The sequence below is a fragment of the Pseudomonas sp. Irchel s3f7 genome, from assembly GCF_900187615.1.
In the GTDB taxonomy this organism is placed as follows: domain Bacteria; phylum Pseudomonadota; class Gammaproteobacteria; order Pseudomonadales; family Pseudomonadaceae; genus Aquipseudomonas.
Map to the genome: position 1 here is coordinate 1 of NZ_FYDO01000005.1, position 56,936 is coordinate 56,936.

A 56,936-nucleotide genomic window follows, 5' to 3' on the forward strand; every position below is an offset into this window, starting at 1 on the left:
GAGCCGATGCATTCCTTATCGGCGCATTAGGTGAAGGGGTGGGACGATGTCTCCCACGGTCTGTACTGGTCAGAGTCAGAAGCGAGGCTTTAGTCCCACCCACCCCTTCAAGTCTAAACATACAAGCGGGCTTGCCCGCGAAGAGGCCCTGACAGACACCGAAAATACTGGATCAGAAATAAAAAAGCCCCCGGACAAGTGATTGTCCGGGGGCTTTTGCTTTCCTGAAACCCTATGACTTCTTCAGGCCGTAATGCTCATCGAGCATGCCCGGAGAGTTCGGGGCTTTTGGAGCGTAGTCGCGCGGTGGCTCCTGATCGCGCGGCGGCGTCAGGCGTTCACGTGGCGCTTGTGCCGCATCGGCGTGCAGGGAGGCCAGCAAGCGTTGGCGGGTCTGCTCGTCCAGGGCCAGGCGGTTGGCGCCCTCGGCGAGATGATCCTGCACTTCCTGATAGCTCTGAGTCAGTTTCTTGACCAGTGTGGCCGTGCTGTTGAAGTGGGTCACCACCTCGTTCTGATAACTGTCGAAACGTTCCTGAATATCGTCCAGCTGACGCTGCGTGCGGTTAGGCGCGGCGTTCGGCGCGAGGCGAGCGATCAGGAACCCAATGGCGACACCCACAACCAGGGCAAGAGTCGGTAACAACCAAACTAAGAGCGAGTGTTCCACGAGTCCTTCCTCTATAAACGGCTTTGCTTTACGTTAACGGCTCCAACCTGCGCTGTATACCGCGATTCACTCGCAATAGATTGGCACAGACAATTTGCTAGACGAGTCGACCTGATTCGAGGTCACGGAGTTCCTTCCTTGCTTATGCGTGAAACCCCTGTAGTGATTGATGGCCCGGTGGGGCAACTGGAAGCACTTTACCTGGATAACGAGCAGCCACGCGGCCTCGCGCTCATCTGCCATCCGAACCCGGTGCAGGGCGGCACCATGCTCAACAAAGTGGTCTCGACCCTGCAGCGCACCGCGCGCGATGCGGGTTTGATCACCTTGCGTTTCAACTACCGTGGCGTCGGCGCCAGCGAAGGCTCCCACGACATGGGCACTGGCGAAGTCGATGATGCCCAGGCGGTGGCCGATTGGTTCCGGGCCAAACATCCGGAATTGCCACTGACCCTGTTCGGTTTCTCCTTTGGCGGATTTGTTGCAGCAAGTCTCGGCGGACGTCTGGAAGCGAAGGGTGAACAGATCAAGCATCTGTTCATGGTCGCTCCGGCCGTCATGCGCCTGGGTGCTCAGGATCAACTGCCGCAGCAGGGCGAGGTGACGCTGATCCAGCCGGAAACCGACGAAGTGATCGATCCGCAGCTGGTTTACGAATGGTCCGACACGCTCGAACGCCCCCATGAGCTGCTGAAAGTGGCAGAATGCGGACACTTTTTTCATGGCAAGCTGACCGATCTCAAGGATCTGATCCTGCCGCGCCTTTCGAATTGATTGCAGTCTGACAAGCGATTACCCATGACGACCCGTACCCGCATCCTCACCGGCATCACCACCACCGGCACGCCGCACCTGGGCAACTACGCCGGCGCCATCCGCCCGGCCATCATCGCCAGCCGCGACAGTAATGCTGATTCGTTCTACTTCCTGGCCGACTACCACGCCCTGATCAAGTGCGATGACCCGCTGCGCATCCAGCGCTCGCGTCTGGAAATCGCCGCGACCTGGCTGGCCGGTGGCCTGGATGTGGATCGCGTGACGTTCTATCGCCAGTCCGACATCCCGGAAATCCCGGAGCTGACCTGGCTGCTGACGTGCGTCGCCGCCAAGGGCCTGCTTAACCGCGCCCACGCCTACAAGGCGTCGGTGGACAAAAACGTCGAGACCGGCGAAGACCCGGATGCCGGCATCACCATGGGCTTGTACAGCTACCCGGTGCTGATGGCGGCGGACATCCTGATGTTCAACGCGCACAAGGTGCCGGTCGGTCGCGACCAGATCCAGCACGTGGAAATGGCCCGCGACATCGGCCAGCGTTTCAACCATCTGTTTGGCCAGGGCAAAGAATTCTTCACCATGCCCGAGGCGTTGATCGAAGAGAGCGTCGCCACATTGCCGGGCCTGGACGGTCGCAAGATGTCGAAGAGCTACGACAACACCATTCCGTTGTTCAGCAGCGCCAAAGAGATGAAGGACGCGATTTCGCGGATCGTCACCGACTCCCGCGCCCCGGGCGAAGCCAAAGATCCGGACAATTCGCACCTGTTCACCCTGTTCCAGGCGTTTGCCTCTGCGGCGCAAGCCGACGAGTTCCGCAGCGAACTGTTACAGGGCCTGGGTTGGGGCGAGGCGAAGAGTCGCCTGTTCCAGTTGCTGGACAGCGACCTAGGCGAGTCCCGCGAGCGTTATCACCAGTTGATCGAGCGTCCGGCAGATCTGGAAGACATCCTGCAACACGGCGCGAAAAAGGCCCGTGCGGTAGCGACGCCGTTCCTCAACGAACTGCGTGAAGCGGTCGGCCTGCGCTCCTTCGTTGCCCAGACCCAAGTGGCGGCGACTACCAAAAAGAAAGCCGCGAAAACTGCACGTTTTGTCAGCTTCCGCGAAGACGACGGCAGTTTCCGTTTCCGTCTGCTGTCGGCGGATGGCGAGCAACTGCTGCTGTCGCGAAACTTTGCTGATGGTAAAACCGCGGGTCAGGTGACCAAGCAGCTGCAAGCTGGCCAGGTTCTGGACGTGCGCAGTGAAGACCTGAGCTTCAGTGTCTGGCTGGAAGGCGAGTGCGTTGCCGACAGCCCGAGCTTCGCCGACGGCACCGCTCGCGACGCAGCGATCGAAGCCTTGCGCATTGCCCTGACCCCGGTTCAGGAATAAACAACGGTTCGGCCCGACCAAGGGCTGATTGCCATTCCTCGGGGCCGTCGCTACAGTGACGGCCCGTTTTTGTTGCCTTGCTAACGAATTATGACGCCCCTAGAACGATATCAAGCTGATCTGAAACGCCCGGAATTCTTCCATGACGCCGCACAGGAAACTGCCGTGCGTCATTTGCAGCGCCTGTACGACGACCTGGTCGCGGCCGAGCAAAACAAGCCGGGCTTGCTGGGCAAGTTGTTTGGCAAGAAGGATCAAACCCCGGTCAAGGGCCTGTATTTCTGGGGCGGCGTAGGTCGCGGCAAGACTTACCTGGTGGACACCTTCTTCGAAGCGTTGCCCTTCAAGGAAAAGTCCCGGACGCACTTCCACCGCTTCATGAAGCGCGTGCACGAAGAGATGAAGACCCTCGGCGGCGAGAAAAACCCGCTGACCATCATCGCCAAGCGTTTCGCCACCGAAGCCCGGGTCATCTGCTTCGATGAATTCTTCGTCTCCGACATCACCGACGCCATGATCCTTGGCACCCTGATGGAAGAACTGTTCAAGAACGGCGTGACCCTCGTCGCGACCTCGAACATCGTGCCGGACGGCCTGTACAAGGACGGCCTGCAACGTGCGCGCTTCCTGCCGGCCATTGCGCTGATCAAGATCAATACCGAGATCGTCAACGTCGACAGCGGCGTCGACTATCGTCTGCGTCACCTGGAACAAGCCGAGCTGTTCCACTATCCACTCGACGAAGCCGCCAACGAAAGCCTGCGCAAGAGCTTCCGTGCGCTGACACCGGAATGCACGGCGGCGGTCGAAAATGACGTGCTGATGATCGAAAATCGTGAAATTCGTGCCGTGCGCACCTGCGATGACGTGGCCTGGTTCAACTTCCGTGAGCTGTGCGACGGCCCGCGCAGCCAGAACGACTACATCGAGCTGGGCAAGATCTTCCACGCCGTACTGCTCAGCGATGTCGAACAGATGAGCGTCACCACCGACGACATCGCCCGACGCTTCATCAACATGGTCGACGAGTTCTACGACCGCAACGTGAAGCTGATCATTTCCGCCGAGGTCGAGCTTAAAGACCTCTACACCGGCGGTCGCTTGAATTTCGAATTCCAGCGTACCCTCAGCCGACTGCTGGAAATGCAATCCCACGAATTCCTGGCGCGGGCGCACAAGCCGTAACAAGGTGCGGAAAGTAAAAAAGGCCTGCATATGCAGGCCTTTTTTGTGCGATCAAGTTCCCTGTGTGGTCATTCGAGATAACTGGTCACCTCATCCTGCCGCTGACAACCGATGAGCAGCCAGAGCAGGATCCTGGCTTTGCGCGGACACAGAAAGCCGGCCATATGCGCCCCCTTGCGGATCAAGTCCATCTCGCTGCCAACAAACCCATAGGATGCTTGCGCGGTGGAACCGGAGCCGGTGCGAGTCGCAATGATCACGGGGATTTTTCCGGCGATGGTCTCGATCACCGTCGTCCACTTCTCGGAAACATGACCGGCGCCAAACCCGGCGATTACCAAGCCGTCATAACCGAGCTTAAGGATGTTTTCCACAATCAGCGTGTCAGCGGACAGTGACGCTTCAAGCATGGCCACCTTGTGCAGGGTCTGTTGCGGCAAAGGCAAGACATTACGCAGAACCGGTGAGCGCAGATAGTGAACGTGACCCTCCACCAGCAGGGCTGCAGGTCCAAAGATCGGGGAGGAGAAAGCGTGTACCGCCAGCGAATCGGTTTTTCGCACGCTGCTTGCGTGATGCACCTGTCCGTTCATCACGACCTGGACGCCTCGCTGCCGGCTATTTGGGTTCAGCGCGACTCGACAAGCGTCCAGCAAATTGGCCGGTCCGTCAGCGCCAGCCTGTTGGGCTGAACGCATGGCGCCGGTCAGAATCAGGGGGACATCGTGGTCCCACAGGTAGTCGAAAAACGAAGCTGTCTCTTCGAGTGTGTCAGTGCCCTGAGTGATGACAACACCCTCGGCACCTTGCGCCACTTGATATTTCGCCCATGAAAGGACGCTCAGCAAACACTCGAAATCCAATGATGCGCTGGGCAACAGACAAAGGGTTTCCACCGTCACCTGAGCCAGTGATTTCAGTTCGGGAACCGAGGCCAGCAGGGTTTCTCCGCTGACCGTTGGAATCACCCCTTCACCGGCACTCCTGGGCTGCATGCTCACCGTCCCGCCGAGTGCCGCGATGGCCAGCTTGGGCAAGTTCATCTCATACCTCGCTTACATGGGTTTAGAAATGGCTGTACCCGGTTTTGAGCCGTAATACAGCCAGGCCGCAAAGTGCTCAGTCTGCGATCAGTGTGCCGATCAACGGGACGATCAGCAGTGTACTGATGGCCATGGAGAGAACATTGCCGATGTAACCGTGGAAATCGGCTGGCAATCGTTTAGCGATGGCGCACGCCAGAGGGGGAGCAATGATCGCCCCCAGCAGTGCACTGGAAGCGATGACTTGCCAGCTGCCGCCATAAGCCAAAATCGCTGCTGGCACCACGGAAACCATCGGGACGTACGTCGGATACCAGCCGAGCAACCGCCATTGCCGACGCCAGATCAATACCCCGATGGCTGACGTTAAAGCTTGTGCACCCATCAGATGGAGCAATAAGCCGGAACCGTAGGCCGGACTCAGTGCGTTCAGGGCATACGCCAGCAACGCGCCAAGGAGCAAGCCGAGGCTGGCCAGTTCATTGCCAAAGAACGGGGCTTCTGAAAAGTCAGCCAGGACTCGGCGCAAACTCCACACCAGTCCATAATCGGGTGCTTTGGTGATGGCCGGCTCCGGGGTAGACGCTGTGGTCAGTGGGGTTGCGGATTTCACCAGCCTCGGACAGCAGCGACAGAGCAGAAAAGCCGCGACGCTGGCGATTGCCATACCCAGCACATTGCCGATTACTGCCGGTAGCTCCAACGGGTTGCACACGTAGTTAACGATTAGCAGGCACATCGGCGTAACCAGTAATGCGCCCATGATCGCGCCGTTGATCGTGACCTTCCAGCCACCTCCGAACATAAGCACCATTGCTGCAGGCAGTGAGACAAAAGCAGCAAAGGTGGGTTGCCAACTGCTGGCGGTGACCGTCCAGCCCCACAACAGGTTACTCAACAGCAAGCCCAGCAATGAACTGGTCACCAGCCATGGCCATAATCCGCTGCCGTAAGAGATGGCAAAGCCTTGCCAACGCTTACCGGTTCGATTGGCCCAATAAGCCAGGTAGGCACCGGCCAATAACCCGATTGAAGCGAACTCATGTTTGTAGAAGGCCACTTCGCTGATATCACCCAGTATCCAGCGTAGCCAGGCGCCAGGGTCGGGAAGCGCTGACACCATGTCGTTGTAGCTCGGCCAATGAGCCGCCCACGCCGTTCTAAACGTGAACGACAGCCAGATAATCAGCAACGTTGTGCCAAGCATCAATACGAGGATCGGCTTGTCGAACGGTGATCCGGTCAGTCGTTGTTTGTTGTTTGAGGTTTCCATCGGCAACACCCCCAGTCAGCGCGGCAGGCAAGAGTGTTGGGTGTAACCGAGCATCTGATCATAAAGATCAGCTCGACGATCACGATGTAGATCGTTCAAGTTGTTCCAGATCGGTGCGCTGCGCGATGAGGTCAGGTCAACGTCGGCAAACAGGATTTCTTGCGCGTCAGCTGACGCCACGGAGCCAATCGGCCAGCCATTGGTGCCTGCGATCAACGAGCAGCCCAGATAGCGAGCACCTCGCTCCTCGCCGATACGGCTTGCCGCCGCAATAAACACATTGTTTACGTGTGCTGCCGTCATCGTCAGGTATGACGCCATGCACTTGCCGGCATCATCGAACAGCGGAGGTGGCGTCCACACCCAGTTGTTCAAGCTGCAAATGATGTCCGCACCTTGTTGGCTGAGGATTCGAGGTACTTCCGGAAACCAGATGTCCCAACAGATCAACAAACCAATACGGCCGATGGGCGTCTCAAACACCGGAAAACCCAGATCTCCGGGGGTAAACCAGAGTTTCTCCAGGTTCCACAAATGGGCTTTTCGGTACTTGCCGATAAACCCCTCAGGTCCCACCAGCACAGCTGTGTTGAAGAGTCGCATACCCTCGCGTTCAGCCAGGCCGGCTACGAGGTAAACCTTGTGCTCACGGGCAAAACTCATCCAGTTCTGTACGCTTGGACCGTCAGGTACCCGCTCCGCATGGTTGAAGGCATCCTGCCGTCCACTGAAGAAATATCCGGTGTTGGCAAGCTCGGGCAGCACAATGAGATTCGCCCCACCGTTTACCGCCTCGAGCGCCAACGTCAGGCTGTTACACCGATTGTCTTCACAATTCTCTGTGCCCACTTGCGGGTCAAATTGCACGACTGCGACACGAACAGGGCTTGCTGGCTGATTCATTTCCGATAACCTCTTTTTATTGTTATTCACGCTGTTTAATTGCGTGTTTATAAGAGTTGAATCGGCGAGTGGGCGTAAGTCAGCCGCTTCCGGTAAGGCTGTAGTCCTTATCCCAAGATGGGTGAGCGAGGGCTTGATTTGGTTTGATGGTGAAGCGGGGAGGGCGAGCCATCACATCGCGTGCATGGCTCTGGAGCGGGTATTTGGTCAGGGTTTGAGTTTGTAGTGCGGATAATCACTCATCGAGAAGCCGCCATTGAACGCGGCACTCGTTTTGTTGCAGATATGAATGACCGCATCGATGGCACCTCGAAAGCAAGGCTCCGTCCAGCCTGCATCGACCGAGAATGATTCTCCGGATAAATACAGGCCCGAAATGTGCGCGAAGTCCCTGTTGTACTTCATCAGGCTGACGGCATCGTAGTAGGTGCCGGGCCGATAAAGCTTTGCGCAACCCATTGCGTTTTTATCGGTTATCCAGCGTTGAACCACCGCTTGATCAAGGCCGATATAGGGCGAGATTTTTTCCTGGATGTTGGCGGAGTTCATCAGGATGCGGTCCAGCTCTTTGGCGCATTTGTTCACCAGTTCTTTATCCGTGAAGGAGGCCAGTTTGGTGGCGTCATCCTCCCATGTGTAACTCAGGAGGATGCAGTCATAGGTATAGTTTTCGTTGTAGCGATAGGTGTAGACATCATGGACAAAGCTATCCGTGACGAGCACTTGCGGGATTTTTTTGTTGTTCGAGAGGAATGATTTTTTCAGCGGAGCATAGACCTTGCAGCTGGTTTCCCAGTGGGCGGTTTTCCAGGCATTAATCGTCTCGAAGGGCAGCATCTCTTGCTTGAAGTTTTCGAGTTTGATTCGTGTCTCGATCACCCAGGACGGAAGGGTAACAATGACCGAATCAAAGTCGTCGAAGTGTTCCTGGGCTTGCTCGGGTTGGCTGTGCTTCCAGTTGTAGTAAACGCGTAGTTGCTGGTTGGTGAGCTTTTTGAGTTTGGTGACAGAGGCGTCGGTCAGCAGTCCATTGCTTCGTTCCAGGCTATGTCCGTAGACGGATTTTCCGGTTTCCTCGGTTTTCATGAATAAAAGGCATTCATCCAGCGCTGCGAGTCCGATGTACCTTGGTCTGTCGAAACCCAGTCCGGTCGAGTCGAAAACGACTTCACTGTGCAGATAGGGTGATGCCAGCGGCTCGCCATTGGCATCCACCCGACCATGGATCAATTGCAGCTGGCTGCTGAATCCGAAAATGGCAGTACGCAAGGGATAAAGGGCGCAAACATCGTAGAAGGCGCCCCAACTGCCGTCACCGATGCCGATCGCGTAGAAAATGGCCGACTCCTCGGCGGACATCCCCATTCCACCAAAGTCCCCGGGCGAACGTTCACTCCAGGCATGCAGAGTCGGCATGCTGACCAGATCGCGAAATGAAACCCCTTGGTATTTCTCAACAATGGCAGCCCACATGGCTTCCCACTTCTCGCTGGCGTACACCTCTGCGATGTGTCGAGTCATGCGATCGGCAAATGCTCTCCACTTGGCATAGACCTTTTGTAGCGCCTCCCCGGGAGGAGGAGTCAGGCCATCGGTGTTTTTCCAGATCAACATTTGCGGAGTTGGACCGTCACCCACGCGGCCCTCTCGGAGATAGATCCCGGTAGAACTGACCCATTGGCTCCCGGGGTTGGGAAAGTCTGAAAGCGCCAGGTCAAACGCCTTGGCGTAGTAGGCCATCAGCGATCTGCCCTCTGTAGGCGCTTCGCCCTCCCGGTTGAAAAAGGGCATGCGCATGGCTCCCATTTCAAAGGGGGTATGGCTCTGGGAGGAGCTAGGGCTGCCGGCGACGGTCAGGTGTCTGCCGCCAATGCGTCTGGATTGTTCGATGAGCGTAATGTTGGTGAAGCCGCAACGGTACAGCTCCCGGGCAGCCGTCAGCCCGGTGACGCCTGCGCCAATAATGCAAATTCTGTGTTGCGTATCGGTTGCCCTGGCGATGCCGTTCTCTTGTTCAACCAGTTGCCGATAATCGAAGCATAAGTCTGGCGGGTTGGGAAAACGTGCTGCCCATTTACCTTTGGTTGAGCGCTTGGTTCGAGTGACTTCCTTGGAAATCGATGAGGGGTAGTTGTAGCTTGAACCGATAGTCACTGTTGACCTTCCTTGTCAGCGCTGAGGGTGATTGCAAGGAAGAAGGTTGTACTGTTGTCGGTTCTACATCTATGAGTCGAAGCGTGTACGACTGCATTCCGTTTTCAGCTTTTTGCGTAGGAAAAAATCATGAAAAGACCTGCGATTGCAGGTCTTTTTGTGCGCCGAAGAACAAAAGATCACAGGCTTCGTCAGCGCCTGCGGGTACACACCATTCTGCAGGCGCTGCCGTAGGCTGCGATCTTTTAGGCCGCTTGCTGAAACTGTTGCCGATACTGGTTTGGTGACAGCTCCGTGTGCTGGCGGAACAGGCGCGCAAAGAAGCTCGCATCGTCGTAGCCGACTTCGTAGCTGATGGTCTTGATGCTTTTGCGGCTGGCGGACAGCAAGCCCTTGGCGGTTTCGATGCGCAGGCGTTGCAGGTAATGCAGCGGCTTGTCGCCGGTGGCGGTCTGGAAGCGGCGCATGAAGTTGCGGATGCTCATGCCATGTTCGCGGGCGACGTCTTCGAAGCGGAATTTGTCGGCGAAGTGTTCTTCGAGCCAGTGCTGGATCTGCAGGATAATCACGTCCTGATGCAGCTTCTGCCCACCGAACCCGATGCGTCCCGGCGAATAGCTGCGCTGGACTTCATAGAGAATGTCGCGCGCCACGGCCTGGGACACGTTGGCGCCGCAGAAACGCTCGATCAGATAAATGTACAGGTCGCATGCCGAGGTGGTGCCGCCCGCGCAATAAAGATTGTCGGCGTCGGTCAGGTGCTTGTCCTGATTGAGTTGAACCTTGGGGAACCGTTCGGCGAAGGCATCGAAGAAGCGCCAATAGGTGGTCGCTTCCTTGCCATTGAGCAGGCCGGCCTCGGCGAGCCAGAACACACCGGTGGCTTCGCCACACAGCACCGCACCGCGCGCATGCTGCTGACGCAACCAGGGCAGGACCTGTGGATAACGTTTGCACAGCGAATCGAAGTCGTCCCAGAACGCGGGGAGGACGATGATATCGGCGTTTTCCAGCGCGCCGTCCACCGGCATCATCACATCGCTGAAGCTGTTCACCGGTTTACCGTCGGGGCTGACCAGTCGGGTTTCGAACGCTGGAGTCAGGCCATGACCCAGCTGCTTGCCGTAGCGCAGGCTGGCGAGATGGAAGAAATCTTTGGCTTGCATGAGGGTGGTAGCGAAAACCCGGTCGGTTGCCAGGATGCTGACGCGCCGCAGGGGCGTGGAGGCTTGGTTAGACATAATTCAACTTTATTCTTATAGGGGAAAGTGGTCACCAGACGGCTGGATCGTCTTATTTTTTGTCGGATGTGTCCAGTGTCCTGTATCGAGAGCGGGGCTTAGTCTCTGAGGTCTGTTTCTTCTAAAAATAAAGAAAGGTGCCGCATGATCCCTAGAACCCTGTTCAGTTCCGAGCACGAACTTTTTCGCGACAGCGTGCGCACATTCCTCGAAAAAGAAGCGGTGCCGTTCCATGGGCAATGGGAAAAACAGGGCTATATCGACCGTAAGCTCTGGAACAAGGCAGGGGAGGCGGGGATGTTGTGCTCGCATTTGCCGGAAGAGTACGGCGGGCTGGGGGCGGACTTTCTATACAGCGCAGTGGTGATTGAAGAGGTCGGTCGACTGGGTTTGACCGGCATCGGATTCTCGCTGCATTCGGACATCGTTGCTCCTTACATCCTGCATTACGGCAGCGAGGCGCTGAAACACAAATACCTGCCGAAGCTGGTATCTGGCGAGATGGTCACCGCGATTGCCATGACCGAGCCGGGTGCCGGCTCCGACCTGCAAGGGGTGAAAACCACCGCCGTGCTCGACGGCGATGAATATGTCATCAACGGCTCGAAGACCTTTATCACCAACGGTTATCTGGCGGATCTGGTGATTGTCGTTGCCAAGACCGATCCCAAGGCGGGCGCGAAAGGCACCAGCCTGTTTCTGGTCGAGGCCAATACGCCGGGCTTCGAAAAGGGCAAGCGCCTGGAAAAGGTCGGCATGAAAGCCCAGGACACCTCGGAATTGTTCTTTCAGGATGTCCGGGTGCCGAAGGAAAACCTGCTCGGCCAGGCCGGAATGGGCTTTGCCTATCTGATGCAGGAGTTGCCGCAGGAGCGGTTGACCGTGGCCATCGGCGGGCTGGCGTCAGCCGAGGCCGGTTTGCAATGGACGCTGGATTACACCCGCGACCGCAAAGCGTTCGGCAAGTCGATCGCGGACTTCCAGAACACCCGTTTCAAGCTGGCTGAGATGGCGACGGAAATCCAGATCGGCCGGGTCTTCGTCGACCGCTGCCTTGAACTGCATCTGCAAGGCAAACTCGATGTGCCAACGGCGGCGATGGCCAAATACTGGGGCACCGATCTGCAATGCAAGGTGCTCGACGAGTGCGTGCAACTGCATGGCGGTTACGGCTTCATGTGGGAATACCCGATTGCCCGGGCGTGGGCGGATGCGCGGGTGCAACGGATTTATGCCGGGACCAATGAAATCATGAAGGAGATTATTGCGCGGTCGCTTTGATGGCCCGGTGACTGTAGGAGCCGGCTTGCTGGCGAACCTGGCGACGCGATGCGTCAGGCAAGTCGCCCTCGCTGGCAAGCCAGCTCCTACAAATGCGGGATTATGGAGCAGGGTTCGGATGATCCTTGTGGATCGCCTCGATCCCTTCCAGCACCTCTTCCGACAGCTTCAGGTCAAAACTGGCGATGTTGCTGTCCAGTTGCTCAAGCGTGGTCGCGCCAATGATGTTGCTGGTCACGAACGGCTGCTGAGTGACGAAGGCCAACGCCATTTGCGCTGGGTCCAGGCCGTGCTTGCGGGCCAATGCCACATAGCGGCTGCACGCTGCTTCCGACTGCGGGTTGAAGTAGCGACTGAAGCGGCTATAGAGGCTCAGGCGGCCCTTCGGCGGGCGCGCGCCACCTTCGTACTTGCCCGACAGAAAGCCAAACGCCAACGGCGAATAAGCCAGCAGGCCGCACTGTTCGCGGATGGCGATTTCCGCCAGGCCGACTTCGAAGCTGCGATTGAGCAGGTTGTACGGGTTCTGGATCGACACGGCGCGTGGCCAGCCACGGGCTTCGGCCAGGGCGAGGAAGCGCATGGTGCCCCATGGCGTTTCGTTGGACAGGCCGATGTGGCGAATCTTGCCGGCCTTGACCTGCTCGTCCAGCGCTTCGAGGGTGTCCTCCAGTGGCGTCAGGTTCGCTTCGGTGACGTGTTTGTAACCCAGCTGGCCGAAGAAGTTGGTGCTGCGCTCTGGCCAGTGCAGTTGATACAGGTCGATGTAATCGGTTTGCAGGCGCTTGAGGCTGCCATCGACGGCCTCCGTGATGTGCTGTCGATTGTGTCGAAGATGCTTGTCGCGAATGTAGTCGATGGTGTTGCCGGGGCCGGCGATCTTGCTGGCCAGGATCCAGTCGGCACGATCGCCGCGGCTTTTGAAGTAATTGCCGATGTAGCGTTCGGTGCTGGCGTAGGTTTCGGCCTTGGGCGGCACCGGGTACATCTCGGCGGTATCGATGAAGTTGATCCCGGCGCTCTTGGCCCGTTCAATCTGGGCGAAGGCGTCTGCTTCGCTGTTTTGCTCGCCCCAGGTCATGGTTCCGAGGCAGAGGGCACTCACGTTCAGATTGGTTCGGCCTAGCTGGCGATATTCCATCGGGGTGCTCCTTGGGCAAAACAATCATAAAAGCAGGTTGAATTATTTTTCGCAATCTGCATAATTGCGCACCTCTTTCTGCAGTGGAAGTGATGCGCCGCCGCCGAAGAATCTTGCCGTTGAACGGACGCGCCGACCCGAGCCCCCGAAAGCGTCTGTATCCGGCTGCCTTTGACTTGTCAAAGTACGCACTATTCAGTAAGATCCGCCGTCTAATTTACAGGGCGGCCCCTGAGGCTATAAAGAATGAAAACTTTTACTGCTAAACCGGAAACAGTAAAGCGCGACTGGTTTGTCGTCGACGCTGCTGGTCAGACCCTGGGTCGTCTGGCCACCGAAATCGCGAGCCGTCTGCGTGGCAAGCACAAGCCTGAGTACACTCCTCACGTTGACACCGGCGACTACATCGTCGTTATCAATGCTGAGCAGATTCGTGTTACCGGTGCTAAAACCACTGACAAAATGTACTACTCCCACTCCGGTTTCCCGGGCGGCATCAAGTCGATCAACTTTGAAAAGCTGATCGCTAAAGCCCCTGAGCGCGTGATCGAGACCGCGGTTAAAGGCATGCTGCCTAAAAACCCACTGGGTCGCGACATGTATCGTAAGCTGAAAGTCTATGCGGGCGCTGCTCACCCTCATACTGCTCAGCAGCCCCAAGAACTGAAGTTTTAACGGAATAGTTCATTATGTCGGCGACTCAAAATTACGGCACTGGCCGTCGCAAGACCGCAACCGCACGCGTTTTCCTGCGTCCGGGTACTGGTAACATCTCCATCAACAACCGTTCGCTGGAAAATTTCTTCGGCCGTGAAACTGCCCGCATGGTAGTTCGTCAGCCGCTGGAATTGACTGAGACTGTCGAGAAATTCGACATCTACGTCACCGTGATCGGCGGTGGTGTAAGTGGTCAAGCTGGCGCAATCCGCCACGGTATCACTCGCGCTCTGATGGATTACGACGAGACTCTGCGCGGTGCTCTGCGTAAAGCTGGCTTCGTAACCCGCGATGCTCGTGAAGTTGAACGTAAGAAAGTCGGTCTGCGTAAAGCGCGTAAGCGTCCGCAGTACTCGAAGCGTTAATTCGCTTTCACGTTCAAAAAAGAACGCCCAGTTTCCTCGCGGAGCTGGGCGTTTTTTTATGTGTGCGATTTATCAAAGAATTGCGCTGTGACAACTTGCCACATCCGCAGACGCCCTATACTACAAGGCTTGGGGGTGATGGGCTCCGGTAATTACCTTGTCAGAATTGGGGCTTTTCATTACCATTCGGCAAAATTTTTATAAGTACATAGTTTTACTTAGTAGATGCCTGATTTAACAGGCCACAAAGCTGATGGGAGAGGACTGAATGAGCAATGACGGCGTGAATACAGGCCGGCGTCGCTTCTTGGTAGCAGCCACATCCGTGGTGGGTGCTGCAGGAGCGGTGGGGGCTGCGGTCCCGTTCGTGGGGTCATGGTTTCCCAGTGCCAAGGCGAAAGCCGCAGGTGCACCGGTGAAAGTGAATGTCAGCAAAATCGAGCCAGGCCAGCAGATGATTGCTGAGTGGCGCGGTCAGCCGGTGTTCATCGTCCGCCGTACTGAGGAAATCCTGGGGAATCTGAAAAAGATCGAGGGCCAGTTGTCTGACCCGACCTCCAAGAACTCGACACAACCTACCTATGTTGATCCGGAAACACGTTCGATCAAGCCCGAGGTTCTGCTGCTGATTGGTATCTGCACGCACCTGGGTTGTTCGCCGACATTCCGTCCTGAAGTGGCACCTGCTGATCTGGGCAAAGACTGGGTGGGCGGTTATTTCTGTCCTTGCCACGGTTCCCATTACGATCTGGCTGGCCGCGTCTACAAGTCGCAACCTGCGCCTTTGAACCTGCCAGTTCCCCCGCATTCCTATGAGACCGATGACATCATTGTCGTTGGCGTCGATACGGAGAAAGCGTGATGAGCAAGTTCATGGATTGGGTTGATGCGCGCTTTCCCGCCACCAAGATGTGGGAAGACCATCTCAGCAAGTATTACGCTCCGAAGAACTTCAACTTCTTCTACTTCTTTGGCTCCCTGGCGCTGCTCGTTCTGGTCAACCAGATCGTTACCGGTGTCTGGCTGACCATGAGCTACACCCCGTCGGCGGAAGAAGCCTTTGCTTCCGTCGAATACATCATGCGCGACGTCGAGTACGGCTCGATCCTGCGTCTGCTGCACTCCACCGGCGCTTCGGCGTTCTTCATCGTGGTTTATCTGCACATGTTCCGTGGCTTGCTCTACGGCTCGTACCAGAAGCCGCGTGAGCTGGTGTGGGTCTTCGGCATGCTGATCTACCTGGCGCTGATGGCTGAAGCGTTCATGGGCTACCTGCTGCCGTGGGGTCAGATGTCCTACTGGGGTGCCCAGGTGATCATCTCGCTGTTCGGTGCGATCCCGGTCATCGGCGACGACCTGACCCAGTGGATCCGTGGTGACTACCTGATTTCCGGTATCACCCTGAACCGCTTCTTCGCCTTGCATGTGGTTGCCTTGCCGATCGTGATTCTAGGTCTGGTGGTATTGCACATCCTGGCGCTGCACGAAGTCGGTTCGAACAACCCCGACGGCGTGGACATCAAGAAACACAAAGACGAAAACGGTATCCCGCTGGACGGCATCGCCTTCCATCCGTACTACACCGTGAAAGATATCGTCGGCGTGGTGGTGTTCCTGTTCATCTTCTGTTCGATCGTGTTCTTCTTCCCCGAGATGGGCGGCTACTTCCTCGAGAAGCCGAACTTTGAAGTGGCGAACGCCTTCAAGACCCCAGAGCACATTGCTCCGGTCTGGTACTTCACGCCGTTCTACGCGATTCTGCGGGCGGTTCCGGACAAGCTCCTGGGTGTTATCGCCATGGGCGCGGCCATCGCGGTGCTGTTCGTCCTGCCGTGGCTCGATCGTAGCCCCGTCAAGTCGATGCGCTACAAGGGCTGGATGAGCAAGATCTGGCTGTGGGTGTTCTGCATCTCGTTCGTGATCCTGGGTGTGCTGGGTGTTCTGGCGCCAACTCCGGGCCGTACGTTGCTGTCGCAGGTATGTACTTTCCTGTACTTCGCCTACTTCATTCTGATGCCGTTCTACACCAGGCTTGAGAAGACCAAACCGGTTCCGGAAAGGGTGACTGGCTGATGAAAAAGCTATTTGCTGTATTGATGCTTGCTGCGCTGCCAGTGTTCGCTTTCGCTGCTGAACACGGTGGCCCTGCGCTGGAAAAAGTCGACATCGACGTTTCCGATAAAGCGGCCATGCAAGATGGCGCGCGTACGTTCGCCAACTACTGCATGGGCTGCCATAGCGCCAAATTCCAGCGTTACGAGCGTGTTGCCGACGACTTGGGCATTCCCCATGAATTGATGCTGGAGAAGCTGGTCTTCACCGGCGCCAAGATTGGCGATCACATGAACATCGGCATGCAGCCGGCGGACGCCAAGGCCTGGTTTGGCGCGGCTCCACCGGACTTGACGCTGGTCGCACGTGTTCGTGGCACTGACTGGCTCTACGGTTACCTGAAGTCGTTCTACGAAGACCCGTCGCGCCCTTGGGGTGTGAACAACAAGGTCTTCCCGAACGTGGGCATGCCTAACGTCCTGGTCGGCCTGCAAGGTCGTCAGGTTGTCGGTTGCAAACAGGTTCAGATCGTTGAAGACGGCAAGAAGCAATATGATCCGTTGACGGGTACGCCGCTGACTCATGAAGCGTGCGATCAACTGACCATCGTGCCGAAAAGCGGTGCTTTGACCGAAGAGCAGTTCGATGAGAAGGTCAAGAATCTGGTAACCTTCCTGGCTTACTCGGCTAACCCGGTTAAGCTGCAGCATCAGCGCATTGGTACATATGTATTGCTGTACCTGGCGTTCTTCTTCGTATTCGCTTATCTGCTCAAGCGCGAATACTGGAAAGACGTGCACTGATAACGTTTCAAGCAATTGCTGTTAATCGCGCGCGCCCAAGGGCGCCTTCGAGTAGCGAACTGGTGATCCAGACGTTACGGGAGGCGCCCTCTGGGCGCGCTCGTTTTTCCGCTTCCGATAATTTCTACAAGCGAGGAGGACCGCCATGGGCGTGACCAATCGGTTGGCCTGTTACTCCGACCCCGCCGACCACTATTCCCACCGAGTGCGCATCGTACTGGCAGAGAAGGGTGTCAGCGCAGAGATCATTTATGTGGAGGCCGGCCGCCAACCACCTAAACTGATCGAAGTGAACCCCTACGGCAGCTTGCCCACCCTGGTCGATCGTGACCTGGCGTTGTGGGAATCGACCGTGGTGATGGAATATCTGGATGAGCGTTACCCGCACCCGCCGCTTCTGCCGGTTTATCCTGTGGCGCGTGCCAATAGCCGTCTGCTGATTCATCGCATTCAGCGTGACTGGTGTGGTCTGGTGGATCTGATTCTGGATTCGCGGACCAAGGAAGCGGCCCGTGTCGTGGCTCGTAAAGAGTTGCGCGAAAGCCTGACGGGCGTGTCGCCGTTGTTCGCCGACAAACCGTTTTTCCTCAGTGAGGAACAAAGTCTGGTGGATTGCTGCCTATTGCCCATACTCTGGCGTTTGCCGATTCTGGGTATTGAACTGCCGCGGCCGGCCAAGCCGCTGCTTGATTACATGGAGCGCCAGTTTGCGCGTGAGGCTTTCCAGGCGAGTCTGTCTGGTGTCGAACGCGACATGCGCTAAGGCTTAAGGAGCCGCTATGAACTCCAGTCGACCTTATCTGGTCCGTGCGCTCTACGAGTGGATTGTGGATAACGATTGCACCCCGCACATGCTGGTCAATTCCGAGTACCCGTCGGTGCAGGTGCCGCAGGGTTTTGCCAGTGACGGGCAGATCGTCCTGAACGTATCGCCACAAGCTGTGCGCCATTTGCATATGGACAACGAGGCCGTGAGCTTCGAAGGTCGTTTCGGTGGCGTGCCGCACACCTTGTTTGTGCCTATAGCTTCGATCCTGGGCATTTATGCTCGGGAGAATGGCCAGGGTATGGTGTTCGATCTGGAATCGCCTATGGGGGAGGACGACGACATTGAGCCGGATGACGACATTCCACCTCCTGACAGCGAGCCGCCGCGTCCCAGCGGTCGTCCTAGTTTGAAGGTGGTGAAGTAATAAAAAAGGCGATCCGAATGGATCGCCTTTTTTATTGCTTGTAGGAGCTGCCGAAGGCTGCGATTTTTTTCAGGATCAAAAGATCGCAGCCTGTGGCAGCTCCTATATAGCGTGCGGGTCAGTCGATGTATTCGAACAGCTTCACGATCTTCTGCACGCCGGAAACGCCTTGAACCAGATTGGTTGCCTGTGTGGCCTCCTGTTTGGTCAGCAGGCCCAGCAGGTAGACAATGCCGTTTTCAGTCACGACCTTGATGCGTGATCCGGGGATGTTCGGATCGGTGAGCATCTGCGCTTTGATCTTGGTGGTCAGCCAGGTGTCATTCTGGCGTGCCAGCAGTGAAGAGGGCGCCAGTACTTGTAGTTCGTTGTGAACCTTCTTTACGCGCTGAACCGCTGCTGCAGCCTGTTCGGCCTTGGCCTTGAGGTCTTCTCGCGGCGTTTGCCCGGCGAGCAGTACGACGCCGTTAAAGCTGGTGACAACGATGTGCGAGTCTTTATCCAGGGCTGGATCAACCTTGGCAATGTTTACGCCGACCTTGGTGTCGATCAGGGAATCGTCGATCTTGCTGCCCAGTGTGCGAGTGCCACGGTCATCTTCAATCGGCGCTTCACGGCTGGCTGTCACCACCGAGGTGCAGCCGCTGATGCCGAGGCACAGGGTCAAGGCCAGTAGGCCAAGGCGATTAGGGGTCATTCTTCACTCCCGAACAATTGGCTGTCGATCAAGTCGCATAGGCAGTGGATCGCCAGCAGGTGGACTTCCTGGATACGAGCGGTGACGTTGGCCGGTACGCGAATCTCTACGTCCTCGGGCAACAGCAGTGACGCCATGCCGCCACCGTCACGACCCGTCAAAGCTACGACAATCATTTCGCGATCATGTGCGGCCTGGATCGCTTGAATTATGTTTGCCGAGTTGCCGCTGGTGGAAATCGCCAGCAATACGTCACCCGGTTGGCCGAGTGCGCGGATCTGCTTGGAGAAGATTTCGTTGTAGCTGTAGTCGTTGGCGATCGAAGTGATTGTCGAGCTGTCGGTCGTCAGGGCGATGGCTGGCAGGCTCGGGCGCTCACGCTCAAAGCGATTGAGCAGCTCGGACGAGAAATGCTGGGCATCGCCGGCAGAGCCGCCGTTGCCGCAGGAAAGCATTTTGCCTTCGTTGAGCAGGGCATTGACCATGACCTGGCTGGCTTGCTCGATGTGCGGTGCAAGTACGTCCATCGCCTGTTGCTTGGTGTCGATACTGGCCTGGAAAAGCTGGCGAATTCGGGATTGCATGTCCATCTGTGTGACCTTAATTAGCGCGGCTGTTCGGCACGTGAATGTGCAGCCCGCAAAGCAAAGAGCAAAAGTGTCGGGTGAAGGTGTCCGGTCTGGAGTGCATGCGATCAGCCATCGAAGGCGTTCTGCAGCCAGTTCAACTGATCGAGGTTGCTGTCTATGGCAACCACGTCAAAGCGGCAGGGGGAATTGGCCCAGCGCGACTCGCGCTGAAGAAAATACTGTGCGGCGAAGATCAGTTTCTGCTGTTTGCGCCCATCGATACTGTCGAGCGCGCCACCCCATTGAGTGTTTTTTCTGTAGCGGACCTCAACGAATACTACTGTATCGCCATCTAGCATGACCAGATCAAGCTCGCCGCGTTTACACAACCAGTTCTGCGCCAACAGGCGCAGACCTTGTTGTTGAAGATGCTCGAGCGCATGGCGCTCGGCATCTTTTCCGCTTTGCTGGCGTGATCTGTCGGGCATCAGCGAGGGGTGTCCGGCAGGCGTTGAACCTGACCGTTGACGAACTCGGCCCATGGCAGCTGGCGTACGACACGCTGGCTCTGTGTCATGCCCAGGCTACCCGACTGGCCTTCGATGCGGCTGTCCGGCAGGGCCTTCAGTTGACCCAGGCGTGGCGCCAGGCGATAGGCATCAACGCCCATGGCGTAGAGGCGGCCGAGGCTGCCACCCGCTTGCGGCCATTGAGCCGTGACCTGGCGGCGCAGTGGATCATTGGCATCGAGCAACCATGGGGTCTCGCAGAAGCGGATGCCGTTCATGTCGTTGTACTGGTTCACATCGCCGCTGGCGCTGAAGACGTGGGAGGTGGCGTAAACCGGAACGTCACCTGCGTACTGGAAGTTCAGGGTCGGCTTGATCTGTTGAGCCTGTTGCGGCGTGGCCGCCAGGAAGATGAACTCGATGTCCTGACGGCGCGACGGCTGGGCGGCAACCTGCGATCCAACGGTACTTTGCAGGCTCTTGGCGCGGCCTTCGCTCTGGCGTAGCTGGAACATGTCGGCGATCTGTTGGGCCAATTGCACGGGCTGGTCGACGCGCTCGATGGCGACGATGCTGCCGCCATTGGCTTGCCAGTCCTGGCTGAATGCCTTCAATACGCGATCGCCCCACTCACCTTTCGGCACCATGATGGCGGCGCGATGCAGGCCGTCGGCGCGTGCGCGGCGCGACACTTCGCGGGCTTCATCTTCAGCGGCAAGACCAAACTGGAACAACTGCGCCGGACCTTGATCGCCCTCGCTGTAATTCAGCGCCAGGGTAGTGATCGGCAATTGCGGGCGGGTGCTGAGTTGTTTGACCAGCGGCTTCTCCAGTGGGCCAACGATCAGTTGCACGCCATCGGCCTGGGCCTTGCGGTAGAGCTCGTCCATGGAGGTCAGGTGCGAGCTGTCATAAAACTCGATGGCTGGCGGCTTCTGTCCGGCCTGTTGAGCCTGGTAGTGAGCGGCCATGAAGCCGTCACGCAAGGCCTTGCCGACCGAAGCCAGCGGGCCGTCCTGTGGCAGCAACAGGGCGATTTTGCTCAGAGGCTGGCTGGCCAGTTCCTTGAGCTTGGTCAGGGCGACTGGCAACTGAACAGCGGCCGGGTGTTTCGGGTTCTGGGCGCGCCAGTTGTCGATAGCGGCTTGCTGTTGTTCCAGAGTGCCGGCGGTTTTCACGGCCAGGGCCAGGGCCATCCAGCCACCGAGGTCGTCGGTGCTGTTGGGCTGCAACTGGTCGGTTGGCAGCGAAGCGATCAACGTCCAGATGGCTTCATGGTTTTTTGCGGCCGCTTCATCGCTCAGCATCGGAGCGATAGCAATGCGTTCCCGTGCGGCGGCGAGGGTCTGTCCATCGGCTTCAAGCGCGCGGGCACGAACGGTGCCGGTGCGCACTTGTTGCTCCTCCGGCAGTTCGCCCAGGCGTTGCAGGCTCGGATGGCTCAAGGCCGTCAGCGCGGCTTTCGGCTGGTTGCGGGTCATGGCCAGTTCGGCTGCCAGTGTGTTGGCGAAAACCTGTGGGCCGGGTTTGAGCGATTCGACGGGAACCTGTTGCAGGATTTGCGCGGACTGGCCGGCATTGCCCTGGCGATAAGCCAGGTCCGCTGCGCTCAGCCGCAACAGGGCAGCGTCTTCAGGCGATTTACTTTGGGCGGCCTTCTCAAGCAGTTGCTCGATACTGGCGTCCGGGGTCCGTGGAAGTTCGCCAAGGCTGGAGGAGGGCGAGCTGGCGCAAGCCGCCAGCAAGGCAGCGAGGCAGAGGGCAGATAACAGCCGCAGGCAAGCGATCATGTAAGTGTTCCTGATACTCGATCAAATTAGCGTGGAATTGTACCCAAGCACTGGCCGGGGCGCGATGTTACTGGCGTGAATCAATCAATTTAGCTGCTGTAAATGTAGCGGCAGTGCACAAACGGTCGCAAAAGCCATGGTCGCTACGCGCTACAATGGCGACTTTTACCGATCATGAGGTGTGCGCTTTGACTGCTCCAGGTGCTTTGAATTCCGCTGCTGGCTCGCTTTACGTGGTGGCGACGCCCATCGGCAACCTGGATGACATCAGTGCGCGGGCGCTGAAAATCCTGCGCGAGGTGGCATTGATTGCCGCCGAAGACACCCGTCACTCTCAGCGCCTGATGCAACATTTCGGTATCTCGACGCCGCTGGCGGCCTGTCATGAGCATAACGAACGAGAAGAAGGTAGTCGCTTTATTACCCGTCTGCTCGCCGGCGATAATGTGGCATTGATTTCCGATGCCGGGACGCCGCTGATTTCCGACCCCGGCTACCACTTGGTACGCCAGGCGCGTGCGGCGGGCATCAATGTAGTGCCGGTGCCGGGGGCCTGCGCCTTGATTGCCGCGTTGTCGGCGGCGGGGCTGCCATCCGATCGCTTCATCTTCGAGGGTTTCCTGCCGGCCAAGGCGGTGGGTCGACGGGCGCGACTGGAGCTCGTCAAGGAAGAGCCGCGCACGCTGATCTTCTATGAAGCGCCACATCGCATTCTCGAGTGCTTGCAGGACATGGAGCTGGTATTCGGTGCTGAGCGCCCGGCATTGCTGGGGCGTGAACTGACCAAGACCTTCGAAACCCTCAAGGGCTTGCCGTTGGGCGAGTTGCGTGAGTTCGTCGAGTCGGACAGCAATCAGCAGCGGGGTGAATGTGTGGTGTTGGTGGCGGGCTGGACGGCGCCCGAGTCGGAAGACTCGGTGAGCAGTGAAGCGATGCGCATCCTCAATCTGTTGCTCGAAGAAATGCCGCTCAAGCGCGCGGCGGCTTTGGCGGCGCAAATTACCGGCGAGCGCAAGAATGTTCTGTATCAAGTCGCGCTGGATAAGCAGAAGGGTGAGTAAAACCCGACGCACAGGCGTGGTTAAAGGTGTTTAGCGCTTGTTCTTCGGGCGCTCTGCCGTTAACCTTCGCGGCGGAGAGTCGATCGGACAGTCGCTGCCCTCTATGAAAATTAGGGGGGGGAGGAAAGTCCGGGCTCCATAGGGCGAAGTGCCAGGTAATGCCTGGGAGGCGTGAGCCTACGGAAAGTGCCACAGAAAATAACCGCCTAAGCGCTTCGGCGCCGGTAAGGGTGAAAAGGTGCGGTAAGAGCGCACCGCACGACTGGCAACAGTTCGTGGCTAGGTAAACCCCACTTGGAGCAAGACCAAATAGGGTCCCAAGGCGTGGCCCGCGCTGGGACCGGGTAGGTTGCTAAAGATGTCCAGTGATGGCCATCGTAGACGAATGACTGTTCAAGACAGAACCCGGCTTACAGATCGACTCTCCACCTTTTTTCTCCCTCTGCTTAAATCAATGAGCAGAGTGTCGGTGATGGCAATTCCCCTCCTTTCACAATCGTCCGCAGATCCTCATTCGTAATACCAAAAAAATCTTACTCTTAATAAATTACTTTAACTTCCGAACGCAGCCTTCTGTGCTGATTCAAGTTATTGGGCCGATTCACCTGCCAGATTTTCGTTACCCCTCCTTTTATGCTCCTAAATCTCAGTTCTGTAAGGCTTTTCCTTTGATCCGCGCCTTGACGGTGTGGTGGGCGCATTCCTATAGTGTGCGCAAGTGGCGGAAAGTGGCATAAAGTGGGTTTTTTAAACTCAAAACGCTAGAATTTGGAGAAACGCTGACGTGTTTCGTGGAGCCAACGCTATCAGTCTCGATGCAAAGGGCCGACTCGCTATGCCGAGCCGGTACCGTGACGAGCTCGATTCGCGTAGTTCCGGTCAGTTGATTGTCACGATTGATGCCGTTGATCCATGTTTGTGTGTTTACCCACTCGACGAGTGGGAAATTATTGAAACCAAACTGCGCGCACTGCCTTCGCTTCGCGAAGAGAACCGCCGCCTGCAACGCTTACTGATTGGTAATGCCGTCGACCTCGAGCTCGATGGCAGTGGTCGTTTTCTGGTTCCGCCGCGTCTTCGTGAATATGCCAAGTTGGATAAGCGCGCGATGTTGGTAGGCCAACTGAACAAGTTCCAATTGTGGGACGAGGATGCCTGGAATGCGGTTTCTGCTGCTGACCTGGCTGCTATTCAACAACCGGGCGCTATGCCTGATGAACTGCGTGATTTGATCCTGTGACTATTGATAGCGGCTTTAACCACATCACCGTACTGCTTGACGAAGCCGTCGAGGCTCTCGCCGTACGCCCTGATGGCTGCTATCTGGATGGCACGTTCGGGCGCGGCGGGCACAGTCGGTTGATCCTCAGCCAGCTCGGCGCCGAGGGTCGGTTGCTCGGATTCGATAAAGATCCTCAAGCGATTGCCACCGGGCAGACGCTAGCGGCCGAAGACGGCCGCTTTGTCGTTGTACAGCGCAGTTTTGCCGAGCTCGGTGCCGAAGTCGCTGCGCGTGGGTTGCATGGCAAGGTCAGCGGTATTCTGCTCGACCTCGGCGTGTCTTCCCCGCAACTCGACGATCCTGAACGCGGCTTCAGTTTCCTGAATGACGGCCCGCTGGACATGCGCATGGACCCGTCCCGCGGGATCAGCGCCGCCGAATTCGTCAACACCGCACCGGCGGAAGAAATTGCCCGGGTGTTCAAGGAGTACGGCGAAGAGCGTTTCTCCGGTCGCATGGCTCGAGCCGTGGCCGAGCGTCGCGACATCAAACCGTTCGAGCGCACCGCTGATCTGGCGGAAGTCCTGAAAGTCGCCAACCCGGCATGGGAAAAAGGCAAGAATCCGGCCACCCGCGCCTTCCAGGGTTTGCGTATTCACGTCAACAACGAACTGGGTGATCTGGAAACCGGCCTCGAAGCCGCGCTGGATTGCCTGGAAGTGGGCGGGCGCCTGGTGGTCATCAGCTTCCACTCGCTGGAAGACCGCATCGTCAAACTGTTCATGCGCAAACTGGTGAAAGGCGAAGCCGACAACCTGCCGCGCAACCTGCCGGTTCGACACGTAGCGTTCGAACCCAAAATCAAAGTCCATGGCAAAGCGCAGACGGCCTCCGACGCCGAACTCAAAGCCAACCCACGTTCCCGTAGCGCTGTCATGCGTGTGGCGGAGAAGCTGCGGTGAGTAAGCTTTTCGCCAAGCCACTGCCCGGCGGAAGCTTTTTCATGCTGCTGCTGTTTATCGGCGTGCTCGTGTCGGCCATCGGCGTGTCTTACAGCGCTCACTGGAATCGCCAGTTGCTGAACTCGCTGTACGGCGAGTTGAGCGTGCGTGACAAGGCGCAGGCCGAATGGGGCCGGTTGATTCTTGAACAGAGCACCTGGACGGCCCACAGTCGTATCGAAGTGCTGGCCACCGAACAACTGAAAATGCGCATTCCTGGCGCCGCCGAAGTGCAGATGGTGGCGCCATGATGAAACTCGAAGGCGCGCTCTTCCCGTGGCGGTTCCGTCTGGTACTGGGCTTGCTCGGCGTCATGGTGGCGGCGATTGCTTGGCGCATTATCGATTTGCAAGTGGTCGACCGTGCCTTCCTTAAAGGTCAGGGCGATGCGCGAAGTGTTCGTCATATTCCCATTCCGGCTCACCGTGGTCTGATCACCGACCGTAACGGCGAGCCTTTGGCCGTGAGTACACCGGTCACCACCCTGTGGGCCAATGCCAAGGAAATGCAGACGGCCAAAGAGAAGTGGCCGGCACTGGCATCTGCCTTGGGGCAGGACCCGAAAGCCCTGGCCGAACGTCTTGAAGCCCAGGCCAACAAAGAATTCATTTATCTGGTGCGCGGGCTGACGCCTGAGCAGGGTCAGGCTGTGCTTGATCTGAAAGTGCCGGGCGTTTATGGCATCGAAGAGTTCCGCCGTTTCTACCCGGCCGGTGAAGTCACCGCCCATATGGTCGGATTCACCGACATTGACGATCACGGTCGTGAAGGGGTCGAACTGGCCTATGAAGAATGGCTGGCCGGGGTCCCCGGCAAACGTCAGGTCATCAAGGACCGGCGCGGCCGGTTGATCAAGGATGTCCAGGTCACCAAAAACGCCAAGGCCGGTAAGCCCTTGGCGTTGTCCATTGACCTGCGTCTGCAATACCTGGCCAACCGCGAACTGCGCAACGCGATCATCGAGAACGGTGCCAAGGCCGGCAGCCTGGTGATCATGGACGTCAAGACCGGCGAGATCCTCGCCATGGTCAACCAGCCGACTTACAACCCCAACAACCGCCGCAACCTGCAACCGGCGATGATGCGCAACCGCGCGATGATCGACGTGTTCGAGCCGGGTTCGACCATGAAGGCGATCTCCATGAGCGCCGCGATCGAAAGCGGGCGCTGGAAGCCGACCGATACGGTTGAAGTTTATCCGGGCACTTTGCAGTTGGGTAAATACACCATTCGCGACGTATCGAAGACCGAAGGTCCGGTGCTCGACCTGACCGGCATTCTGATCAACTCCAGTAACGTCGGCATGAGTAAGATCGCCTTCGACATTGGCGGCGAAACCATTTACCGCCTGGCGCAGAAAGTCGGCCTCGGCCAGGACACCGGCCTGGGCTTCCCGGGTGAGCGCGTCGGCAACCTGCCGAACTACCGTGAGTGGCGCAAGGCCGAGACCGCCACGCTGTCTTATGGCTACGGTATTTCCGTGACAGCGATCCAGTTGGTCCATGCCTTCTCGGCCTTGGCCAACAACGGCCGTCTCGCACCACTGACACTGATCAAGACCGACAAAGCCCCGCAAACCACTCAGGTACTGCCGGAACACGTCGCGAAAACCATGCAGACCATGCTGCAACAAGTGATCGAAGCACCGCGTGGTGTATTCCGTGCGCAAGTGCCGGCCTATCACGTGGGCGGCAAGTCCGGTACGGCGCGTAAAACGTCGGTCGGCACCAAAGGCTACGCCGAAAATTCCTATCGCTCGCTGTTCGCCGGTTTCGGCCCGATGAGCGATCCGCGTTACGCCATCGTGGTGGTGATCGATGAACCGACCAAGGCCGGTTACTACGGTGGCCTGGTATCGGCGCCGGTGTTCAGCCGTGTGATGTCCGGCACCCTGCGCCTGATGAACGTCACGCCGGACAACCTGCCACCGACTCAACAAGCGAACGCAACGCCGGTCGTTCCACCGAAAGCCAATGGAGGGCGCGGCTGATGTCTTTAAGTCTGAACAAGATTTTCCCCCACGCAGGTCACGATCTGTTGATCCGTGAATTGGCGCTGGACAGCCGCAACGTACGCGCAGGGGACCTGTTCCTCGCGGTGCCGGGCGGCAAATTCGATGGTCGTGCACACATCGCCGATGCGCTTGCGCGCGGTGCGGCTGCGGTGGCTTATGAAGTGGAAGGCGCCACGGTGCTGCCGATCACTGAGGTGCCGCTGATTCCGGTCAAAGGTCTGGCGGCTCAGCTGTCGGACATCGCCGGGCGATTCTATGGTGAGCCAAGCCATCACCTGAACATGGTTGGCGTGACCGGCACCAACGGCAAGACCAGCGTCACTAACTTGGTCGCCCAGGCGCTGGACCTGCTCGGCCAGCACTGCGGCCTCGTCGGCACGTTGGGCTCCGGTTTTTACGGTGCCCTGGAAAGCGGTCTGCACACCACGCCGAATCCGATTGCCGTGCAAGCGACCCTGGCTGACCTGAAAAAGGCCGGCGCCAAAGCCGTCGCCATGGAAGTCTCCTCCCATGGTCTGGACCAGGGGCGCGTGACTGCCCTGGCGTTCGACGTGGCCGTGATGACTAACCTGTCTCGCGATCACCTGGATTACCACGGCACCATGCAGGCCTACGGCGAAGCCAAGGCCAAGCTGTTTACCTGGAACGATTTGAAATGCCGGGTGGTTAACCTGGATGACGAATTCGGTCGGCAACTCGCCGCTGACAAGCGTGAGTCGCGGTTGATCACCTATAGCCTCGAAGACTCCAGCGCCTACCTCTATTGCCGGACAGCGCAGTTTGACGACGAAGGCGTGCGTGCCACGCTGGTCACGCCTCAAGGTGAGCATCTGTTGCGCAGCGCCTTGCTGGGTCGCTTCAACCTGAGCAATGTGCTCGCGGCGGTGGGCGCGTTACTCGGCCTGGATTACGCGCTGGACGAAATTCTCAAGGTGTTGCCGAAACTCGAAGGCCCGGCCGGGCGCATGCAGCGCCTGGGCGGCGGTTCGCAGCCGTTGGTGGTGGTGGATTACGCCCACACGCCGGATGCGCTGGAGAAGGTGTTGCTGGCACTGCGCCCTCATGCCAAGGGCCGGTTGCTGTGCCTGTTCGGCTGTGGCGGCGACCGCGATCGCGGCAAGCGTCCGCTGATGGCCGAAGTGGTCGAGCGTCTGGCCGATGGCGTACTCGTCACCGATGACAATCCGCGTACTGAAGACCCGGCAGTGATTTTCGACGACATCCGTGCCGGTTTCACCGCTGTGGATAAGGTGACGTTCGTGGCTGGTCGTGGCCAGGCAATTGCGCAGTTGATCGCTGGCGCTTCGGCGGATGACGTGATCGTGCTGGCCGGCAAAGGTCATGAGGACTATCAGGAAATCAATGGCGAGCGTCACGCTTTCTCCGATCTGGTCGAGGCCGATCATGCCCTGACCGCGTGGGAGGTGGCCCATGCTTAAGGCCCTGAAATTGAGCGAACTGACCGGCGCACTGAATGCTCGCCTGGTCGGTAGCGATGCCAGCTTCGACGGCGTCAGCATCGACAGCCGTGCGATCAAGCCGGGTCAGCTGTTCATCGCGCTGACCGGCCCTCGCTTCGACGGTCATGACTATCTGAATGATGTCGCGGCCAAAGGCGCCGTGGCGGCATTGGTTGAGCGCGAAGTCGCCGACAGCACGCTGCCACAATTGCTGGTCGGGGACACCCGTGAGGCTTTGGGGCATCTCGGTGCGTTGAACCGCGCCGCGTTCACCCAGCCCGTCGCCGCCGTGACCGGTTCCAGCGGCAAGACCACGGTCAAGGAAATGCTGGCCAGCATCCTGCGTACGCGCGGTGCGGTACTGGCGACCCGTGGCAACCTGAACAACGACCTCGGCGTTCCGCTGACCCTGCTCGAGCTGGCGTCGGAGCACACCGCTGCCGTGATCGAACTGGGCGCTTCGCGCCTGGGCGAAATTGCCTACACCGTCGGCATGACCAAGCCGCACGTGGCCATTCTCAACAACGCCGGCACTGCCCATGTTGGCGAGTTCGGCGGTCCGGAAAAAATCGTCGAAGCCAAGGGCGAGATTATTGAAGGGCTGGATGCCGATGGCGTCGCCGTTCTCAATCTCGACGACAAGGCGTTTGGTATCTGGAAGGCGCGCGCCGGTGATCGCAAAGTGCTGACATTCGCGTTGAGCAATGTCAGCGCCGATTTCTACGCCAGTGATCTGGCCACGGATGCTCGCGGTTGCCCGTCATTCAACCTGCACAGCCCAGAAGGTGTGGAGCGTGTTCAACTGAACCTGCTCGGCACCCATAACGTCGCCAACGCCATGGCCGCCGCCGCCGCTGCCCATGCGTTGGGTGTATCGCTGTTCGGCATCGCCACCGGCCTTGGCGCGGTGCAACCGGTCAAGGGGCGAACCGTCGCGCAACTGGCCACCAATGGCATGCGCGTGATCGATGACACTTACAACGCGAACCCCACCTCGATGTGCGCCGCCGTTGATATACTCGCCGGCTTTTCCGGCCGCACCGTTCTGGTGCTCGGGGATATCGGCGAGTTGGGCGACTGGGCGGAGCAGGGGCACCGCGACGTGGGCGAGTACGCCCGTGGCAAGGTTTCTGCGCTGTACGCGGTCGGACCAATGATGGTTCACGCCGTCAACGCTTTCGGTCCACAGGCTTTTCACTTCAGCACTCAGGCTGAACTGATCAAGGCCCTGGGCGCCGAGCAAGATACAAACACCACCATTTTGATCAAGGGCTCGCGCAGCGCCGCGATGGAAAACATCGTTGCCGCTTTGTGCGGGACCAGCCTGGAGAAACATTAATGCTGCTGCTGCTAGCGGAGTATCTGCAACAGTTCTACAAAGGCTTCGCGGTCTTTCAGTACCTGACCCTGCGCGGGATTCTCGGTGTACTGACCGCGCTGGTTTTGTCGCTGTGCTATGGCCCGTGGATGATCCGCACTTTGCAGAACCGTCAGATCGGCCAGTCCGTTCGTAACGATGGCCCGCAATCGCACCTGTCGAAGTCGGGCACCCCGACCATGGGTGGCGCGCTGATCCTGTCGTCCATCGGTGTCAGCACCCTGCTGTGGGCAGACCTGAGCAACCGCTACGTCTGGGTTGTGTTGCTGGTGACCTTGCTGTTCGGCGCCATCGGCTGGGTCGATGACTATCGCAAGGTGATCGAGAAGAATTCCCGCGGCCTTCCGAGCCGCTGGAAGTATTTCTGGCAATCGGTGTTCGGCCTGGGCGCTGCGATCTTCCTTTATATGACCGCCTCCACGCCGGTTGAAACCACCCTGATCCTGCCGATGCTCAAGGACTACAGCATTCCGTTGGGTGCCGGTTTTATCGTCCTGACCTATTTCGTGATTGTCGGCTCGAGCAACGCGGTCAACCTGACCGACGGCCTCGACGGTCTGGCGATCATGCCGACCGTGATGGTCGGCGGTGGCCTGGGTATTTTCTGCTACCTGTCGGGTAACGTGAAATTCGCCGAATACCTGTTGATTCCTTATGTGCCGGGCGCGGGCGAGCTGATCGTGTTCTGCGGCGCACTGATTGGTGCGGGCCTGGGTTTCCTCTGGTTCAACACCTACCCGGCGCAAGTCTTCATGGGTGACGTTGGCGCACTGGCGCTGGGCGCGGCCCTGGGCACCATCGCCGTGATCGTCCGTCAGGAAATCGTCCTGTTCATCATGGGCGGCGTGTTCGTGATGGAGACCCTGTCAGTCGTCATTCAGGTTGCCTCCTTTAAGCTGACCGGTCGCCGTGTGTTCCGCATGGCACCGATTCACCACCACTTTGAACTCAAGGGCTGGCCTGAGCCGCGTGTGATCGTCCGTTTCTGGATCATCACCGTGATTCTCGTGCTGGTTGGCCTTGCCACCCTGAAGCTGAGGTAGAAACTCGTGTCTCTGATCGCTTCTGACCACTTCCGCATCGTTGTCGGCCTCGGCAAGAGCGGCATGTCCCTGGTTCGCTTCCTGGCGAACCGGGGCGTGGCGTTTGCCGTGGCCGATACGCGGGAAAATCCACCGGAACTGGCCACGCTCAAGCGTGACTACCCGCATGTGGAAGTGCGTTGTGGCGAGCTGGACGTCGAATTCCTGTGCCGTGCCGACGAGCTCTACGTGAGCCCCGGTCTGGCGCTGGCGACCCCGGCCCTGCAGGCTGCCGCTGCCCGTGGCGTGAAATTGTCCGGTGACATCGAGCTGTTCGCGCGTCACGCGAAGGCGCCGATCGTGGCCATCAGCGGTTCCAATGCGAAAAGCACCGTGACCACCCTGGTCGGCGAGATGGCGGCTGCGGCCGGCAAGCGTGTCGCCGTGGGTGGCAACCTCGGTACGCCGGCGCTGGACTTGCTCAGCGACGACATCGAGTTGTACGTGATGGAACTGTCGAGTTTCCAACTGGAAACCACCGATCAGCTCAACGCCGAAGTGGCGACCGTGCTCAACGTCAGCGAAGACCACATGGACCGCTACAGCGGTCTGCCGGCCTATCACCTGGCCAAGCACCGGATCTTCCGTGGCGCCAAACAGTTCGTGGTCAACCGTCAGGATGCGCTGAGCCGTCCGCTGATGGGCGAGGGCCAGCCGTGCTGGACCTTCGGCTTGAGCAAACCCGACTTCAAGGCTTTCGGCATTCGCGAAGAAGATGGCGAGAAGTACCTGGCCTTCGAATTCCAGAACCTGATGCCGGTGCGCGAATTGAAGATTCGCGGTGCCCATAACCAGTCCAATGCGTTGGCAGCCCTGGCCCTGGGTCATGCGGTCGGCCTGCCGTTCGATGCCATGTTATCGAGCCTGCGCACGTTCGCCGGCCTTGAGCATCGCTGCCAGTGGGTCCGTGACCTCGATGGCGTGAGTTATTACAACGATTCCAAAGCCACCAACGTTGGCGCCGCACTGGCAGCCATCGAAGGCCTGGGCGCGGACATCGACGGCAAGCTCGTGCTGATCGCCGGTGGCGATGGCAAGGGTGCCGAGTTCAAGGACCTGCGAGATCCGGTGGCGGCCAACTGCCGAGCCGTAATCCTGATGGGCCGCGACTCTGACAAGATCGGCGAGGCCATTGGCGATGGCGTACCGCTGATCCGTGTCGGTTCGCTGGCGGAAGCTGTCGAGCAATGCCGCGCCGTTGCCCTGCCGGGCGATGCCGTGCTGCTGTCGCCGGCCTGCGCCAGTTTTGACATGTTCAAAAATTACGAAGACCGTGGTCACCAGTTCGTCCGTGCAGTGGAGGATCTGGCATGAGCCTGAAAAACATCATCAAGCCGTATCCATCGCCGCTCATCACCGGACGTGGCATCGACCTCGATTTTCCGATGCTGGCCGGTTGCCTGACGTTACTCGGCCTGGGTCTGATCATGATCGCTTCGGCCTCCACCGAAGTGGGCGCGGTGCAATCAGGCAGTGCCCTGTATTACATGATGCGTCACCTTATTTATGTGGTGCTGGGCCTGGGTGCCTGCATTGTCACCATGATGATTCCGCTCGCCACCTGGCAACGCCTGGGTTGGCTGATGCTGCTGGGCGCGTTCGGTCTGCTGGTGATGGTGATCATTCCGGGGATCGGCCGTGAAGTGAACGGTTCGATGCGCTGGATCGGTTTCAGCTTCTTCAACGTTCAGCCATCCGAGATCGCCAAGGTGTTTGTGGTGATCTACCTCGCGGGCTATCTGGTGCGTCGCCAGAAAGAGGTGCGTGAAAGCTGGATGGGCTTCTTCAAGCCGTTCATCGTACTGCTGCCGATGGCAGGTCTGCTGCTGATGGAACCGGACTTTGGTGCCACCGTCGTGATGATGGGGGCGGCGGCGGCGATGCTGTTCCTTGGCGGCGTCGGGCTGTTCCGTTTCTCCCTGATGGTGGTGCTGGCCGTCGGCGCGGTGGTGGCGTTGATTCAAATGCAGCCGTATCGAATGGCGCGTCTGACCAACTTTGCCGACCCGTGGGCTGACCAGTTCGGCGCGGGCTATCAGTTGTCACAAGCACTGATCGCGTTTGGTCGCGGTGAGTGGCTGGGCGTGGGCCTGGGTAACAGCGTGCAGAAACAGTTCTACTTGCCGGAAGCCCACACCGACTTCGTGTTCTCGGTCCTGGCCGAAGAGCTGGGCGCCGTAGGTTCGCTGTGCACTGTCGCGTTGTTCGTGTTTGTCTGTATTCGTGGCATGTACATCGGCTTGTGGGCCGAGAAGGCCAAACAGTTCTTCGCGGCCTATGTGGCCTACGGTTTGTCGTTCCTGTGGATTGGTCAGTTCCTGATCAACATCGGTGTGAACGTCGGCCTGCTTCCGACTAAAGGCCTGACGCTGCCGTTCCTCAGTTATGGCGGTAGTTCGTTGGTGATCTGCTGTGCCTGTCTCGGCTTGTTGCTGCGCATTGAGTGGGAGAGTCGAACCCACCTGGGCAGTGAAGAGATGGAGTTCCATGAGAGCGACTTCGCCGAGGAGCCGAACCATGGGCGCTAACGTCTTGATCATGGCGGGCGGCACCGGTGGCCACGTGTTCCCGGCGCTGGCCTGTGCCCGCGAGTTCCAGGCGCGCGGTTACACCGTGCATTGGCTGGGCACACCGCGCGGCATTGAAAACGACCTGGTCCCGGCGGCCGGTATCGAGCTGCATCGGATCAACGCCAGTGGCTTGCGTGGCAAGGGCAAGTTGTCCCTGCTCAAGGCACCGTTCATGTTGATGAAGTCGGTCTGGCAGGCGCGGGCGATCATTCGCCAGCTGAAGCCGGCCTGCGTGGTGGGTTTTGGCGGTTATGTGACCGGACCTGGAGGCGTTGCGGCCAAATTGACCGGCGTACCGGTGATCGTTCACGAGCAGAACGCCGTGGCCGGTACCGCCAATCGGTTGCTGGTGCCGTTGGCCGCTCGAGTCTGTGAAGCGTTCCCCGACACCTTTACCCTGTCGAACAGCCGTCGAACCACCGGTAACCCGGTGCGCACCGAGCTGTTCCTCGAAACACCGCGACCTGCCCTGGCCGGTCGCAAGGCGCGTTTGCTGATCCTGGGCGGAAGCCTTGGCGCAGAGCCGTTGAACAAGTTGCTGCCTGAAGCCCTGTCGCAAGTCGCCGTCGACTTGCGCCCGGACGTGTTCCATCAGGCCGGCAAAAACCACGATGAAGTGACCGCAGAGCGCTATCGCGCGGCTGGCGTCGAGGCGCAGGTGCAGCCCTTCATCAAAGACATGGCCCACGCCTATGGCTGGGCCGACCTGGTGGTCTGTCGCGCAGGCGCGCTGACCATCAGTGAACTGGCTGCTGCCGGTCTGCCCTCGATGCTGGTGCCTTTGCCCCATGCGATCGACGATCACCAGACCCGCAACGCCGATTATTTGGCCCGTGAAGGCGCAGCCTTCCTGATGCCGCAAAGAACGACTGGCGCAGCGGATCTTGCCGCTCGCCTGACAGAGGTCTTGATGCAACCACAACGACTCAACGATATGGCGACCGCGGCCCGCCGCCTGGCCAAACCCGATGCCACGCGCAACGTGGTCGATACCTGCCTGGAGGTGGCCCATGGTTGAGAATCAGAAAGCCATGCCGCAACCGGAAATGCGCCGCATCCGTCGCATCCACTTCGTCGGTATCGGCGGTGTGGGCATGTGCGGGATTGCTGAAGTGTTGTTGAACCTGGGCTATGAAGTGTCCGGTTCCGACTTGAAGGCTTCGCCGGTGACCGAGCGTCTGGAATCGTTCGGCGCACAAATCTTCATCGGCCACCGTGCCGAGAACGCTGCCTCCGCCGATGTGCTAGTGGTGTCGAGCGCCGTGAACACGTCCAACCCGGAAGTCGCCACCGCGCTGGAGCGCCGTATTCCGGTGGTGCCGCGTGCAGAAATGCTGGCTGAGCTGATGCGCTATCGCCACGGCATCGCCGTCGCCGGTACCCATGGCAAAACCACCACCACCAGCCTGATCGCTTCGGTGTTCGCTGCCGGTGGTCTGGACCCGACGTTCGTCATCGGTGGCCGTCTGAATGCCGCGGGCACCAATGCCCAGCTTGGCACCAGCCGCTACCTGATCGCCGAAGCCGACGAAAGCGATGCCAGCTTCCTGCACTTGCAGCCGCTGGTGGCTGTGGTCACCAACATCGACGCCGATCACATGGCGACCTACGGCGGCGACTTCAACAAACTGAAGAAAACCTTCGTCGAGTTCCTCCACAACCTGCCGTTCTACGGTCTGGCCGTGATGTGCCTGGACGATCCGGTGGTGCGTGAAATCCTGCCGCAGGTCAAGCGTCCGACCGTGACCTATGGCTTCGGCGACGACTGCGACGTGCGTGCGATCAATGTGCGCCAGCAAGGCATGCAAACCTTTTTCACCGTGCTGCGTCCGGACCGCGAACCGCTGGATGTTTCGGTGAACATGCCGGGCAACCACAACGTGCTCAATGCACTGGCAACCATCTGCATCGCCACGGATGAGGGTGTCAGCGATGAAGCCATTGTCCAGGGCCTGTCCGGGTTCCAGGGCGTCGGCCGACGCTTCCAGGTCTACGGCGAACTGCCGGTGGATGGCGGTAGCGTGATGCTGGTCGACGACTACGGTCACCACCCGACCGAGGTCGCCGCCGTGATCAAGGCCGTGCGCGGTGGCTGGCCGGAGCGCCGCCTGGTGATGATTTACCAGCCGCACCGCTACAGCCGCACCCGCGACCTGTACGACGATTTCGTCAATGTGCTGGCCGATGCCAACGTGCTGCTGTTGATGGAAGTCTACCCGGCGGGTGAAGAACCGATTCCGGGTGCCGACAGCCGCAAGCTGTGCAACAGCATCCGCCAGCGCGGCCAGCTCGACCCGATCTACATCGAACGCGGTGTCGACCTCGCGCCTGTGGTCAAGCCGTTGCTGCGTGCCGGTGACATCCTGCTGTGCCAGGGCGCCGGTGATATCGGCGGTCTTGCACCGAAATTGTTGAAAAGTGAGCTGTTTGCCGGTGCCGTTGCCGCACCGGTTGAGGGGAAGTTGAAATGACTGTTGCCTACGCCAATCTCGTCTCCACCGTTGCGCCGAAAGACTTCGGCCGTGTCGCCGTGCTGTTCGGTGGCAAGAGTGCCGAGCGCGAAGTGTCCCTGAAGTCCGGCAACGCTGTGCTCGACGCGCTGCAAAGCGCCGGTGTGGACGCGTTCGGCCTCGACGTGGGCGATGACCTGCTGCAGCGTCTGCTGAGCGAAAAAATCGACCGTGCTTTCATCATCCTCCACGGTCGTGGCGGTGAAGACGGCAGCATGCAGGGCCTGCTCGAATGCCTGGGCATTCCGTACACCGGCAGCGGCATCCTCGCTTCGGCACTGGCCATGGACAAGCTGCGCACCAAGCAGGTCTGGCACAGCCTGGGCATTCCGACGCCACGTCACGCGGTACTGACCAGCGAAGCCGATTGTATTTCGGCGGCGACGGAACTGGGCTTCCCTTTGATCGTCAAACCGGCCCATGAAGGTTCAAGTATCGGGATGGCCAAAGTGAGTTCCGCGTCCGAGTTGATCGACGCATGGAAAGCGGCCAGTACCTACGATTCGCAAGTGTTGGTCGAGCAATGGATTCAAGGTCCGGAGTTCACCATCGCCACCCTGCGTGACCAGGTGTTGCCTCCAATTGCCCTGGGCACGACGCACAGTTTCTACGACTACGACGCCAAGTACATCGCCAACGATACCCAGTACCGCATTCCGTGCGGGCTGGACAGCGCCAAGGAAAAGGAACTCATGGACCTCACGGCGAAAGCCTGCGAGGCGCTGGGTATCGCCGGTTGGGGCAGGGCAGACGTGATGCAGGACGCCGACGGGCAGTTCTGGTTCCTGGAAGTCAACACCGCACCGGGCATGACCGATCACAGCCTGGTGCCGATGGCGGCCCGTGCTGCCGGTCTGGATTTTCAGCAATTGGTTCTGGCCATTCTGGCAGCCAGTGTTGAGGTAAGAGGTTAAGACCATGCAAGGCGCTCAGCTCAGACATCAGCCTACCGCACCGACCGGCCGCAAGCCGGTGCCGCGGGGTGCCAGCCGTATGGTGGCCAAAGAGCCGATGTCTGCGCGCCTGCCGAAAGCCAACTTTGGTTTTCTCAAAGCGTTGTTCTGGCCAGTGCTGTTGGTCGCGCTGGGGTATGGCACCTACGAAGGCGCGCAGCGATTGCTGCCTTACGCCGACCGGCCGATCACCAGGATCAACGTGCAGGGCGACTTGAGTTACATCAGCCAGCAAGCGGTGCAGCAGCGGATCGCGCCATTCGTGGCGTCGAGCTTCTTCACCATTGACCTGGCGAGCATGCGCACCGAGCTGGAAACGATGCCGTGGATTGCCCACGCCGAAGTGCGTCGGGTGTGGCCGGATCAAGTGGTGATCCGCCTGGAAGAACAACTGCCGGTGGCCCGTTGGGGCGATGAGTCGCTGTTGAACAACCAGGGCCAGGCCTTCACCCCGCGCGAGCTGGCGAACTATGAACACCTGCCACAGCTGTTCGGCCCACAGCGGGCTCAGCAGCAAGTGATGCAGCAATACCAAGTGCTGAGCCAGATGCTCAGACCCATGGGTTTCTCGATTGCACGCCTGGAGCTGCGCGAACGCGGCAGCTGGTTCCTGACCACCGGCCCTGGCAGCGCGGGCCCTGGAATCGAACTGCTGCTGGGGCGCGGCAAGCTGGTGGAAAAGATGCGCCGCTTCATTGCCATCTATGACAAGACGCTTAAAGAACAGATTACGAACATTGCGCGCATCGATCTGCGCTACGCCAACGGCCTTGCTGTTGGCTGGCGGGAACCGGTAGCGCCCACGGCAGCCCAACCCGCTGTCGCGAAGAATTAAGAAGAGGCAGGACCCATGGCAAACGTGCAAAGCGGCAAAATGATCGTCGGTCTCGATATCGGCACCTCCAAGGTGGTGGCGCTGGTAGGCGAGGTCGCGGACGACGGCACGCTGGAAATCGTCGGGATCGGCACCCATCCGTCCCGCGGCCTGAAAAAAGGCGTGGTAGTGAACATCGAGTCCACTGTGCAATCGATCCAGCGCGCGATCGAAGAAGCACAGCTGATGGCGGGTTGCCGCATTCACTCGGCATTCGTCGGCGTGGCCGGCAATCACATCCGCAGCCTGAACTCCCACGGCATCGTGGCGATTCGTGATCGCGAAGTCAGCTCCGCCGACCTTGAGCGCGTACTCGACGCCGCCCAGGCCGTGGCGATCCCGGCTGACCAGCGTGTGCTGCACACCCTGCCACAGGATTACGTGATCGATAACCAGGAAGGCGTTCGTGAGCCACTGGGCATGTCCGGCGTGCGTCTGGAAGCCAAGGTTCACGTGGTCACCTGCGCCGTCAACGCTGCGCAAAACATTGAAAAATGTGTGCGTCGCTGCGGTCTGGAAATTGACGACATCATTCTTGAGCAACTCGCTTCGGCGTACTCGGTACTGACCGACGACGAGAAAGAGCTGGGCGTGTGCCTGGTGGACATCGGTGGCGGCACCACCGACATCGCGATCTTCACCGAAGGTGCGATCCGTCACACCGCCGTGATCCCGATTGCGGGCGATCAGGTGACCAACGACATCGCCATGGCGTTGCGCACTCCGACCCAGTACGCCGAAGAAATCAAGATTCGCTATGCCTGCGCCCTGGCCAAACTGGCCGGTGCCGGTGAAACCATCAAGGTGCCAAGCGTTGGCGACCGTCCTCCGCGCGAACTGTCCCGCCAGGCCCTGGCCGAAGTGGTTGAGCCGCGTTACGACGAACTGTTCACCCTGATCCAGGCCGAGCTGCGTCGCAGCGGCTACGAAGACCTGATTCCGGCCGGCATCGTGCTGACCGGCGGTACCGCGAAGATGGAAGGCGCCACTGAACTGGCCGAGGAAATCTTCCACATGCCGGTGCGCCTGGGCGTGCCTCATGGCGTCAAGGGCCTGGATGACGTGGTCCGCAACCCGATTTACTCCACAGGCGTTGGCCTGTTGATGTACGGCCTGCAGAAACAGTCCGACGGCATTTCGTTCTCGGGCATCGGCAGCCGCGACAGCTACAGCAACGAAGACCCACAGGCGCCGCTGCTGGACCGCCTGAAGAAGTGGGTCCAGGGCAATTTTTAAAGCTTTACCGCAACACCGTAATACCGAAGCACGCAGTAGGCGAAAAAACTAGAGAAATGAAAGGAGAGGGAAAATGTTCGAACTCGTAGACAACATCCCCGCAAGCCCGGTAATCAAAGTTATCGGTGTCGGCGGTGGCGGCGGCAACGCTGTCAACCATATGGTCAAGAGCAACATTGAAGGCGTCGAATTCATCTGCGCCAACACTGATGCCCAGGCGCTGAAAAGCATCAGCGCGCGGACCATCCTGCAACTGGGTACCGGCGTGACCAAAGGTCTGGGTGCCGGTGCCAACCCTGAAGTAGGTCGTCAGGCCGCTCTCGAAGACCGTGAGCGCATTGCCGAAGTCCTGCAGGGCACCAACATGGTGTTCATCACCACGGGCATGGGCGGAGGTACCGGTACCGGTGCTGCGCCGATCATTGCCGAAGTGGCCAAGGAAATGGGGATCCTCACCGTTGCGGTCGTGACCCGTCCGTTCCCGTTCGAAGGCCGCAAGCGTATGCAGCTGGCCGACGAAGGTATCCGTCTGCTGTCTGAAAGCGTCGACTCGTTGATCACCATTCCCAACGAGAAGCTGCTGACCATCCTCGGTAAGGACGCCAGCCTGCTGTCGGCTTTCGCCAAGGCGGACGATGTACTGGCCGGTGCCGTTCGCGGTATCTCCGACATCATCAAGCGTCCGGGTATGATCAACGTCGACTTTGCCGACGTTCGTACCGTGATGAGCGAAATGGGCATGGCGATGATGGGCACTGGCTGCGCCAGCGGTCCGAACCGTGCACGCGAAGCCACCGAAGCGGCCATTCGCAACCCGTTGCTCGAAGACGTGAACCTGCAAGGCGCTCGCGGCATCCTGGTGAACATCACCGCCGGTCCTGACCTGTCCCTGGGTGAGTACTCCGACGTGGGTAGCATCATCGAGGCGTTCGCATCCGAGCACGCGATGGTCAAGGTCGGTACCGTTATCGATCCGGACATGCGCGACGAGCTGCACGTGACTGTCGTTGCCACCGGTCTTGGCGCTAAAATCGAGAAGCCTGTGAAGGTCATCGACAATACCGTTCACACTTCGATGGCTCCACAGCCACAACAACAGGCCCCTGTTCGTCAGGAAGCTCCAGCGGTGAATTACCGTGACCTGGACCGTCCGACCGTCATGCGCAACCAGGCTCAGGCCGGTGCTGCGACTGCCGCGAAGATGAATCCACAAGATGATCTGGATTACCTGGACATCCCGGCATTCCTGCGTCGTCAGGCCGATTGATGAAATGTATCAGGGCTATGAAGGTGATTGGTGTTCAGCAAAGGCATGGTCTGCTATCATCGCCAGCCTTTGTTGATACCAGTTCGCAATTTGCGCTGAAGCGGCCCAAGCCATGATTAAACAACGCACACTGAAAAATATTATCCGTGCCACAGGTGTAGGTCTGCACTCCGGGGAGAAGGTATACCTGACCCTCAAGCCTGCGCCGATCGACACCGGCATCGTCTTTCGCCGTAACGACCTCGATCCAGTGGTCGAGATCCCGGCGCGTGCGGCCAATGTCGGCGAGACAACCATGTCGACGACGCTGGTCAACGGTGACGTAAAAGTGGACACGGTGGAGCACTTGCTCTCGGCCATGGCTGGCCTGGGCATCGATAACGCCTACGTCGAGCTCTCCGCGTCCGAAGTTCCGATCATGGATGGCAGCGCTGGACCCTTCGTATTTCTGATTCAGTCGGCAGGCCTGGAAGAACAGGACGCCGCCAAGAAATTCATCCGCATCCTGCGTGAAGTGACAGTGGAAGATGGCGACAAGCGCGCCACTTTCGTCCCTTTCGAAGGTTTCAAGGTGAGCTTCGAGATCGACTTCGATCACCCGGTTTTCCGTGACCGCACCCAAAGTGCAAGCGTGGATTTTTCCAGCACTTCGTTCGTTAAAGAAGTCAGCCGCGCCCGTACCTTTGGTTTCATGAGTGACATCGAGTACCTGCGCAAGCACAACCTCGCACTCGGCGGCAGTGTTGAGAACGCAATTGTGGTTGACGCTGATGGCGTACTGAACGAAGACGGCCTTCGCTATGAAGACGAATTCGTGAAGCACAAGATCCTCGACGCAATTGGTGACCTCTACCTGCTGGGCAATAGCCTGATTGGTGAGTTCAAGGGCTTCAAGTCCGGCCACGCACTGAACAACCAGCTGCTGCGCAAATTGATTGAGCAGACAGATGCCTGGGAAGTCGTGACGTTCGAAGACGCCAGCACCGCACCAATTTCTTACATGCGCCCTGTTGCGGCCGTGTAAGTAAAAAACCTCTCTAGTTTTTTAAGGGCTACCTTCGGGTGGCCTTTTTTTATGTCTGCATGAATCAGAAGATCCAGCGATCTTTTCAGCTGGCGCACACCACCCGATTCCGCCCGCCTTCCTTGGCCTGATACAGCGCCTTGTCCGCGCTGAACAGCAACTGCTCCAGGCTGATCTCGCTGGCCGATGTGCAGGTGGCGATACCGATGCTGACCGTCATTGGTGATTGAGGGGCGCCTGCCACTGGCATGTTCTGGACCGCTTCCCGGATCTGCTCGGCGATCTGCCGTGCACCTTCACTGTCGGTTTCAGCCAGGATCACCGAAAACTCCTCGCCACCGTAGCGGGCCACCAGGTCCGTGGGGCGATGGACATGGGTGCGGATAACATCGGCCAACGCCCGCAGGGCTTCGTCGCCTGCCTGATGGCCATGCTGATCATTGAAAGCCTTGAAGTGATCGGCATCGATCATCAGCAACGACAAGGGCTTGCCGGAACGTTGTGCACGAAACCATTCATGGCTCAGCGCATGATCGAGGGTTCGACGGTTGGCAACGCCGGTCAGGGCATCGGTGGCGGCCAATTGCGCCAGATCCTGCTCGGCCTGGTGCCGCAAACGCAGTTCGCGGCAAAGCAACCAGGTCAGCCACAAGAGGCCAATGCACAGGACACCGGTTGCGCCGCTGATCACCCATGCCGTGCGCTTCCAGGTGGCGAATACTTCATCGAGGGACAGTGCGACGATGACGGTCAACGGCAGATTACCGACCCGGGAAAAGGTGTACAGGCGCCGTTGGAAATCGACGCTCGACACGCTGTTGAAGTTGCCATTGCGCGCTTGCAATATCCTGACGACATTGGGGTTGCTGGCGAAACTCTTGCCGATCAAGTTTTCTTTCAGATAAGGCTTCTGCGCCAGGAGAATGCCATCGTCATTGATGATGGCCAGTGCACTGCCGGTACCGATGTCCAGACTGTTGAAGAGTTGATCGAAATAGCTCATGCGCATCGAGGCCACCGCAACACCCAGAAACTCACCCGTGGGCGAGGCAATGCGTCGGCTGAAACTAATGCGCCATTCATCTTTTTCTTCACATTCGCAGCGGGGTTTGAACGGTCGGCTGATGAACATGCCGGTGTCGTGGTTGAAGGCATGGGCGAGGAAATAGTCGCGATCGGCGAAATTGGCCGGTTTGGGCTCGATCAACGACGAGTCGGCCAATACCTCGCCATGCTTGTCCAGCAACAGGATGTCGCCTTTGTAACGCGCGGTGGTGGAGCGGTCGAACAGCACCAGATGGCGAATCTGCGCAGACACCTGTTTCAGATCGTCCCGTTGCGCGGCCGCGATCAGTCCTTGCAGTATCAGATCGTAAAGCTCCACCGTGCGCAGCACATCGGCGTCGATCAGTTGCGCAATGGTCGTGGCGCTGCGGGTAGCAGCCTGCTGGGCGTTGGTGTGTTCGCGAATCAGCAGGAACGTGACAATGCACAGGATTGCGATAACCGTCAGGGAGCTGCCGAGGATCACCATGATCTCCGGTCGACCGGTATTGCCTGAAACATGCGGGAGGCGGTTTGCGGTCATAGGGCGGGTATCTGTTGGAGGGACTGTGTAAGCGTAGTTCCATTAGCGTAATAACTGAATGATTCGGCCTCGGTGCCAGGAGGGTTGATCCATTGCAAAGGGCGTGAGTGATCATCGTTACAGCCCACGCAATGAAACGGTGAAGCCAGCATAAAAAAAGCCGCTGACAGCAGCGGCTTGAAGACAACTTTTCAAAGGGAAGAGCCGATGGAAAGTGTCGAGGGAAACGGGAGCGATGCGCGCAATCAGCTGTCTTTTTCGGTTTGCTGGGTTTGAATGCGCAACGCTTGTGCTGCCTGGGTGGCCTCAGGGGTTTTGGCTGTCATCTCGATTTGCTGTGCCTCGAAGGCGGCGGCGCGCGTGGCGTTTTGCGTGACGAACGTCTGCGACTCCTCCGCGAAGGCCAATGGCGACAGGAACAAAGAAGACAAAACAAAAGCGCTGGCAATACCCATACGGTTGGACATCGTTAAAACCTTCTTGCTTGGCAAGTGCTGTTTGGTGCGGGCAAAGATAAGGAGGTCGGAGGTTTTGAAAAAGAGCGGATTCATGAAAGGACTGTTACAGCAGAAGCAAAGATCGCTCAGACAGGCAGGTGAATGCCGAAGGTATTCATGCCCTGGTCGCTGCGCACAAACACATCGCCGCCATGCATCAGCGCAATCGCCTTGACGATGGCCAGTCCCAACCCATGGTTGTGGCCGCTGTTGCTGCGCGACGCATCGACCCGGTAGAAGCGTTCGAACAGGCGCGGTAGATGTTCACGGTCAATCGGCGATCCGGGGTTGGCCACGCCGATGCTGACTTGATGCTCACCCACCTCGATCCGCACTTGAATCACTTGCCCGGGCGCGGTGTGTTGCACAGCGTTGTTCAGCAGATTGATCAGCGCCCGACGCAGGTGAGCGATCTCGATCTGCACGTGCGCATCGCCACTGACCTCGACTTGAACCTGGGCATCTTCAAGGATGAAGTCCAGGTATTCCAAGGTCGTCGCCACTTCATCGGCCAGCGATGTAGAGGTCAGTTTGGTCGCCTTGCTGCCCTGATCGGCGCTGGCCAGGAACAGCATGTCGTTGATGATTGAACGCAGTCGTTCCAGTTCTTCGAGGTTCGATTGCAGCACTTCGAAATAGTGCTCGGCGGAGCGGCCGCGGGTCAGCGCGACCTGGGTCTGGCCAATCAGGTTGGTCAGCGGTGAGCGCAGCTCATGGGCCACGTCGGCATTGAAGGACTCGAGGCGCGAGTAGGCCTGTTCGACCCGTTCCAGCGTCGAGTTGAATGACTTGACGAACTGATCGAGTTCCGGCGGCAACGGCGACAGCCGCAAGCGCCCCGAGCGCAAGGGCGGTGCCAGGCGTTGGGCTTCCTGGGACAGTTTGATCAACGGCTGGAGCCCGATTCGCGCCACCCAGTAACCCAGCGCCGAGGCCATCAGCACGCCAATGATCGCCAGGCTGATCAGGGCAATCAGCAACTGGTGTTGCGTGTGGAAAAACGTCTCGGTGTCGATGCCGATCATGAAACGCAGCGGCGGGCGATGATCCTTGGCCGGAAACTCGCTGACCAGCACTTTCATCGGGTAGGGCTGGTCTGGCAACTGCAGGTCGCGCATGCCCAGCGGTCCCTCGGCGAAGGTGCGGATCGACGGTGTAGGGTTGCCATATTCATAGTGCGGATCGCCGCTGGTGATCCAGAAACTGATGCGCTTGTCTTCTTCACCCAGCAGCTTGAGTTTGTTGTTGATCTTCACCCAATGCTCGGGCGTGCCGTAACGGCCGACGGTGGATTCAAGCACGCTGTAGCGCGCATCCAGCTCAGCTTCGGGCAGCAAACCCAGGCCTTTATCGACCTCTTGGTACAGCGCCCAACCAATCAACAGAAAGACCAAAAGCGCCACCAGCGTAAACATCCCGCTCAGGCGCAGCGCAATGCTGTTACTGGACACCACGGCTCTCCAGCACATAACCCATGCCGCGAATGGTGTGCAGCAGTTTCTCTTCGAACGGCCCGTCGAGTTTGGCCCGCAGGCGTTTGATCGCGACTTCGACGACGTTGGCGTCGCTGTCGAAATTGATGTCCCAGACCATTTCGGCGATGGCGGTTTTCGAGAGAATTTCCCCTTGCCGACGGGCCAGCACGCTGAGCAGCGAAAACTCCTTGGCGGTCAGGTCCAGGCGGGTGCCGGCGCGGGTGGCCTTGCGGCTGATCAAATCTATCCACAGGTCGGCGATGCTCACTTGCACCGGTTCATGGCCGCCGCTGCGGCGGGTCAGCGCTTGCAGACGCGCCACCAGTTCAAGGAAGGAAAACGGTTTGCCGAGGTAATCATCGGCACCATCGCGCAGGCCTTTGATGCGGTCTTCGACGCGCTCGCGGGCGGTGAGCATGATCACCGGGGTTTGCTTGCGCGCACGCAGGGCACGCAGTACGCCGAAGCCGTCGAGGCCCGGCAGCATCACGTCGAGGACGATCACCGCGTAGTCGCTTTCCAGCGCCAGGTGCAGGCCTTCGACCCCGTCGCGGGCCAGGTCTACGGTGTAACCCTGTTCCGTCAGGCCGCGGTGCAGATAGTCCGCGGTTTTTTCTTCGTCTTCGATAATCAGAACGCGCATGACCCGCCTCAGTCTGTGGTCGCCAGCGCCGCAACCGGCGTTGGTTTAGGTCGATGAAATAGCCGCTCAAGCCACAAGTAGATGACCGGCGTGGTGAACAACGTCAGGGCCTGGCTTACCAGCAAGCCGCCGACCACCGCGATCCCCAGCGGTTGGCGCAACTCGGCGCCAGTGCCGTAACCGAGCATCAATGGCAGTGCGCCGAGGAGTGCGGCGAGGGTGGTCATGATGATCGGCCGGAAGCGAGTAATACAGGCCTTGAAGATCGCCTCTTCCGGCGACAAGCCGCCGTTGCGCTGCGCTTCGAGGGCGAAGTCGATCATCAGGATGCCGTTCTTCTTGACGATACCGATCAGCAGCACCAGCCCGATCAGGGCCATGATCGAAAAGTCCTGGCCGCAAATCCACAGCATGATCACCGCGCCCAGGCCTGCCGAGGGCAAGGTCGAAATGATCGTCAGCGGATGCACGAAGCTCTCATAGAGCACGCCCAGAATGATGTACACCGCCACCAGCGCCGCCAGGATCAGCCACGGCTGACTGGCCAGCGAACTCTGGAACGCCTGGGCCGCGCCCTGGAAATTGCCGCTGATCGCCGCCGGCATGCCGATGTCGGCCTTGGCCTGGTTGAGCATGATCACCGCATCACCCAACGCCACGCCGGGCGCCAGATTGAACGACAGGTTGGCGGCCGGGAACATGCCGTCGTGGGCGATGGACAACGGGCCGATGGTCGGAGCATCGAACTTGGCCAGGGCCGACAGCGGCACCATTTCTCCGCTCAGGGGCGAGCGCAGGTAGAAATAGTTGAGGCTTTCGGCCTTGCCGCGCTGTTTGGTGTCCAGCTCAAGAATCACGTTGTACTGGTTGACCTGTGTCTGGAACTCGTTGATCTGCCGCTGACCGAACGCGTCATACAGCGCTTCGTCGACATCGCTGGCGGTCAGGCCGAAACGGGCAGCGGCGCTGCGGTCGATGCTGATGTGGGTGATGCTGCCGCCCAGTTGCAGGTCGTTGGAAATGTCGCGGAATGCCGGGTTGCCGCGCAGTTTTTCCGTCAGGCGCTGGGTCCAGGTGCTGAGTGTCGCGCCGTCGTTGCTCTTGATCACGTACTGGTATTGGGCACGGCTCGGGCCGGAGCTGAGGTTGATGTCCTGACCGGCACGCAGATACAGCACAATGCCCGGGACTTTCATCAGTTGCGGGCGAATCCGGTCGATGAATTCGCTGGCCGAGACATCACGGTCGCCACGTTTTTTCAGGGCAATCCAGAAGCGGCCATTGGCGATGGTCTGGTTGCTGCCCGAGACGCCGACCGAGTGGGAAAAGGACTGCACAGCTGGATCGGCGGCGACGATTTCTGCCATCGCCAAGTGTTTTTTCACCATGTCGCCGTAGGAGATGTCGGCGGCAGCTTCGGTGGTGCCAAGGACGAAACCGGTGTCCTGGATCGGAAAGAAGCCTTTAGGGATGAAGATGTAACCGGCAACTGCCAGGCCCAACGAGAGACCAAACACACCGATCATGAATTTCTGGTGAGCGAGTGCACGGTGCAGGCCTTTTTCGTACCACGCCAACAGGCGATCGCCGAAGCCCGGTTTGTCGTGGGCGTGATGCACCGGCGCACGCATGAACAACGCGGCCAGGGTCGGCGCCAACGTCAGGGACACCACCACCGAAATCAGGATGGTCGAGGTGGCGGTCAGGGCGAACTCCTTGAACAACCGACCGACCACGCCGCCCATGAACAGCAGCGGAATGAACGCCGCCACCAGCGAGAAGCTGATCGACACCACGGTGAAGCCGATTTCACCGGCGCCCTTGATCGCCGCCTCGCGCATGTCGTCGCCGGCTTCGAGATGGCGGTGGATGTTTTCCACCACCACGATCGCATCGTCGACCACAAACCCCACGGCCACCACGATCGCCACCAGCGTCAGGTTGTTCAGGCTGAAGCCCATCACATACATCAGCGCAAAACTGGCGATCAACGACACACCGAGCACCGCCGACACAATCAGCGTGGCCGACAGTTGGCGCAGGAACAACGCCATCACCGCCACCACCAGCATCACAGCGATCAGCAAAGTGATTTCCACCTCATGCAGCGAGGCGCGGATGGTTTGGGTCCGGTCGATCAACACCTTGACCTGCACCGAGGCCGGCAACATCGCTTGCAGCGCCGGCAGCGCAGCCTGGATGCGATCCACGGTCTCGACGATGTTGGCGCCCGGCTGGCGAAAGATCACCAGGTTGACGCCCGGTTGCGAACCCGCCCACGCCTGCACGTAGGCATCTTCCGAGCCGTTGACGACTTTGGCGACATCCTTGAGGTGAACCGGGGCGCCGTCCTTGTAGGAAACGATCAACTGGCTGTATTCGTCAGGGTGGAACAGTTGATCATTGGTCGAAAGCGTTGAAATGCTCGACTCGCCGTACAGCGCACCTTTGGCCAGGTTGAGGCTGGTCTGCTGGATCGCCAGGCGAATGTCCGCGAGAGTCAGGCCGATGGCAGCGAGTTTGTCGGCGGACACCTGAACGCGAATTGCCGGACGTTGCTGACCGGTAATCGACACCTGTCCTACACCGTCGACCTGGCTGAGCTGACGGGACAGCAACGTTTCCGTCAGGTCGCTGAGTTCCGGGCCGGGCATCAGCGACGAGTTGACGGATAGGATCAGCACCGGGCTGTCGGCCGGGTTGACCTTGCGCCAGGTCGGCAGGTTCGGCATGTCCTTGGGCAACTTGCCGGAAGCGGTGTTGATCGCCGCCTGAACTTCCTGGGCGGCGGTGTCGATGCTTTTCTCGAGGGTGAATTGCAGGGTCAGGATGGTCGAGCCGAGCGCGCTGCTCGACGTCATCTGCGTCACGCCGGGGATGGCACTGAATTGCACTTCCAGGGGCGTGGCCACCGACGACGCCATGGTTTCCGGGCTGGCGCCGGGCAGTTGCGCCGCCACCTGGATGGTCGGGAATTCCGCTTCCGGCAGCGGTGCGATGGGCAGGCGCGGGAAGGCAATCGCGCCCAGCAGCACCAACGCAAAGGTCAGCAGGATAGTCGCGACGGGGTGATCGATGCACCACGCGGAAATCGAGCCATGACCTTTCATGGCGTCGGCTCCGATTGCACCACCTGCGGCGGATCGGTCAGCACTTGAACCACCGAGCCGGGTTTGAGACGCGACTGGCCATCGCTGACCAGTTGATCGCCGGCCTGCACGCCTTTGATGATGTTCAGGCCGCTGTCCTGATAGACCATTTGCACCGCGACGGTTTCGACTTTGTCGCCCTTGAGGCGGTAAACGAAATGTTGATCGAGGCCACGCTGTACGACGTTGGGCGGTACGACCAGCGCATCTTTATCCAGTGCTGTCTGAATTTTTACCGTCACCAGCAGGCCCGGCCAGAGTTTCTGCCCGGCGTTGTCGAATTCAGCCTTGGCGCGGATGGTGCCGGTGTTGGCGTTGATCTGGTTGTCGATCAGGGTCATATGACCTTCGCCCAACAGGTTGCCGGTTTCGCCATCGGTGTCGGCCCCGATGTAGGCCTTGACCCGGGCGCGCTGCGGGTCGCTGATCAGGCTTTGCAGAGTCGGCAGCATTTGCTGCGGCAGGGAGAATTCCACGGCGATCGGGTCGATCTGGGTCACCGTGAACAGGCCCAGGGTGTCGGTCATGCGTAGGAAGTTGCCTTCATCCACGGTGCGAATGCCGACGCGACCGGTGACCGGGGAGCGAATCTGTGTGTAGGACAACTGCACCTGAGCGGCATCGATTGAAGCCTGATTGCCTTGGGCGGTGGCTTTGAGCTGGTTGACCAGGGCTTGTTGCTGGTCGTAGGTCTGCTTGGAAACACCGTCGTCGACGCTCAGCAGTTTGTAGCGCTGGAGGTTGACCAGTGCGACTTGCAGTTGTGCCTGGCTTTCACCGAGTTGTGCCCGGGCCTGGTCGAGGTTGGCGCGGATCGAGCGGTCGTCGATGGTGGCCAGCAGGTCGCCTTTCTTCACCAATTGGCCTTCCTTGACCATGATTTTGGTGAGGATGCCGTCGATTTGCGGGCGGACCACGACGCTGTGCAGGGACAGGACCGAGCCGATGCCGCTGACGAAACGCGGCACGTCCTTTTCGGTGACGCTGACGATGCGTACGGGGATGGCGGTGGGGGTGGCGAGTTTGGTTTTTTCCGGTTTGGTGGCGTACCACAGGCCCAGCGCTGCCAGGAGGATCAGGAGGGCGACGAGCAGGGCGGGTTTTTGCTGGATTCGCATGCGAGTGGGGCGCCGGGGCTGGGTGGTCGGTAGGAGGGTAAGGTAGTTTCCTTTATAAACCTGTTTGCTGGTCAGGAGGGTGACTGCTAACTGACGGCGCTGTCAGTTTGGCTTGGGCTTTGCGGCCTTATAGCCGAAGTTTTCTTCGGTAAAGGCAACTTATGGATTCGCAGCGATCCCTGTAGGCGCTGGCTTGCCAGCGAATGGGCTCGAAATCGATGCAATATTCAAGGTTGCCTTCGCCAGCAAGCCGGCTCCTACAGGAAATCAGGCCTCTCAGGATCTTTGCAGGCGCTGGCTTGCCACATTAATTCGCCACCCGAACCCCACCCAGACTCCCGCTCAGTTCGTACGCCGCCAATTCCGCCTGATGCGCCGCCAGCAACTCCGGCAGCGAGCCGCGCAAGTACTCGACCCAGGTCTTGATCTTCGCATCCAGATACTGCCGCGACGGGTAGATCGCATACAGGTTCAGTTCCTGCGAGCGGTACTGAGGCATCACGCGTACCAGTGTGCCGTCGCGCAAGCCGTCGATGGCGGCGTACAGCGGCAGCACGCCGACGCCCATGCCGCTGGTGATCGCGGTTTTCATGGCGTCGGCGGAGTTCACCAGGAAGGGCGAACTGTTGATGGTGACCATCTCCTGGCCTTCCGGGCCGTCGAAGGCCCATTTTTCCAGGGGGAGCACCGGGCTCACCAGGCGCAGGCAGGCGTGGTTGAGCAGGTCGCTGGGTTTCTGCGCGCAACCGTTGACTTTGACGTAGGCCGGGGAGGCGCAAACGATGCTGTAGGTGATGCCCAGGCGCTGGGACACAAAACCCGAGTCCGGCAGTTCGCTGGCGAGGACGATGGACACGTCGTAACCCTCGTCGAGCAGGTCCGGCACGCGGTTGGCCATGGTCAGGTCGAAGGTCACGTCCGGGTGAGTCTTGCGATAGCGGGCAATGGCGTCGATCACGAAGTGCTGGCCGATGCCGGTCATGGTGTGCACTTTCAATTGCCCGGCCGGGCGCGCGTGGGCGTCGCTGGCTTCGGCCTCGGCTTCTTCGACGTAGGCGAGGATCTGCTCGCAGCGCAGCAGGTAGCGCTTGCCGGCTTCGGTCAACGCAATGCGGCGGGTCGTTCGGTTGAGCAGGCGGGTTTGCAGGTGGGCTTCCAGATTGGAGACCGCGCGCGAGACGTTGGCCGTGGTGGTGTCGAGTTGCACGGCGGCAGCGGTGAAGCTGCCGGCTTCGGCCACGTAACTGAAGGCGCGCATGTTTTGCAAAGTGTCCATGGGGTGCTCTCGAGTGCGATGGCAAATTGTGACACGAAGTTTCGGGGGCTGAGACCCCGACCAAGGGATTATCTCGTTAACGGTAACAAAGATTCACAGGAATCCCAGCTTATCGACATCAAAGCCCACCCATAGAATTGCGCGGACTGTAGGAGCCGGCTTGCTGGCGATGGCATCGCTGCGGTCATCCAGATGCCGCGCGATGTCTGCATCGCCAGCAAGCCGGCTCCTACAAGATCTCGTTATCCCCCCTATTTTCAGGAAATCGCAGCAGTGCCGCGTCGCATCAGCAGAGCGCTTCAGCCGCTCAGTGTTTTGGCTTTAACCCTGGCAATCAGCGGCTGCATCGGAACCGGAGGTATTGCCCCGCAGGGCAAGGCGCTGGAGGTCAGTTCACTGGCCACCGACGACGCCATCCAGAGCGCCACTCAGGATGCACACTGGCCCACCGCACAATGGTGGCAGGCCTATGGCGACCCGCAACTGAACCGCTGGATCGAGCTTGCCCTTCAAGATAGCCCGACGTTGGCCATGGCCACCGCCCGCGTGCGTCAGGCCAGATCCATGGCCGGTGTCGCCGAGGCCGCCGAGTCGTTGCAGATCAATGGCGATTCCACCCTCAAGCGGCACAACTGGCCGACCGATCAGTTCTATGGCCCCGGCGACCTGGCCAACAGCACCACCTGGGACAACAACGCCGCGTTGGGCTTCAGTTACGCACTCGACCTGTGGGACCGCGAAAGCAATACCACCGAGCGCGCTGTCGACATGGCCCACATGACGGTGGCTGAGGCGCGACAGGCGCAGCTCGAATTGCAGAACAACATCGTGCGCGTCTACATCGAACTGTCGTTGCATTACGCGCAACGGGACATCGTTGAAGCGACGCTCAAGCAGCAACAGCAAATCCTCGAACTGGCGCAGAAACGTTTGGGCGGTGGTATCGGCACCCATTTCGAAGTCAGTCAGGCCGAAACGCCATTGCCGGAAACCCATCGCCAGATCGATGCGCTGGACGAAGAGATCGCCCTGAGCCGCAACCAACTCGCCGCCCTGGCCGGCAAAGGCCCAGGGGAGGGCGCAAAGGTGCAGCGTCCGACGCTGTCCTTGGGCGCGGCTCTGAAACTGCCGTCGTCATTGCCGGCGCAGTTGCTCGGCCAGCGCCCGGACGTGGTCGCCAGTCGCTGGCAAGTGGCGGCGCAGGCGCGGGGCATTGATGTCGCGCACGCGGGTTTCTACCCGAACGTTGATCTGGTCGGCAGCCTCGGCTACATGGCCACCGGCGGTGGTGCGCTGGAGTTCTTGACCGGCAAGAAACTCAACTACACGGTCGGCCCGGCCATTTCCTTGCCGATCTTCGACGGCGGGCGTTTGCGTGCAGAGCTGGGTGAAGCCTCGGCCGGGTATGACATCGCTGTGGCGCACTACAACCAGACCGTGGTCAACGCGCTGAAAAACATCTCCGACCAGTTGATCCGCCGCGAGTCCATGGACAAGCAGCAGGCCTTCGCCGCCGAGTCGGTGGCCACGGCGCAGAAGACCTACGACATCGCAATGATTGCCTATCAGCGTGGCCTCACCGATTACCTCAACGTGCTCAATTCCCAGACGTTGTTGTTCAAGCAGCAGCAGGTTCAGCAGCAGGTGCAGGCAGCGCGATTGAGTGCCCATGCCGAACTGGTGACGGCGCTTGGCGGCGGCTTGGGCGCGGGCAACGATGTGCCGTCTGCCGAACAGACTCAAGTGCCGAAAATACCGGTTCTTCTTCGATGAACTTGATGTGTCAGGCACACCCAGAAATGTGGCGAGGGAGCTTGCTCCCGCTTGAGTGCGCAGCACTCACAAAGTGTTCAGGGGCTGGCGGAGTTTTGGGGCCGCTGCGCAGCCCAGCGCGAGCAAGCTCGTTCGCCACAGGATTTGCCTCATCCCAGACCTTTTTTAATTGAGCAGGATTTCATGACCCCCTTGCCCGCACCTTTGCGCTGGCTGTACTCCCTTGAATGGCGCCGGGGTTTCTTCGACTGGGCGCGCAGTGATGGCGTGACCTGGGTCTACATTTTCAAGGTCCTGATCGCGGCGTTCCTGACGCTGTGGCTGGCGATGCGTCTGGAATTGCCGCAGCCGCGTACCGCGATGATCACCGTGTTCATCGTTATGCAGCCGCAAAGCGGTCAGGTGTTCGCCAAGAGTTTCTACCGTTTTCTTGGCACCTTGGCCGGCTCGACGGTGATGGTCGCGCTGATTGCCTTGTTTGCGCAGAACACCGAACTGTTCCTCGGCTCGCTGGCGATCTGGGTCGGCATTTGTTCGGCCGGTGCCGCGCGTTACCGTAACTTTCGCGCTTACGGTTTTGTACTCGCCGGCTACACCGCGGCGATGGTCGGATTGCCCGCGCTCGCGCATCCCGACGGCGCGTTCATGGCGGCGGTGTGGCGGGTGCTGGAAATCTCCCTGGGGATTCTCTGCGCGACCCTGGTCAGCGCCGCGATCCTGCCGCAAACCGCCAGCGCCGCGATGCACAACGCCTTGTATCAGCGCTTCGGCGTGTTTGCCCTGTTCGTCACCGACGGCTTGCGCGGACGCAGTCAACGGGATGCGTTCGAGGCGGGCAACGTGCGTTTCATCGCCGAAGCGGTGGGCCTGGAAGGTTTGCGCAGTGTCACCGTGTTTGAAGACCCGCACATGCGTCGGCGCAACGGTCGGCTCAGTCGCTTGAACAGCGAGTTCATGGGCATCACCACGCGTTTCAACGCTTTGCATCAATTGCTCGAACGCCTGCGCAACAGCGCGGCGGATCAGGTCGTGGCGGCGATCAAACCGGGTTTGCAGGACCTGGCCGAAGTGCTCGACGGCTACAGTGGTCGTTCCCTGACCAGCGCCGATGCGGCGCGCCTGGTCACGGCTTTGACCGTTTACAAGGAAGGCCTGCCGGCGCGAGTGCGCAGCCTGCGGGCGACGTTCCAGGAGAGCGAGCCGAGCGACGCCGAGCAACTGGATTTCCACACCGCGTACGAGTTGCTTTATCGCTTCGTCGACGACCTGCACAGTTATGCACAGACCCACGCGTCCCTCGCCGATCACAGCCATGCGCGGGAGCAATGGGACGAGCCGTTCACCCCGCAAACCAACTGGATGGCCGCTGCGGCCTCGGGGATTCGCGCGGCGTTCATTTTGGTGGTGCTGGGCAGCTATTGGGTCGCCACCGCGTGGCCGAGCGGCGCAACCATGACCCTGATCGCCGCCGCCACCGTGGGCCTGTCGGCCGCCACGCCGAACCCTAAACGCATGGCCTTCCAGATGGCGTGCGGTACGTTTCTCGGGGCGTTGATTGGTTTCGTCGAGATGTTTTTCATCTTTCCGTGGATCGACGGTTTTCCCCTGTTGTGCGTGATGCTGGCGCCGGTGATCGTGCTCGGATCATTCCTGAGCTCACGCCCGCAATACGCCGGTGTCGGCCTCGGATTGCTGATCTTTTTCAGCACCGGCTCAGTGCCGGACAACCTCACCGTCTACAACCCGTACACCTTCATCAACGACTACATCGCCATGGTGCTCGGCATGCTGGTGTGCGCGGCGGCCGGGGCGATTATTTTACCGCCGAACAGTCGCTGGTTATGGCGTCGGCTGGAGCAGGATCTGCGGGGTCAGGTGGTGTACGCCATCAGCGGCAAACTCAAGGGGCTGGCGTCGAGTTTCGAAAGCCGCACCCGCGACTTGTTGCATCAGGCTTACGGCCTGGCCGCAGGGCAGCCGCACGTGCAGCGCGACCTGCTGCGCTGGATGTTCGTGGTGCTGGAAGTCGGCCACGCGATCATCGAGTTACGCAAAGAACAGGCGATTCTGCCGGTGCATCCGGCGTATGCCGAATCCCAGCCGTGGCGCCAGGCGATCCGGGTGATGGGGCGGGCGCTGGTGCGGTTGTTCCTGCAACCGGGCAGCAACAATCTGGAACGTGCACTGGTCGCGGTCGATCACGCGATCAGCCGTGTGCAGTCGACGGACGAACCCTTCGCCCCGCACTTCGACACCTCGGCGCTGCGTCGGGTGAAAAGCTATTTGCACTTCATCCGCACCTCGTTGCTGGACCCGCAATCACCACTCGCCGCCTACGCCATCGCCAAGCCTGAAGGACTTGAACATGCCTCGTGAAATCGCCTTCCACGGCGTCTACATGCCGACCATGACCCTGATGTTTTTCATCGCGGCAGCGTTGGCCTGGGCGCTCGACCGCTTCCTGTCCGGCTTCGATCTGTACCGCTTCTTCTGGCACCCGGCGCTGCTGCGCCTGAGTCTGTTTACCTGTCTGTTCGGCGCACTGGCGCTGACTGTCTACCGTTGAGAACGTCCCGATGAAAAAGCTTTTCAGCCTGCTCGCGACCTTGCTGGTACTGGCCCTGGCGCTGTGGATCGGCCGCTCCCTTTGGGAGCACTACATGAACACACCCTGGACCCGCGATGGTCGGGTACGCGCCGATATCATCAATGTCGCCGCCGACGTCACCGGCGAAGTGGTGAACGTGCCGGTGCGTGACAACCAGTTGGTGAAGAAGGGTGACCTGTTGATGCAGATCGATCCCGAGCACTATCGCCTGGCGGTCAAGCAGGCGCAGAGCCTGGTCGCTTCGCGCAAGGCCACGTGGGAGATGCGCAAAGTCAACGCCCATCGCCGCGCCGATCTGGACAACCTGGTGATCTCCCGGGAAAACCGCGACGACGCCAGCAACATCGCCGACTCGGCACTGGCCGATTACCAGCACGCCCAGGCACAACTGGAAGCTGCCGAACTCAATCTCAAACGCACCGAAGTGCGCGCGGCGGTGGACGGTTACGTGACCAACCTCAACGTCCATCGCGGCGATTACGCGCGCATTGGCGAAGCGAAAATGGCCGTGGTCGACATGAACTCGTTTTGGGTCTACGGCTTCTTCGAAGAAACCAAACTGCCCCACGTGCGCGTCGGTGACAAAGCCGACATGCAACTGATGAGCGGCGAAGTGCTCAAGGGTCATGTGGAAAGTATTTCGCGCGGCATCTACGACCGCGACAACCCGGAGAGCCGTGAGCTGATTGCGGATGTGAATCCGACCTTCAACTGGGTGCGCCTGGCACAGCGGGTGCCGGTGCGGATACACATCGATGAAGTGCCGGAGGGTGTGCTGTTGGCAGCGGGGATTACGTGTACGGTGGTGGTGAAGTCAGAAGTTGAGCGGTAAGCGACACCTCTATCCTGCTGGATAGAGGTGTTTTTTGGGGGGGGCTTTCAACGTGGATTGGCCACGAGATTAGGCAGGCTGCGAAGTGCAGGGTCTTGCTCCGTTGCCAGCGGATAGAGCACTTGAATGGATACCGTCAAATCGTTGCCCGGCTCCAGCAGGTACTGGTCGCTTGCAGGCGTGTGTAATTCAATCACACCCTCTGAACCGTCATGCGCCGTCTCCAGCCAGGTTTTGGCGTGAATTTTCGTACCTGGCGGCAAGCCAGCGCTGGAAAATCCCCATTGGGTGCAGGCGCGGTCAACAGCGCGCAGGATGACGTCATAGCTGTAAATCCAGCCCTGGGTAACCTCGTCCTGCCATGCACCGTTGAACACCTGGCGGGTTTGAATATTCAGCGCTTCGATGTGCCTGACCAGGACAGGGCAGTAGAGACTTTCCTGGTAGGTGGGTTGGTAGTAAACAATCCCGCACAACTCGGCGACAGATGATTCTTGCAGGTTTTTATCAGACCGCAGTGTCAGCGTACGTCGAGCATTCCACCCCTGTGTCTGCACATCCGTAATCGTGATAGTGGAATACCTG

51 protein-coding genes and 1 other RNA gene (1 of these 52 running past the window's edge) are annotated in these 56,936 nt (G+C 59.4%); 33 read left to right on the forward strand and 19 right to left on the reverse strand.

The window, feature by feature from the left end:
- Positions 1 to 232: 232 nt before the first annotated feature.
- Complete coding sequence (locus tag CKW19_RS05340) at positions 233 to 670, reverse strand: YhcB family protein (RefSeq protein WP_095056944.1); 438 nt, start codon at positions 668 to 670, stop codon at positions 233 to 235.
- 144 nt (positions 671 to 814) lie between these two features.
- On the opposite strand from CKW19_RS05340, the gene CKW19_RS05345 reads away from it, so the two are divergent.
- The 3 genes from CKW19_RS05345 to zapE all read left to right on the forward strand — a co-directional run bounded on the left by CKW19_RS05345 (position 815) and on the right by zapE (position 4,009).
- Complete coding sequence (locus CKW19_RS05345; RefSeq protein ID WP_095056945.1) at positions 815 to 1,444, forward strand: alpha/beta hydrolase; 630 nt, start codon at positions 815 to 817, stop codon at positions 1,442 to 1,444.
- A gap of 24 nt (positions 1,445 to 1,468) precedes the next feature.
- On the forward strand, positions 1,469 to 2,824 hold the full coding sequence (locus CKW19_RS05350) for a tryptophan--tRNA ligase (protein WP_095056946.1): 1,356 nt from the start codon (positions 1,469 to 1,471) through the stop codon (positions 2,822 to 2,824).
- A 90-nt stretch (positions 2,825 to 2,914) separates the two neighbouring features.
- The gene (gene zapE, locus CKW19_RS05355; protein WP_095056947.1) at positions 2,915 to 4,009 is read left to right on the forward strand and encodes a cell division protein ZapE; all 1,095 of its coding nucleotides are present in this window, start codon (positions 2,915 to 2,917) and stop codon (positions 4,007 to 4,009) included.
- 68 nt (positions 4,010 to 4,077) lie between these two features.
- On the opposite strand, the gene CKW19_RS05360 is transcribed toward zapE, so the two are convergent.
- The 5 genes from CKW19_RS05360 to CKW19_RS05380 form a co-directional block, all read right to left on the reverse strand.
- Positions 4,078 to 5,052: an asparaginase gene (locus tag CKW19_RS05360; protein WP_095056948.1), complete on the reverse strand. Its 975-nt coding sequence runs from the start codon at positions 5,050 to 5,052 to the stop codon at positions 4,078 to 4,080.
- Between the two features lie 76 nt (positions 5,053 to 5,128).
- Complete coding sequence (locus tag CKW19_RS05365) at positions 5,129 to 6,325, reverse strand: hypothetical protein (RefSeq protein WP_095056949.1); 1,197 nt, start codon at positions 6,323 to 6,325, stop codon at positions 5,129 to 5,131.
- 15 nt (positions 6,326 to 6,340) lie between these two features.
- Entirely contained in the window at positions 6,341 to 7,228 is an 888-nt protein-coding gene (locus tag CKW19_RS05370; protein ID WP_095056950.1) for a nitrilase family protein, read from the reverse strand.
- A gap of 207 nt (positions 7,229 to 7,435) precedes the next feature.
- On the reverse strand, positions 7,436 to 9,382 hold the full coding sequence (locus tag CKW19_RS05375) for an FAD-dependent oxidoreductase (RefSeq protein ID WP_095056951.1): 1,947 nt from the start codon (positions 9,380 to 9,382) through the stop codon (positions 7,436 to 7,438).
- Positions 9,383 to 9,627: 245 nt separating this feature from the next.
- Complete coding sequence (locus tag CKW19_RS05380; RefSeq protein WP_177408778.1) at positions 9,628 to 10,548, reverse strand: GlxA family transcriptional regulator; 921 nt, start codon at positions 10,546 to 10,548, stop codon at positions 9,628 to 9,630.
- 219 nt (positions 10,549 to 10,767) lie between these two features.
- On the opposite strand from CKW19_RS05380, the gene CKW19_RS05385 reads away from it, so the two are divergent.
- Positions 10,768 to 11,904: an acyl-CoA dehydrogenase family protein gene (locus tag CKW19_RS05385; RefSeq protein ID WP_095056953.1), complete on the forward strand. Its 1,137-nt coding sequence runs from the start codon at positions 10,768 to 10,770 to the stop codon at positions 11,902 to 11,904.
- Positions 11,905 to 12,004: 100 nt separating this feature from the next.
- Here CKW19_RS05385 and CKW19_RS05390 read toward each other — a convergent pair whose 3' ends face one another.
- Positions 12,005 to 13,045: an NADP(H)-dependent aldo-keto reductase gene (locus CKW19_RS05390; RefSeq protein WP_095056954.1), complete on the reverse strand. Its 1,041-nt coding sequence runs from the start codon at positions 13,043 to 13,045 to the stop codon at positions 12,005 to 12,007.
- Positions 13,046 to 13,291: 246 nt separating this feature from the next.
- On the opposite strand from CKW19_RS05390, the gene rplM reads away from it, so the two are divergent.
- From rplM to CKW19_RS05425, 7 genes are all read left to right on the forward strand, one after another.
- Positions 13,292 to 13,720, forward strand: coding sequence for a 50S ribosomal protein L13 (rplM, locus tag CKW19_RS05395; protein ID WP_007917032.1), 429 nt, complete (start codon positions 13,292 to 13,294; stop codon positions 13,718 to 13,720).
- Positions 13,721 to 13,734: 14 nt separating this feature from the next.
- On the forward strand, positions 13,735 to 14,127 hold the full coding sequence (gene rpsI, locus CKW19_RS05400) for a 30S ribosomal protein S9 (protein ID WP_008080273.1): 393 nt from the start codon (positions 13,735 to 13,737) through the stop codon (positions 14,125 to 14,127).
- A gap of 268 nt (positions 14,128 to 14,395) precedes the next feature.
- The gene (gene petA, locus CKW19_RS05405) at positions 14,396 to 14,989 is read left to right on the forward strand and encodes a ubiquinol-cytochrome c reductase iron-sulfur subunit (RefSeq protein ID WP_095056955.1); all 594 of its coding nucleotides are present in this window, start codon (positions 14,396 to 14,398) and stop codon (positions 14,987 to 14,989) included.
- On the forward strand, positions 14,989 to 16,200 hold the full coding sequence (locus CKW19_RS05410) for a cytochrome bc complex cytochrome b subunit (RefSeq protein ID WP_095056956.1): 1,212 nt from the start codon (positions 14,989 to 14,991) through the stop codon (positions 16,198 to 16,200). Before petA ends, CKW19_RS05410 begins: the two co-directional genes overlap by 1 nt.
- Positions 16,200 to 16,982: a cytochrome c1 gene (locus CKW19_RS05415; protein WP_095056957.1), complete on the forward strand. Its 783-nt coding sequence runs from the start codon at positions 16,200 to 16,202 to the stop codon at positions 16,980 to 16,982. The genes CKW19_RS05410 and CKW19_RS05415 overlap by 1 nt, the downstream gene beginning before the upstream one ends.
- Before the next feature lie 145 nt (positions 16,983 to 17,127).
- The gene (locus tag CKW19_RS05420) at positions 17,128 to 17,745 is read left to right on the forward strand and encodes a glutathione S-transferase N-terminal domain-containing protein (protein WP_007939828.1); all 618 of its coding nucleotides are present in this window, start codon (positions 17,128 to 17,130) and stop codon (positions 17,743 to 17,745) included.
- Positions 17,746 to 17,761: 16 nt separating this feature from the next.
- Positions 17,762 to 18,175 carry a ClpXP protease specificity-enhancing factor gene (locus tag CKW19_RS05425; RefSeq protein ID WP_095056958.1) on the forward strand — a complete coding sequence of 138 codons (414 nt, stop codon included), beginning with the start codon at positions 17,762 to 17,764 and terminating at the stop codon, positions 18,173 to 18,175.
- Positions 18,176 to 18,293: 118 nt separating this feature from the next.
- Here the strand turns inward: CKW19_RS05425 and CKW19_RS05430 are convergent, their stop codons facing one another.
- From CKW19_RS05430 to CKW19_RS05445, 4 genes are all read right to left on the reverse strand, one after another.
- Positions 18,294 to 18,872 carry a BON domain-containing protein gene (locus CKW19_RS05430; RefSeq protein ID WP_095056959.1) on the reverse strand — a complete coding sequence of 193 codons (579 nt, stop codon included), beginning with the start codon at positions 18,870 to 18,872 and terminating at the stop codon, positions 18,294 to 18,296.
- Positions 18,869 to 19,462 carry a phosphoheptose isomerase gene (locus CKW19_RS05435; protein WP_007904374.1) on the reverse strand — a complete coding sequence of 198 codons (594 nt, stop codon included), beginning with the start codon at positions 19,460 to 19,462 and terminating at the stop codon, positions 18,869 to 18,871. Before CKW19_RS05435 ends, CKW19_RS05430 begins: the two co-directional genes overlap by 4 nt.
- Positions 19,463 to 19,566: 104 nt before the next feature.
- On the reverse strand, positions 19,567 to 19,929 hold the full coding sequence (locus CKW19_RS05440) for a YraN family protein (RefSeq protein ID WP_095056960.1): 363 nt from the start codon (positions 19,927 to 19,929) through the stop codon (positions 19,567 to 19,569).
- Positions 19,929 to 21,740, reverse strand: a complete 1,812-nt coding sequence (locus CKW19_RS05445) for a penicillin-binding protein activator (RefSeq protein ID WP_095056961.1) — start codon at positions 21,738 to 21,740, stop codon at positions 19,929 to 19,931. Before CKW19_RS05445 ends, CKW19_RS05440 begins: the two co-directional genes overlap by 1 nt.
- A gap of 155 nt (positions 21,741 to 21,895) precedes the next feature.
- Between CKW19_RS05445 and rsmI the strand changes: the two genes are divergently transcribed.
- From rsmI to lpxC, 18 genes are all read left to right on the forward strand, one after another.
- Positions 21,896 to 22,801, forward strand: coding sequence for a 16S rRNA (cytidine(1402)-2'-O)-methyltransferase (gene rsmI, locus CKW19_RS05450; protein WP_177408775.1), 906 nt, complete (start codon positions 21,896 to 21,898; stop codon positions 22,799 to 22,801).
- Positions 22,802 to 22,876: 75 nt separating this feature from the next.
- An RNA gene (gene rnpB / locus CKW19_RS05455) (RNase P RNA component class A) lies at positions 22,877 to 23,230 on the forward strand.
- A 355-nt stretch (positions 23,231 to 23,585) separates the two neighbouring features.
- On the forward strand, positions 23,586 to 24,041 hold the full coding sequence (mraZ, locus tag CKW19_RS05460) for a division/cell wall cluster transcriptional repressor MraZ (RefSeq protein ID WP_007917012.1): 456 nt from the start codon (positions 23,586 to 23,588) through the stop codon (positions 24,039 to 24,041).
- Positions 24,038 to 24,985: a 16S rRNA (cytosine(1402)-N(4))-methyltransferase RsmH gene (gene rsmH / locus CKW19_RS05465; RefSeq protein ID WP_371856322.1), complete on the forward strand. Its 948-nt coding sequence runs from the start codon at positions 24,038 to 24,040 to the stop codon at positions 24,983 to 24,985. The genes mraZ and rsmH overlap by 4 nt, the downstream gene beginning before the upstream one ends.
- Positions 24,982 to 25,275, forward strand: coding sequence for a cell division protein FtsL (ftsL, locus tag CKW19_RS05470; RefSeq protein WP_095056963.1), 294 nt, complete (start codon positions 24,982 to 24,984; stop codon positions 25,273 to 25,275). Before rsmH ends, ftsL begins: the two co-directional genes overlap by 4 nt.
- Positions 25,275 to 27,014 carry a penicillin-binding protein 2 gene (locus CKW19_RS05475; RefSeq protein ID WP_177408779.1) on the forward strand — a complete coding sequence of 580 codons (1,740 nt, stop codon included), beginning with the start codon at positions 25,275 to 25,277 and terminating at the stop codon, positions 27,012 to 27,014. Before ftsL ends, CKW19_RS05475 begins: the two co-directional genes overlap by 1 nt.
- Positions 27,014 to 28,477: a UDP-N-acetylmuramoyl-L-alanyl-D-glutamate--2,6-diaminopimelate ligase gene (locus tag CKW19_RS05480; RefSeq protein ID WP_095056965.1), complete on the forward strand. Its 1,464-nt coding sequence runs from the start codon at positions 27,014 to 27,016 to the stop codon at positions 28,475 to 28,477. Before CKW19_RS05475 ends, CKW19_RS05480 begins: the two co-directional genes overlap by 1 nt.
- Positions 28,470 to 29,837 carry a UDP-N-acetylmuramoyl-tripeptide--D-alanyl-D-alanine ligase gene (gene murF / locus CKW19_RS05485; RefSeq protein ID WP_095056966.1) on the forward strand — a complete coding sequence of 456 codons (1,368 nt, stop codon included), beginning with the start codon at positions 28,470 to 28,472 and terminating at the stop codon, positions 29,835 to 29,837. The genes CKW19_RS05480 and murF overlap by 8 nt, the downstream gene beginning before the upstream one ends.
- Positions 29,837 to 30,919 carry a phospho-N-acetylmuramoyl-pentapeptide-transferase gene (gene mraY, locus CKW19_RS05490; RefSeq protein ID WP_090286123.1) on the forward strand — a complete coding sequence of 361 codons (1,083 nt, stop codon included), beginning with the start codon at positions 29,837 to 29,839 and terminating at the stop codon, positions 30,917 to 30,919. Before murF ends, mraY begins: the two co-directional genes overlap by 1 nt.
- Positions 30,920 to 30,925: 6 nt before the next feature.
- Entirely contained in the window at positions 30,926 to 32,272 is a 1,347-nt protein-coding gene (gene murD, locus CKW19_RS05495) for a UDP-N-acetylmuramoyl-L-alanine--D-glutamate ligase (RefSeq protein ID WP_095056967.1), read from the forward strand.
- Positions 32,269 to 33,486, forward strand: a complete 1,218-nt coding sequence (gene ftsW / locus CKW19_RS05500) for a putative lipid II flippase FtsW (RefSeq protein WP_095056968.1) — start codon at positions 32,269 to 32,271, stop codon at positions 33,484 to 33,486. The genes murD and ftsW overlap by 4 nt, the downstream gene beginning before the upstream one ends.
- Positions 33,476 to 34,546, forward strand: a complete 1,071-nt coding sequence (gene murG, locus CKW19_RS05505; RefSeq protein ID WP_095056969.1) for an undecaprenyldiphospho-muramoylpentapeptide beta-N-acetylglucosaminyltransferase — start codon at positions 33,476 to 33,478, stop codon at positions 34,544 to 34,546. Before ftsW ends, murG begins: the two co-directional genes overlap by 11 nt.
- Positions 34,539 to 35,999, forward strand: a complete 1,461-nt coding sequence (gene murC, locus CKW19_RS05510; RefSeq protein ID WP_095056970.1) for a UDP-N-acetylmuramate--L-alanine ligase — start codon at positions 34,539 to 34,541, stop codon at positions 35,997 to 35,999. Before murG ends, murC begins: the two co-directional genes overlap by 8 nt.
- A complete protein-coding gene (locus CKW19_RS05515; protein ID WP_095056971.1) occupies positions 35,996 to 36,952 on the forward strand; it encodes a D-alanine--D-alanine ligase in 957 nt (318 codons plus the stop codon). The genes murC and CKW19_RS05515 overlap by 4 nt, the downstream gene beginning before the upstream one ends.
- A gap of 4 nt (positions 36,953 to 36,956) precedes the next feature.
- Positions 36,957 to 37,826, forward strand: coding sequence for a cell division protein FtsQ/DivIB (locus CKW19_RS05520; protein WP_095056972.1), 870 nt, complete (start codon positions 36,957 to 36,959; stop codon positions 37,824 to 37,826).
- Positions 37,827 to 37,841: 15 nt separating this feature from the next.
- The gene (ftsA, locus tag CKW19_RS05525) at positions 37,842 to 39,101 is read left to right on the forward strand and encodes a cell division protein FtsA (protein ID WP_095056973.1); all 1,260 of its coding nucleotides are present in this window, start codon (positions 37,842 to 37,844) and stop codon (positions 39,099 to 39,101) included.
- A gap of 73 nt (positions 39,102 to 39,174) precedes the next feature.
- The gene (gene ftsZ, locus CKW19_RS05530) at positions 39,175 to 40,368 is read left to right on the forward strand and encodes a cell division protein FtsZ (protein WP_095056974.1); all 1,194 of its coding nucleotides are present in this window, start codon (positions 39,175 to 39,177) and stop codon (positions 40,366 to 40,368) included.
- A gap of 112 nt (positions 40,369 to 40,480) precedes the next feature.
- Entirely contained in the window at positions 40,481 to 41,392 is a 912-nt protein-coding gene (gene lpxC / locus CKW19_RS05535; RefSeq protein WP_053154975.1) for a UDP-3-O-acyl-N-acetylglucosamine deacetylase, read from the forward strand.
- Between the two features lie 85 nt (positions 41,393 to 41,477).
- On the opposite strand, the gene CKW19_RS05540 is transcribed toward lpxC, so the two are convergent.
- The 7 genes from CKW19_RS05540 to CKW19_RS05570 form a co-directional block, all read right to left on the reverse strand.
- Positions 41,478 to 42,980 carry a sensor domain-containing diguanylate cyclase gene (locus tag CKW19_RS05540; protein WP_095056975.1) on the reverse strand — a complete coding sequence of 501 codons (1,503 nt, stop codon included), beginning with the start codon at positions 42,978 to 42,980 and terminating at the stop codon, positions 41,478 to 41,480.
- A gap of 245 nt (positions 42,981 to 43,225) precedes the next feature.
- Positions 43,226 to 43,447, reverse strand: coding sequence for a hypothetical protein (locus CKW19_RS05545; RefSeq protein ID WP_095057131.1), 222 nt, complete (start codon positions 43,445 to 43,447; stop codon positions 43,226 to 43,228).
- A 116-nt stretch (positions 43,448 to 43,563) separates the two neighbouring features.
- Positions 43,564 to 44,928 (reverse strand): heavy metal sensor histidine kinase, encoded by a 1,365-nt coding sequence (locus tag CKW19_RS05550; RefSeq protein WP_095056976.1) that lies wholly within the window; start codon positions 44,926 to 44,928, stop codon positions 43,564 to 43,566.
- Positions 44,918 to 45,595, reverse strand: a complete 678-nt coding sequence (locus CKW19_RS05555) for a heavy metal response regulator transcription factor (RefSeq protein ID WP_033056445.1) — start codon at positions 45,593 to 45,595, stop codon at positions 44,918 to 44,920. The genes CKW19_RS05550 and CKW19_RS05555 overlap by 11 nt, the downstream gene beginning before the upstream one ends.
- Before the next feature lie 8 nt (positions 45,596 to 45,603).
- The gene (locus CKW19_RS05560; protein ID WP_095056977.1) at positions 45,604 to 48,705 is read right to left on the reverse strand and encodes a multidrug efflux RND transporter permease subunit; all 3,102 of its coding nucleotides are present in this window, start codon (positions 48,703 to 48,705) and stop codon (positions 45,604 to 45,606) included.
- Positions 48,702 to 49,862: an efflux RND transporter periplasmic adaptor subunit gene (locus CKW19_RS05565; RefSeq protein WP_095056978.1), complete on the reverse strand. Its 1,161-nt coding sequence runs from the start codon at positions 49,860 to 49,862 to the stop codon at positions 48,702 to 48,704. Before CKW19_RS05565 ends, CKW19_RS05560 begins: the two co-directional genes overlap by 4 nt.
- 307 nt (positions 49,863 to 50,169) lie before the next feature.
- The gene (locus tag CKW19_RS05570) at positions 50,170 to 51,138 is read right to left on the reverse strand and encodes a LysR family transcriptional regulator (protein ID WP_095056979.1); all 969 of its coding nucleotides are present in this window, start codon (positions 51,136 to 51,138) and stop codon (positions 50,170 to 50,172) included.
- 273 nt (positions 51,139 to 51,411) lie between these two features.
- Here CKW19_RS05570 and CKW19_RS05575 point away from each other — a divergent pair, with 273 nt between their 5' ends.
- The 4 genes from CKW19_RS05575 to CKW19_RS05590 all read left to right on the forward strand — a co-directional run bounded on the left by CKW19_RS05575 (position 51,412) and on the right by CKW19_RS05590 (position 56,351).
- Positions 51,412 to 52,911, forward strand: a complete 1,500-nt coding sequence (locus tag CKW19_RS05575; RefSeq protein WP_095056980.1) for an efflux transporter outer membrane subunit — start codon at positions 51,412 to 51,414, stop codon at positions 52,909 to 52,911.
- Positions 52,912 to 53,094: 183 nt separating this feature from the next.
- Positions 53,095 to 55,287 carry an FUSC family protein gene (locus tag CKW19_RS05580; RefSeq protein WP_095056981.1) on the forward strand — a complete coding sequence of 731 codons (2,193 nt, stop codon included), beginning with the start codon at positions 53,095 to 53,097 and terminating at the stop codon, positions 55,285 to 55,287.
- Entirely contained in the window at positions 55,277 to 55,477 is a 201-nt protein-coding gene (locus CKW19_RS05585) for a DUF1656 domain-containing protein (protein ID WP_007896379.1), read from the forward strand. The genes CKW19_RS05580 and CKW19_RS05585 overlap by 11 nt, the downstream gene beginning before the upstream one ends.
- Before the next feature lie 10 nt (positions 55,478 to 55,487).
- Positions 55,488 to 56,351 carry an HlyD family secretion protein gene (locus CKW19_RS05590; protein WP_095056982.1) on the forward strand — a complete coding sequence of 288 codons (864 nt, stop codon included), beginning with the start codon at positions 55,488 to 55,490 and terminating at the stop codon, positions 56,349 to 56,351.
- Between the two features lie 47 nt (positions 56,352 to 56,398).
- On the opposite strand, the gene CKW19_RS05595 is transcribed toward CKW19_RS05590, so the two are convergent.
- A protein-coding gene (locus CKW19_RS05595; protein ID WP_095056983.1) for a hypothetical protein crosses the window boundary here: on the reverse strand, positions 56,399 to 56,936 show its 3' portion. The gene runs 206 nt beyond the window's last position; 538 of the gene's 744 nt are visible here — the last part of the coding sequence; the start codon falls outside the window, past its right edge; the stop codon is at positions 56,399 to 56,401.

What these genes read in the sequence shown, in the direction of transcription:
- CKW19_RS05345 (WP_095056945.1), top strand. Translation starts at nt 815, where the DNA reads ATGCGTGAAACCCCTGTAGTGATTGATGGCCCGGTGGGGCAACTGGAA.
- CKW19_RS05350 (WP_095056946.1), top strand. Translation starts at nt 1,469, where the DNA reads ATGACGACCCGTACCCGCATCCTCACCGGCATCACCACCACCGGCACG.
- zapE (WP_095056947.1), top strand. Translation starts at nt 2,915, where the DNA reads ATGACGCCCCTAGAACGATATCAAGCTGATCTGAAACGCCCGGAATTC.
- CKW19_RS05360 (WP_095056948.1), bottom strand. Translation starts at nt 5,052, where the DNA reads ATGAACTTGCCCAAGCTGGCCATCGCGGCACTCGGCGGGACGGTGAGC.
- CKW19_RS05365 (WP_095056949.1), bottom strand. Translation starts at nt 6,325, where the DNA reads ATGGAAACCTCAAACAACAAACAACGACTGACCGGATCACCGTTCGAC.
- CKW19_RS05370 (WP_095056950.1), bottom strand. Translation starts at nt 7,228, where the DNA reads ATGAATCAGCCAGCAAGCCCTGTTCGTGTCGCAGTCGTGCAATTTGAC.
- CKW19_RS05380 (WP_177408778.1), bottom strand. Translation starts at nt 10,548, where the DNA reads ATGCAAGCCAAAGATTTCTTCCATCTCGCCAGCCTGCGCTACGGCAAG.
- CKW19_RS05385 (WP_095056953.1), top strand. Translation starts at nt 10,768, where the DNA reads ATGATCCCTAGAACCCTGTTCAGTTCCGAGCACGAACTTTTTCGCGAC.
- CKW19_RS05390 (WP_095056954.1), bottom strand. Translation starts at nt 13,045, where the DNA reads ATGGAATATCGCCAGCTAGGCCGAACCAATCTGAACGTGAGTGCCCTC.
- rplM (WP_007917032.1), top strand. Translation starts at nt 13,292, where the DNA reads ATGAAAACTTTTACTGCTAAACCGGAAACAGTAAAGCGCGACTGGTTT.
- rpsI (WP_008080273.1), top strand. Translation starts at nt 13,735, where the DNA reads ATGTCGGCGACTCAAAATTACGGCACTGGCCGTCGCAAGACCGCAACC.
- petA (WP_095056955.1), top strand. Translation starts at nt 14,396, where the DNA reads ATGAGCAATGACGGCGTGAATACAGGCCGGCGTCGCTTCTTGGTAGCA.
- CKW19_RS05410 (WP_095056956.1), top strand. Translation starts at nt 14,989, where the DNA reads ATGAGCAAGTTCATGGATTGGGTTGATGCGCGCTTTCCCGCCACCAAG.
- CKW19_RS05415 (WP_095056957.1), top strand. Translation starts at nt 16,200, where the DNA reads ATGAAAAAGCTATTTGCTGTATTGATGCTTGCTGCGCTGCCAGTGTTC.
- CKW19_RS05420 (WP_007939828.1), top strand. Translation starts at nt 17,128, where the DNA reads ATGGGCGTGACCAATCGGTTGGCCTGTTACTCCGACCCCGCCGACCAC.
- CKW19_RS05425 (WP_095056958.1), top strand. Translation starts at nt 17,762, where the DNA reads ATGAACTCCAGTCGACCTTATCTGGTCCGTGCGCTCTACGAGTGGATT.
- CKW19_RS05430 (WP_095056959.1), bottom strand. Translation starts at nt 18,872, where the DNA reads ATGACCCCTAATCGCCTTGGCCTACTGGCCTTGACCCTGTGCCTCGGC.
- CKW19_RS05435 (WP_007904374.1), bottom strand. Translation starts at nt 19,462, where the DNA reads ATGGACATGCAATCCCGAATTCGCCAGCTTTTCCAGGCCAGTATCGAC.
- CKW19_RS05440 (WP_095056960.1), bottom strand. Translation starts at nt 19,929, where the DNA reads ATGCCCGACAGATCACGCCAGCAAAGCGGAAAAGATGCCGAGCGCCAT.
- CKW19_RS05445 (WP_095056961.1), bottom strand. Translation starts at nt 21,740, where the DNA reads ATGATCGCTTGCCTGCGGCTGTTATCTGCCCTCTGCCTCGCTGCCTTG.
- rsmI (WP_177408775.1), top strand. Translation starts at nt 21,896, where the DNA reads ATGGCGACTTTTACCGATCATGAGGTGTGCGCTTTGACTGCTCCAGGT.
- CKW19_RS05475 (WP_177408779.1), top strand. Translation starts at nt 25,275, where the DNA reads ATGAAACTCGAAGGCGCGCTCTTCCCGTGGCGGTTCCGTCTGGTACTG.
- CKW19_RS05480 (WP_095056965.1), top strand. Translation starts at nt 27,014, where the DNA reads ATGTCTTTAAGTCTGAACAAGATTTTCCCCCACGCAGGTCACGATCTG.
- murF (WP_095056966.1), top strand. Translation starts at nt 28,470, where the DNA reads ATGCTTAAGGCCCTGAAATTGAGCGAACTGACCGGCGCACTGAATGCT.
- mraY (WP_090286123.1), top strand. Translation starts at nt 29,837, where the DNA reads ATGCTGCTGCTGCTAGCGGAGTATCTGCAACAGTTCTACAAAGGCTTC.
- ftsW (WP_095056968.1), top strand. Translation starts at nt 32,269, where the DNA reads ATGAGCCTGAAAAACATCATCAAGCCGTATCCATCGCCGCTCATCACC.
- murG (WP_095056969.1), top strand. Translation starts at nt 33,476, where the DNA reads ATGGGCGCTAACGTCTTGATCATGGCGGGCGGCACCGGTGGCCACGTG.
- murC (WP_095056970.1), top strand. Translation starts at nt 34,539, where the DNA reads ATGGTTGAGAATCAGAAAGCCATGCCGCAACCGGAAATGCGCCGCATC.
- CKW19_RS05515 (WP_095056971.1), top strand. Translation starts at nt 35,996, where the DNA reads ATGACTGTTGCCTACGCCAATCTCGTCTCCACCGTTGCGCCGAAAGAC.
- CKW19_RS05520 (WP_095056972.1), top strand. Translation starts at nt 36,957, where the DNA reads ATGCAAGGCGCTCAGCTCAGACATCAGCCTACCGCACCGACCGGCCGC.
- ftsA (WP_095056973.1), top strand. Translation starts at nt 37,842, where the DNA reads ATGGCAAACGTGCAAAGCGGCAAAATGATCGTCGGTCTCGATATCGGC.
- ftsZ (WP_095056974.1), top strand. Translation starts at nt 39,175, where the DNA reads ATGTTCGAACTCGTAGACAACATCCCCGCAAGCCCGGTAATCAAAGTT.
- lpxC (WP_053154975.1), top strand. Translation starts at nt 40,481, where the DNA reads ATGATTAAACAACGCACACTGAAAAATATTATCCGTGCCACAGGTGTA.
- CKW19_RS05540 (WP_095056975.1), bottom strand. Translation starts at nt 42,980, where the DNA reads ATGACCGCAAACCGCCTCCCGCATGTTTCAGGCAATACCGGTCGACCG.
- CKW19_RS05545 (WP_095057131.1), bottom strand. Translation starts at nt 43,447, where the DNA reads ATGTCCAACCGTATGGGTATTGCCAGCGCTTTTGTTTTGTCTTCTTTG.
- CKW19_RS05555 (WP_033056445.1), bottom strand. Translation starts at nt 45,595, where the DNA reads ATGCGCGTTCTGATTATCGAAGACGAAGAAAAAACCGCGGACTATCTG.
- CKW19_RS05560 (WP_095056977.1), bottom strand. Translation starts at nt 48,705, where the DNA reads ATGAAAGGTCATGGCTCGATTTCCGCGTGGTGCATCGATCACCCCGTC.
- CKW19_RS05565 (WP_095056978.1), bottom strand. Translation starts at nt 49,862, where the DNA reads ATGCGAATCCAGCAAAAACCCGCCCTGCTCGTCGCCCTCCTGATCCTC.
- CKW19_RS05570 (WP_095056979.1), bottom strand. Translation starts at nt 51,138, where the DNA reads ATGGACACTTTGCAAAACATGCGCGCCTTCAGTTACGTGGCCGAAGCC.
- CKW19_RS05580 (WP_095056981.1), top strand. Translation starts at nt 53,095, where the DNA reads ATGACCCCCTTGCCCGCACCTTTGCGCTGGCTGTACTCCCTTGAATGG.
- CKW19_RS05585 (WP_007896379.1), top strand. Translation starts at nt 55,277, where the DNA reads ATGCCTCGTGAAATCGCCTTCCACGGCGTCTACATGCCGACCATGACC.
- CKW19_RS05590 (WP_095056982.1), top strand. Translation starts at nt 55,488, where the DNA reads ATGAAAAAGCTTTTCAGCCTGCTCGCGACCTTGCTGGTACTGGCCCTG.